This is a genomic window from Salipaludibacillus aurantiacus (assembly GCF_900111295.1).
GTDB lineage: Bacteria > Bacillota > Bacilli > Bacillales > Salisediminibacteriaceae > Salipaludibacillus > Salipaludibacillus aurantiacus.
In genome coordinates, this window is sequence record NZ_FOGT01000021.1 from 1 (window position 1) to 57,671 (window position 57,671).

Below are 57,671 nucleotides of genomic sequence, written 5' to 3' on the forward strand. Positions count from 1 at the left end.
CCTTTTTTTAAAATTAGCCTAAAAAACACATTACATATATTAACATTAATGTATTTATTATACTTACGTGCAATCGTTATGGGTCAGACCCCCCAGTTATTTACAAAAAAGCAGCGGCTTTACATGGGCCGCTGCTACTGCATTTGCTCTTTTGTCCTGATTGTCTGCATCGGGTTGCCTCCGACGAATGTGCCGGGCAGAACATCTTTATGGACAAGCGTGCCGGCTGAGACGATGGCGCCATCGCCAATTGTCACGCCAGGCAGAATGGTCGTATTTGCTCCGATCATCACATTGTCCCCAATGTTAACATCTCCGAGCCGGTATTCATCAATTAAATATTCATGAGCCAGTATGGTCGTGTTATAGCCTATAACAGAATTTTTCCCGATCGCTATTCTCTCTGGAAACATGACATCCATCATCACCATCAGAGCGACCGCCGCCTGATCGCCTACTTTCATGCGCAGGAAGGTCCGGTAAAGCCAGTTTTTCATAGACAAAAAGGGAGTATAGCGGGCCAGCTGGATAACGATAAAGTTTTTGACAACTTTTAGGAAAGGAACCGTTTTATAGACTTGCCATAATGAATTGGCTTCTTTTACGGGATGGCGCTCTGTGTTGCGACCCATCATGCCCACCTGCCTCAAAGGAATTTAATTTTGCTTGACGCTGTTCTTAATTCCGAGAAAATCAAGTAAATCCGGCATATGATCGAGCATCACATCCGGTTTGTAGGACTCAAGATGCTCCCTGCCCTTTACGCTCCAGGCTACCCCGGCTGTTTGAGTGCCGGTGTTTTTGCCGCCGAGAATATCATGTTCACTGTCACCGACCATCACAGCCTTCTCTGCTGAGGAGTTCAGGCCGTTCAGTGCTTTTTCAAGAGGTTCAGGATCCGGTTTATAGTTAGTCACATCATCAAGTGAGACAACGACAGGGAAGAATTTTTCCATTTCAAGCAGCTTCAGTCCTTTGACAGCTGTTTCCCTGCGCTTTGTCGTGACGACCGCCATTTTAAATCCGTTTTCGTGAAGGATTTCCAAGGTTTCTCTTACACCTTCATACTCTTCTACAAGCTCATCGTGCTTCTCGTGGTTAAATGCCCGGTAAGTTCTCGTCATGTCCTCCACTTTAGAAGGATCAAGTTTAGTAAATGTTTCAGAGAGCGGAGGGCCTATAAAGTGAATGACATCTTCCCTGCAGTACTCTCCCGGGTAATACGTCTCCATCGTATGCAGAAACGACGCGACAATTAAATCAATTGTATTTATTAATGTGCCGTCCAAATCAAATAATAGTGTATCTATTTTTTTCATCATTATTTATGCATCCTTTCCCAGCTGTCAAAATCTTTTACGAACGTTGTGAATAAGACACCGAGGCCGTTTCAGCCTCTTTATTTTCCTGCTTTTTCTCAAGCCTGTTCCAGACAAATGCTACGGTGACAGTGAGCAGTATAGCCACCACGAGTCTTACGAGCAGGAGAGGCCAAAGCGGAATGCCGAGAGGGGCAAACAGCAGCGTATCTTCAATCACTGCGTGGCAGGCCACAAGAAAGATAAATACTAAATAAAGGTCTTTCTTGCTTACCCCATCTTCTTTCGCTGCCTGAATCATGACACCTGCACCGTAAGCAAGCCCGAATGTCAGCCCCGCCGCAAGCGTGGTGGACGTATTCGGTTTCACTCCCAGCACTTTCGTAAATGGCGTCATCCATTTAGAAAAGACCTGAAGCCATTGCAAGTCTTTCATAATCTGAATGAAAACCATTATCGGAATAACTATGGCCGCCAGCTGGAGAATGCCTATTATAGCGCTCTCCATCCCGTAAAGTGCAATGGCTCCGTACCCTTCAATATTCTCTGTTCCCCCGGAAGGCACAAATCCGTAGCTCGCTTTTTCACTGCCGCCCTGCCAGAAAATGTGGATCAGCCAGGCTGATACGAGAGCCAAACCGATACGCACAAGCAGAACCACCCAGATTTTCAGGCCTACCTGCTTGGCAACAGCTGATTCTACGAATAGATTATGGGAAAAAGACAGCATGACTGCCAGTATAAAAACTTGTTTCACCGTAAGGTCCATTGTCAGCATGGCGCCGATGGCCGCGTAGAGATTAAGGACATTTCCAAGTACGAGCGGGATAGCAGATTCGCCGGACAAGCCTATAAAACCCATCAGCGGTGCCAGCACCCGCGTTAACCAGTCCATAACAAACGTCTGACTGAGCATTGTGACAATTAACGTAATCGGAAAAATAATTTTCCCGAGCTTCCAGGTTGTCAGGAGACCGGTTTTCAAACCTTGTTTTAACGTATTCATTTGTTCCAGCCCCCTTATGAGATGTCTTGGCTACTTTTTCTTTTTCCCGCCTTTACGCGGATTTTGCCTGCCTTTATTTTTAGGAGACGGTTTTTTCTCCTCTTCATTATCCAAATACCGTTTATCGGCAAGCCCCGTCTTTCTGCGGTAGATGATGAGAATAATTCCTCCAATGACCGTTAACACAGAAACCACCTGAGCTGTTTTCAGCACCCCGAAAATCAACAGATAATCTGTGCGTATTCCTTCTATAAAGAACCTTCCTACAGAATACCAAATCAAGTATGAAATGAACAGTTCCCCGCGGCGCAGATTCACACGCCTTAAATAGAGAAGGAGCGCGACCCCGATCAGATTCCAAATGGACTCATACAAGAACGTCGGCTGATAGTAAGCCCCGTTAATAAACATCTGGTCAATAATAAAATTCGGGAGAAACATATTTTCCAAATAGGCTCTTGAAACTTCCTGCCCGTAAACTTCCTGGTTCATAAAGTTGCCCCATCGGCCAATGGCCTGGGCGAGCAGAATACTAGGCGCCGTGATATCGGCAATTTTCCAGAATGAAAGCCCCCGAACTCTTGAGAAAATTAAAACAGTAATGAAGGCTCCAATCAGACCGCCGTGTATGGCGAGCCCGCCTTCCCAGATCGCGAATATTCTGGCTGGATCTCCGGCAAACTGCTCCCAACGGAAAATGACATAGTAAATCCTTGCCCCGATAATACCAGCAGGCAGGGCGAAAATAAGCAAGTCTGCTAAAAAGTCTTCCGGCATGCCGCGTTTTTTCGCTTCATGGTTTGCAATCAAATACCCTATAAATGCCCCAAGCCCGATAAGAAGACCGTACCAGTGAACGGAAATAGGACCGAGCTCAAATGCAATAGGATTGTAAGGTTGAATCGTTCCAACAAGCATATGTACACCTCATTTACAATTTTTCCTGAACGATGATAAAGGACAGCTCAGGCTGCCCCTTAGTCAATATTAATAATGTATCATATTTTTGAAAAATCAATGAAGAATTTGGCTTAGAGATTTTTTTGAAAAAACTGTCTGTTAAAAAGCTGAGGATTTCGCCATGACTTGGCGGTAAGCATAGACTTTTCCCTAAAATTCTTCTTTATCGCCGTCTTCAATGACGTTATTCAGCCTTTCTGAGAACTGCTCAGCCGCATTAATGCCCATGCGCTTCAGCCTGAAATTCATGGCAGCCACTTCAATAATGACGGCCAGGTTTCTCCCGGGCCGGACTGGAATCGTAATTTTCGGCAGATGAGTATCAAAGATCTTAATCGTTTCTTCATCAAGCCCCAAACGATCGTACTGTTTTTTCTGATCCCAGATTTCGAGATCAATAGCGAGGCCGATTCGTTTATAGTTCCTTACAGCCCCTGCACCGAACAGAGTCATGACGTTTATAATTCCCAGCCCTCGGATTTCAAGAAGGTGCTTAATAAGATCAGGCGCACGTCCAACAAGTATGCCGTCATGTTCCTGGCGTATCTCTACCGAATCATCAGCGACAAGTCTGTGTCCTCGTCTCACTAGGTCGAGGGCCGTTTCACTTTTACCTACCCCGCTTGATCCCGTAATCATGACGCCAATCCCATAGATATCAATAAGGACTCCGTGGATGGCAGTCATAGGCGCAAGCCGGCTTTCTAAAAAAGTGGTTAACTGACTGCTCAGCCGCGTAGTCGTTATAGGAGATGAAAGAACCGGAACACCGACACGGTCAGCCGCTTCCTTTAAACTCTCAGGCGCCTCGAGCCCCCTGGATAAAATGATCGCGGGTGTATCATATGTACAAAGTCCTTCCATCCGCTCTACCTGAGTTTCACGATCCAGTTCATCATAAAAGGACATTTCCGTTTTACCTAAAAGTTGGATACGCTTTGCCGGGTAATAAGTAAAATAGCCGGCCATCTCTATACCCGGACGTGAAATGTCACTCGTTGAAACCGGGCGAAAGGCAACAGCGTCTTCGTCGTTCAATAATTTAAAGTCAAATTCCTCCATCAAGTCTCTGGCGGTTACTTCTGCCATGTAGAATGCCTCCTTATAATGCTTGTGAGCTATCTTTACATTACGTTTATTTTAGCATACCTAAAAAGATCGCGTGCCAAAATCCGTAAAATCCCGTTTTCTTCCTAAAAAAAGCCCTGAATTCCTTAAACGGACAGGAATTCAGGGCTATAGCCTACCTTTTAGTAATTGGGTCGACAATAAGGGAGTGAATAAGGGCGCTTAGCAGAGCAAATATAATCGCAGCCAGAATCGCTACGCCAAAACCGTCAATGACAAAGCTGCTGCCCATAATAGCTGAAGTCAGCATCAATGTAACCGCATTGATGACGAACAGGAACAAGCCAAGCGTCAAAATAGTCACAGGAAGTGTAAGAACGAGAAGAATCGGCTTCACTATAAGATTCACTATAGCTAATATAAAACTTGCCAGAAGTGCAGCTCCAAATCCTTCAACTTCAACTCCCTGGAAAAAGTTGGCGATTATGAGGAGGACAACTGCATTAACTACGAGTTGTATGAGCCAGCTCATTTATCTGTTCACTTCCGTTTCGTTTGGGATCACAAATACTCCGATAAAATACGCCAGTATAACTCCTAAGTTTAATGGAATAATTAAAAGCAGCATAATGATCCTTACGATCGTCGGATCAATATTAAAATATTTCCCCAGCCCGCCGCAAACGCCGGCAATTTTACGGTCATCCACTGTTCGGTACAAGCGGTTCATAGTATCCACTCTCCTTTGTCATCGTTAATTGCTAATTTTTAACTGAAATAGCTCCTGTAGTTGCTTCTGCTTCTACATAAAAATGAGCGGCTTCGTTCTTGTTTGATAAAAATGACATCTTTTTACTGGCGAATTCTTTCTTTTCATCTATCACAGTCATCTGCGGTAAGTCGCAGGAAATACCTCCGACTGTTGACTTCAGTTCTCCCTCAGTCTTCACTCCATCAGGAACACGGACATTGACACTGCCTGTAGTTGTTTTAATATACGCCCGCGCATTAGCCGGTTCAAGCAAAGTATAATGAACAGTCCCGTTTAATGTCTCCGCATCAAGATCCCCTTCCGCCGTGTTAACAGAAATAGTTCCGTTAACGGTTTTGATATCACTCTGGCCGGCTTCAAGACGGGTCACTGACACTGTTCCATTGACTGTTTCAAGGCGTACTTCATCAGCCTGAAGGGCTTCAAAACTGATGCGGCCATTAACCGTTTGTGTTTCAAGCTTGTTCAAGGTCACATTTTCCCCGGATATTTTACCGTTAAACGCATATAGCTTGATTTTCTCAAGACTTTTCTTAGGAACGTATACCGTCGTATTCACTTTCATCGATTTTTTACGAGAATCCAGCTTTACTTTTTCATCCGCGTAATTAAACATCACATCATCAAGAAAAACACGGCGGGCTTCATCTGTATCCCGTACTTTATATACTTTTACATTGCATTCCACCCGAACATCATCCTCATCCCATGGGCGGAACGTAATGCTTCCGTTTTCAACATGAATATCCACTTCTTTAACGGACGCGTTACGGTGATGGAAAATGTGCTGGATTTCAACAGAGGATCCAAAATTAAAATCAAGGTCAAACTCTTTAATTTTATGGACCGCATCCTCAACAAATTCAGAGAACTTCGTCGCAAACGTCGTCATTTTTTCTTCCGCTCGCCGATAGCCTCCGCCTTCCCAATTGACATTGCGTGACACATAGTGGTCAGTAGACTTTTTGCCTGCATTCGAATCCGTGTCGTCAAAAGGATCCGGATCGCCGTGCGGCCCCGACTTTTGATTACGTGAGCCATCTCCTTTAGGAGACTCAACCGAACCTTTCTCATCTTTGAGGGCATTCAGCAGCTGCAGTCCTTCCTCCGCCGTAATTTTCCCATCCTCAATCATCTTCAAAATCATCTTTCTCTCTTCATGCATCGTAACTCCTCCTTTATATTGGATTACTCTATAAATTAACTGGCTGATATTCTGCTGGAAAAAGACATTCACCTATTATTTAATTCCCTATTTCAAACCAAAATTACACCTAATTTTTGACATTTTCATGAAAAATAACGGTGGTCTCTTTATTATAACGAAAAGACAAGGAAAGAAGTTTCAAAAATTAAATGGAAAGGCTATTGGATTCGGGAGCAGGGGGAGTTTGAGGTGCGGCAGCACAGGAGGTTTTAGGCGGGTACTTTAGCGTGGGGATCCTGCTTTGTAATCGTGGGACTTAGCTTTATGATCGCGCGGACTCTTGCTTATAATCATGGGATTTACCGTTTTGATCGGGGGATTCTGCCTTATAATCGGACGACTCTACCGTATAAATACGTCACTCTACCGTATAAACTGGCAACTCTACCTTATAAACCGCCGACTCTACCTTATAGATGTCGAACTCTACCTTATAAACCGCCAGCTCTACCGTATAACAATATTCGACATTTTTCACCCTCAAAGTTTCCTGTCTTCCCTCAAGCTGTCTATTTCATTTTTAATTACTTCAGAAGATAGTAAGTCAAATAGCGAGTTTGTTGTGATACCTTTTCTGTTGACTTTTAACGTTAAGAGTAATCGTCTTACAGTCCTGGGATCTTCAATATGTAAAAACTTCTGTAAGTCTTTGTTTTGGGCATACCTCCCAAATAATAAAACATAATCTGTTAAAGCTTTTATATGGGCATTTTGGGAACTCATGCCGCACGATGCGCAGTACCACGTGCGCTTCACACGGGCCATTGAAAACTTCTGGCACACCGGGCAACTCACTCCAAGCTTCAGGTCGCCTTCAGATAAACCTGCTTGACTAAGCGGAGAGTTTATAAAATCATCTTTTATATGGTTTCTTTTTATACGGGAAATGACTTTCTTCAAATCAGAGTTTGAGAGAGGAGGCGGCGAAACTGCGTAGTGTCTCTTTAGAGCATAGATATAATCAAGAAGGCAGTTGCTTCTGATAATTTTTGGAGAAAGATGTTGGATATTTTCCAGAACCAGGCGGGAATTGGTAAAGACAGCGAGGTGTTCGATTGGAGGCAAAGTCAAATTCCGGGATTCAAGCCAGCTTTCAAGCTGCCATTGCTGATGTTTTGCCTGCTGAACGGGATTTTCGTAAACACGCTTGACACTCCCGTCCCATTTTATCAGGTCACCCCGCTCCTGGACTTCCAACACCCCTGACCAGTGCTTAACTTCAACTATTAAGGTGAATTCGGGAAAAATAACGAGGGTGTCGATTAAAAAGTTGTGGCCGTTATTGCTTAATTTTAAACCGTGCAATATAAAACAAGACCCGGTCTTCAGAAAATCAAGGTAATAGTCGATCGATTGCTCCCCACGGTGGCCCCATATTCGTTTGCCCAGTTCTTCTTCGTAAAGAGGTCTTCCAGGGTGATTAGGTGACAGACGTTCGAGTAAAGCAGATAAAACGAGGATTTTGACAGGGATCGTGCGAGGTTGTATTAGCATATTAAGGTAATCACTTCCTTTATTTAATTATCCAACTTAACTTATATTCTATTAACTCTTTTAAATTCCTCTTTTTTTTGGGAAAAATCAAGAGGAGCAGCAGGATAACTGTGAGATTCGACCCCACATTGGATAATTCGTACGAAAAACAGCGGGACTCGCCCTTACGTTTGGGCGACTCTACCGTATAATCGGACGAATCTACCGTATAGATGGCTCACTCTACCGTATAAACCAACAACTCTACCGTATAGATGGCTCACTCTACCGTATAACAATATTCGACATTTTTCGCCCCTCCCTTCCGACGAACATCGCCCCCTTCGGTGAATCCACCCAGTGCTCGCCACCCTGCAACTCCCCCCTCTGATCACAAAAAAGACAGGCTGACATTTGTCAGCCTGCCTGTCCATACTATACAGAACCTGCGCTTTCCTTTTCTCTCATACGCTCAGCCATTCGGGTGCGTTCACGCTCGAGGACGGGCTTCAGATACTTACCCGTATAGGAGCCTTCTACTTCTGCCACCTTCTCAGGTGTCCCCTGGGCGATAAGCCGGCCGCCTTTGTCGCCGCCTTCCGGTCCAAGATCAATAATATGGTCCATCGTTTTGATTACATCGAGGTTGTGCTCAATGACCAGAACGGTATCTCCATTTTCCACCAGGCGCTGCAGCACTTTCAGCAGGCGGTCAATATCGGCGACATGTAAACCTGTCGTCGGTTCGTCGAGGATATACAATGTTTTGCCTGTTGACCTCCGGTGAAGCTGGGACGCCAGTTTCACCCGCTGGGCCTCACCTCCGGACAGTGTCGTGGCCGGCTGCCCGAGTTTCATATATCCAAGACCTACGTCAAACAGTGTCTGCACCTTACGCTTGATTCTCGGGATATTTTCGAAAAATGTGAGAGCGTCTTCCACTGTCATTTCAAGGACATCAGAAATATTTTTACCTTTATATTTCACTTCCAGCGTTTCACGGTTGTAGCGTTTCCCGTGGCATTCTTCACAAGGAACATACACATCTGGAAGGAAGTGCATTTCAATTTTAATAATGCCGTCTCCGCGGCAGGCTTCACAGCGTCCCCCTCTGACGTTGAAGCTGAAACGGCCTTTTTTGTAGCCGCGGACTTTCGCTTCATTGGTCATAGCGAAGACATCCCGGATGTCATCAAATACACCCGTGTAAGTCGCCGGATTAGACCGGGGAGTCCGGCCGATCGGTGCCTGATTAATATCGACGACTTTTTCCAGCTGGTTGATCCCTTCCACACGTTTCACTTTTCCCGGCTTCTCTTTAGCCGTTGTCAGTTTCTGTGCGAGCGACTTGTACAAAATATCATTAATCAGGGTACTTTTACCTGAACCTGACACTCCTGTTACCGCTAATAGCACCCCTAACGGAATATCCACGTTTGTCTTTTGCAGATTATTCTCTTCCGCTCCTCTGATCGTCAGCTTTCGTCCATCAGGTTTACGGCGTTCTGCCGGGAGAGGGATGAATTTTTTACCGGAAAGGTACTGGCCTGTTAAAGACGCCTCATCTTCCATGACTTCTTCAGGCGCTCCGGTAGAAATGATTTCCCCGCCATGGGCGCCTGCTCCAGGTCCTACATCAATCAGATGATCTGCGGCGAGCATCGTATCCTCATCATGCTCGACGACAATCAGCGTATTGCCTAAGTCACGCATTCTTTCGAGCGTTTTGATAAGCCTGTGGTTATCCCTTTGATGAAGACCGATTGACGGCTCGTCCAGAATATACAGGACGCCCATCAGTGAGGAACCGATCTGTGTCGCAAGCCTGATCCGCTGGGCTTCACCGCCAGATAACGTACCTGCCGACCGGGACATTGTTAAATATTCGAGGCCGACATTAATAAGGAAACCGAGCCGTTCTTCAATTTCACGGAGAATCATTCTCGCGATGGTCATTTCCTTTTCAGTCAGAGTCAGTTCCTGGAAAAACTTTTGTGCCTCTTTAATTGACATGTCTGTTATTTCACCTATATGGTGGCCATTCACTTTAACGGCGAGCGCTTCTTTAGTCAGACGGTTGCCTTTACATCTTGGGCACGCCTTTTGGGCCATATAGCCTTCCATCTGTTCACGAATATAATCAGAGCCTGTTTCGTGATAGCGGCGGGAGATATTTTCCATGACCCCTTCAAAATAAATGTTTTTTTCCCTTACCCGCCCGAATTCATTTTTGTACCTGAAATAAATCTTTTCATTTCCGCTTCCATAAAGGATTTTATCAAGCTTCTGTTTTGGCAGTTTCTCAACAGGCACGTCCATATCAATTCCGAAATGGTCGCACACACTTGCTAACAGAGAAGGATAATATTGAGAACTCGTCGGTTTCCACGGCGCAATCGCATGCTCTTTCAAACTGAGCTCCGGATCCGGGATCACGAGCTCAAGATCAACCTCCAGCTTATGTCCAAGGCCGTCACAGGATGAACAGGCGCCGAACGGGCTGTTAAATGAAAACATCCGAGGTTCCAGTTCGCCGATTGAAAATCCGCAGTGTGGGCAGGCGTGCTTCTGGCTGAACAGCAGTTCTTCTTCACCGATGACATCCACCATGACCCGGCCGTCAGCAAGGTCAAGTGCCGTTTCCATAGAGTCGGCAAGGCGGGATTCGATGCCGTCTTTAATAACAATCCTGTCAATCACCAGTTCGATGCTGTGTTTCTTATTTTTATCCAGAGTAATTTCCTCAGCTACTTCGCGCATCTCCCCATCCACGCGGACACGCACATAACCTTGCTTCTTAATGTCTTCAAGAACTTTTGCATGTGTCCCTTTGCGTCCGGAAACAACCGGGGCGAGGATCTGCATCTTTGTCCGTTCGGGATACTCCATCATTCGGTCGACCATCTGCTGAATAGTCTGGGAGCTGATTTCAATCCCGTGGACCGGGCAAATCGGCCGGCCGACACGGGCAAAAAGGAGGCGGAGGTAATCATATATTTCTGTCACCGTCCCAACAGTGGAACGGGGGTTCTTACTCGTTGTTTTCTGGTCAATGGATATTGCCGGTGACAGCCCTTCTATCGCGTCAACATCCGGTTTATCCATCTGCCCGAGGAACTGGCGGGCGTATGCAGAAAGTGATTCCACATACCGCCTCTGGCCTTCCGCATAAATCGTATCAAACGCAAGGGATGACTTTCCGGAGCCGGAAAGCCCTGTCATGACGACAAGTTTGTTCCTCGGGATCGTCACGTCTATATCTTTTAAGTTATGGGAACGGGCTCCCTTTACAACAATATTATCTAAAGCCATCAGTTGTTTCACCCTTCCGCTTTCAGTTCTATAATAATATCACGCAGTTCGGCTGCTCTTTCGAAATCGAGATCTTTAGCAGCTTCCTTCATTTCTTTTTCCATTCGCCCGATCACTTGTTCACGGTCTTTCTTGCTCAGTTTCTGAGACGGTGCTTTTGTGAATGCTTCATATGCTTCTTCTTCTTCAGCAGCATACGTCGCCTGGATCAGTTCAGGGATCGCTTTTTGAATAGTTTGCGGCGTGATACCGTGCTTCTCATTGTGCTCTTTCTGGATGGAACGGCGCCTTTTTGTTTCTTCAATCGCAACGTTCATGGAATTTGTTATTTTATCCGCGTACATAATGACATGGCCGTTTGCGTTTCTCGCCGCACGTCCCATCGTCTGAATAAGAGACCGTTCCGCACGAAGGAACCCTTCTTTGTCCGCATCGAGAATGGCGACTAGGGAGACTTCCGGAATATCGAGACCCTCCCTGAGAAGGTTAATACCAACGAGGACATCAAATTCGCCTCTTCTTAAATCTCTTATAATTTGTATTCGTTCCAGTGTCTTAATATCAGAGTGCAGATACTTTACCTGAATACCGACTTCTTTTAAATAATCCGTCAGGTCCTCGGACATTTTTTTCGTTAAAGTGGTCACGAGTACACGTTCACTTCTTTCCTTACGCAGGCGGATTTCCTCTATCATGTCGTCGATCTGGCCTTCAATCGGACGGATATCCACGGACGGATCAAGCAGCCCTGTCGGACGGATGATCTGTTCTATCATTTCAGGGCAATGTTCAATTTCAAAAGGCCCCGGTGTGGCAGAAACAAAGATTGTCTGGTAAATATGCTTCTCGAACTCTTCGAATTTAAGAGGCCTGTTATCCTTTGCCGAAGGCAGGCGGAATCCATGGTCAACAAGTACCCCTTTACGGGCCTGGTCTCCGTTATACATTCCCCTTACCTGAGGGAGTGTGACATGGGATTCATCGACGACAATAAGGAAGTCATCTGGAAAATAATCAAGAAGCGTGTAAGGTGTAGCGCCCGGTTCACGAAACGTTAAATGCCGTGAATAGTTTTCTATTCCCGAACAGTACCCCATTTCATGCATCATTTCGATATCGTACCGCGTTCGCTGTTCAAGACGCTGGGCTTCGAGAAGTTTCCCTTTATCGTGCATGTCTTTTAATGTCTCTTCCAGTTCTTTCTCGATATTCACAATGGCCCGTTTCAGCTTTTCTTCCCGGGTAACGAAGTGGGACGCCGGAAAAATGGCCACATGTTCTCTTTCACCGAGAATTTCACCGGTAAGTGCATCCACTTCAGTGATTCTGTCAATTTCATCCCCGAAAAATTCAACACGCAGGCAATGCTCATCCCTGGACGCCGGGAAGATCTCTACCACATCGCCGCGTACTCTGAATGTTCCGCGAGTGAAATTAATATCATTCCGTTCATATTGAACGTCAACTAGCTGACGAAGAAGGGCGTTTCTTTCCTTCTCCATCCCCGTTCTTAGCGATACGACAAGCTCCCGGTATTCAACCGGAGAACCGAGGCCGTAAATACAGGACACACTTGCCACAATAATAACGTCGTTTCTTTCAAAAAGGGAACTGGTCGCAGAGTGGCGGAGTTTATCTATCTCATCGTTAATACTCGCGTCCTTTTCGATATAAGTGTCTGACTGTGGGATGTAGGCTTCAGGCTGGTAATAGTCATAGTAACTGACAAAATACTCTACGCGGTTGTTCGGAAAGAACTCTTTAAACTCACTGTAGAGCTGTCCTGCTAATGTTTTATTATGGGCGATGACGAGCGTCGGTTTGTTAACCTGCTGGATCACGTTCGAAACAGTGAATGTTTTTCCTGTTCCTGTCGCCCCAAGCAGTGTCTGATACTTTTCACCGCTGTTTAGGCCGTTAACCAGTTTTTTGATCGCTTCAGGCTGGTCGCCTTGCGGACTGTATTTTGATACGAGATCAAAGGTAATGTCATTAGTTTCTGCCACAGCTTTTCCTCCTTCACATACTCACTTTCTTATATATAGGCAAACGTTATCGTTTTACTTTCAGGGAAATCTTTCATGCATTATTGACAATGAGGACTAAAACTAATCCTTTTACTGAGCCTACCGATTTCATTTGAAAAAATCAAATAAACGGCATTTAACATGCTTACAGCTGTTTTTATATCCATACCCGAACTTTTCACGTAATTATCATTATACCATATTTATTTAAAAAAGGGAACGTATATTCCCTTTTGCCGGACTGCTGTCTTTGTTTTCAGGGGAGATGGCCTTTATGGATCGCTGGAATTGGAATGACACCTGCCTGCACAGAAAATGAGCCAGGATATTTTTCATCCTGGCTCATTCTTTCTTAACGGAAGGGGCCTTTAAAACAGCACCTTACCTATTGGATTTATTATCTTCGAAATCAGTGTCTTCCTCTTCAGACTCAGTTTCCCACATGCTGCTTTCCGCTTTTTGCGCCTCTCGGAATTCTCTGTAGAAAGCAGCTAAATCAGGCGCCTGTTCACGTGATTCAGCTGATTCGTCAGCCCTTTTAGATTCATTATAGAAGGCTTCCGGATCAGGTTCTTTATCTTTATCCTCTCCAGCGTCAGGTTCTTCTTCGTTGTTATCGTGATCCACAGAGGCTGCCGCTTCATCTTCGTGTGAAACAGCGTCTTCATCTTCACGTACCGAATTGGTTTCAGTTTTACTATCTTCATAAAAGTCCGCTTCTTGGGCCCGGCTGGAAGATCCCCGTTCTTCACTCTCCCCAAGTTCCGCCCTGTCCTGGTTAATCACCACGGATGAACGGAGAGCACGGGACGATAAGTTGCCATATTCATCATCCGGAACAAATAAACAGCCGATCTGATAATGGTCTTTCTCAAACACAGACGACTGCGGAAAACGCAGCTCGCCGTGCAAATTCTTAACTTCAAGCTTGCAATAGGCAGGATTCTGCTGGAGCGCGTCATAAAAATCCCGTTGCGAATTCACTTCCCTGCCGTTTGTTTTAACAATAATTTCTCCGACAAGCAGCTCCATTTTAGCAGCAGTGGAATGCGGAAGGATGCCAAGAATTTTCAACCCTTTTTCACGGCGCGTAAACATGCTGATCCTCCGCTGGTCAGCTGATTTATATAAATAATAGATGACTTCTTTGCCTATCAGGACTGCAGCAGGTACAGCAAATATGAAAAGCGGGTAATAGTAAGCTGCTGCCGCGCAAGCAAGCACAGCAAGGTTTAAAAGCAAATAATGCTTGCCTATTTTTTTCACACCATCACGGGCATATTCTCCGTAAATTCTTGCCTGGAAACTTAGTAAAAATGGGAAAAGAGCAAGGCCGAATGTCTGCCCTCCTGTCAGTTCTACAACCGGCCACCACCCACCGCCGGAGATTTCTCCTGCAGGAAATATAATAAAAAGAGGCAGAAACCATAATCTTTGCGCCATGTGCTCACCGACCAGCTTCCCTCGCTTGCTTTTTACAATAGCAGGGGAGGTCTGTTTCCAACCGTCACTCAGCACCAGCAACGTCTCTGCCAGAAACAGTATCGCCAGAAGCCAGGCTGCGTTCAGTAGATTCATCTGCTCGATATCACCAAGCCACTGGTTTAAAAATGCAAAGTCTGTTCCTCCTGAAGGAAGAAATGGCGCTATTAATAAAGCAAGAGAACCTGCTGCCGTCATACTCAGCCATCTGGCATTCCGGAATGGCAGCAATATGAGCCAGAAAAGCGACCATAAAATGAGCATACCGGCAGGCATTTCAAGGCCGAGAAGAAGAATTGCTCCAGAAATACACACGGCGGTAATAAGAGCGGCAGGCAGAGGTGATGTAAGCTGCTGTATTACATCCTCAACCCGTGTATGGAAATCTTTTCTTTCCCGCTTCACCCTCATTAAACCGAACCAAAAGATTGCAATAATGAAAACATATGTAAGAGGGTGCATAAAGAAACGTCCTAATGCTTTTAGTACTTCAAATCCTATCGCTTCCAAGCGTATTCCTCCTCAATCCGGCAATATATAAAAACCCAAAGCTTCGGCAGCGCATGGTTTAAACATTGCGCCGACTGATACGCCGCCACAAAATCCCGGATATACCGGGTGCAGCCGCGCCATATTAAAATACTGACAGAACTTCCTGTAAAAAGAGTTCTTTCCTTTCATTGTAAATGAATTATCAGAAAAGAAAAGCTGTTTTTTTTAAAACAGAGGTTTAAATTTGTATTAAAAAACCGGCCGGCAAGCTGATTACTCGCTTGCACAGCCGGTTTGGCATAATGACTGTTATTCTGTCAGCAGTTCAATAGCTTTTCTAAACTGCACATCATTTTCTTTATCACGAACTGCTTCTATGACTGCTTCCTGAAGCCGGTCAGCCGTTTCTTCATTAATTTCTCCAGTTACCTCCAGGCCTTCATTTTCCTGAAAAGCCTTTACGGTTTCTTCTGTTTCACTGTCAAAGTAGCCGTCTGTCCGGCCCGGGTCATACCCGTCCAAACCTTCAAGCATAATTTGAGCGTTTTTAATGTGGTCGCTGGTCATATCTAAACTTAATGTTTCTTCTGAATCGATCGGCGATACGTAGAAAAAGTCAGGCTGTGCAACTTCCACAGTCGGCTGAACCCCTTCCTCATTTATATCGTTTCCGTCAGAGGTAAGCCACCTGAACAAAGTCAGCTTCATTTCGCTTCCATCTCCGAGCGGTAATGTCTGCTGGACTGTTCCTTTTCCAAATGTACTTTTACCTACTACTTCATGTCCGCCTGCTTCCATGAGTGCTGCCGCAAGGATCTCAGAAGCAGATGCACTTCCTTCATCTATAAGAGCTACCATCGGATAGTCTTTATCCTCTTCCAGGTTAGACAAATGTCTGATTTTTTCTCCTTCGCGGTCCTCGATTTGAACAATCGGTTCTCCGCCTGGAATAATCAGGCTGCCGATGTCTTCAACACTCTGCAGGAACCCTCCAGGATTTCCTCTTACGTCAATGACAAGCCCGTCTAAATCGTGACTTTCCACTTCGGCAAGTTCTTCTTCAAAGCGTTCAGCCGTATTTTCAGAGAAAGAGCGTATTTCAAGGACACCGATCGTTTGTCCGTTTTCTTCCACTATCTCGCTGTAGACCGTCTCAATTGGAATTTCGTCACGGATCACATCCAGATTTATGGGATCGTTCACTCCAGGACGCTGGATTGTCAGTGTGACAGTCGTCCCTTTCTCTCCGCGTATTTTTGAAACAGCTTCATAAAGGGACAACCCTTCTATATTTTCACCGTCAATTTCAAGTATCTGGTCGTTCGGGCGCAAGCCTGCTTCTTCAGCAGGAGAATCATGGAATGGAGCCACGATGGTCACTCTGCCGTTTGTCATACTCACTTCTGCGCCAATTCCTTCAAACGAAGAATCGAGTGAATCCATAAACTGTCTGGCGGACGATTCATCCATATAGACAGAATACGGATCATCGAGAGATTCGAGCATGCCATGAATCGCCCCATCCAAAAGCTCTGTCTCATCTACATCATTAATAAAACTTTCCTGGATCATTCGATAAGCCCTTTGGACTTTTTCGAATTGTTCGTCATCAGTCTGTATATTACCGGAAACTTCTTCAGCTTCATTATTTCCGTTTTCAACCAGTTCTTCGACTTCCGGATCTTCCATTATCGTAGAGGCTTGATTCCCGTCCATAGCTGCCATCACCGCATACATGGTCCCGGCCCCCGCCAGGAGAGAAATAATGACCACGAAAGGAAGGAGCATTTTTAAATTTTTCACATTTCACACCTCATTTTGTCCCATTTTAAAAACCAGAAGAGGTCTCCATCCCCCTCGCAAACTTTTAATTGCTGTTATTATCATACCAAACATACACCTTTTTATGAAAGCCTTCCACTTTTCCACTGAAATTCTTTTTGATACTTACTGGCTTGCCGCATGTACGAGACTTCCATTAAAGTATAAAAAAGAAGAGGTCCTGTACAGTATATTTCAGGACACTCTTCTTCATTCAGCTTTAATAATCTATTTAAGGTAAATACGATGCAGGATTTACGGCAGACGATCCGCCCGAATACCCACCTGGATGGACTTCAAAATGGAGATGCACCCCTGTGGAAACACCGGTTGTTCCCATTGTAGCGATATTTTGTCCTCTGCTTACCCGGTCTCCTTTAGACACATTAAATGATGCTAAATGGGCGTACAGAGTGGTGTAGGACTTCCCATTAACTGTATGGGAAATCATAATTGTATTCCCGTAGCCACCCATTCTTCCAGCAGATATAACAGTTCCGCTTTCTGCGGCATATATACCGAGTCCGCCATCGCTTCCATAGTCAATTCCCCTGTGCGGACGGGTTGTCCCGTAGACCGGGTGCGTCCGGTTAGGATTATACCCGGAAGTCACTCGTCCGTTTGCAGGCCTGTAAAAAGTGGCCGAACCACTGCTTGATGACGACTGAGCCGTTTCAGTAGAGCTGCTGCCGGAAGACGAGCTTCCGCTTGAAGAGGAGCCGGAATTGTTTGACGATGAGGAAGATGATCCAGATGAGCCGCTGTTGGATTCTTCCTGTTCAGCTGCCCGGCGTTCTTCCTCTTCCTGCTTACGTCGTTCTTCTTCTTCCTGTTTACGCCGCTCTTCTTCTTCACGTTTTTTTCTTTCTTCTTCTTTACGGCGCTCTTCCTCTAACCTCCGCTGTTCTTCTTCCCATTCAGCTAATTCCTGTTTAGCAGCTTCTTCCTGGGCTTTTAAAAATTCCTGTTCTTCTTCTAGACTCATTAAATTTTCTTCAAGGACATATCCTTGTTCCTGCAGTTCTTCAACTAACGCATCTTTTTCCTCAATCTGACTTTCAAGATCTGCTTTTAACGACTCCAGTTCAGCCATTTGCTGTTCGAGGCTGGCCAGTTCGTTCTCAAGTTCCTGTTTTGCTTCTTCTAATGCTTGCATATCTTCTATATGCTGTTCCAGGATATTCCGATCCTGCTCAGCTATGGAATGGAGTGCGGAAACCCGTTCAATTAAGTCACTGAAATTCTGGGCTCCGAGTATAACTTCTATGTAATTGACATTACCTCCATTTTTATACATGGAGTTCACACGGTCTTTCAGCACTTCATCACGCTCAGCAATACGCTCTTCCAATTCTTCAATCTCAAGCCTGAGCTTTTCAACCCGGTCGGTTGTGCTGTCAATCTCTTCTTGTTTTTCATCAATATCCTGGTTAGTAGCTGTTATATTTTCATCAAGTTCCAGGATTTCGTCTTCAACCTGGCTGATTTCCTCTTCCAGCTCTATTAATTCTTCTTCAGTTCTATCAGATTCCCGTTTTGTATCTTCCTGTTCAGACTGGAAAGACTCAATTTTTTCTTCAAGCTCTTCTCCGGTATTTGCCGAAGCAGATTCTGTGTTTAAAAGTTCAGCAAACGTGGTAATAAAAAGCGTAGATATTAAAAGGATAAATGTTATCCTCCTAATCATAAAAAAACCTCCTTTTTTAGACAAACACTTGCAAATTTCCTGGGAAATAACTTAGGGAAACGGGCAAGGGGAAGTTCTATTAAACTTTCAAGAACTTCCTCACGCTCATGATGCTTCCCCATACACCGACAATTGCACCGATTCCTAGCAGAAGTAAGGATGTTTGAATGGTTAAAGGATAGACTGGTAAAAATTCAAAGAACTCTAAACCTGTACTTTTACCAATAGCTTCATAGAAACGGACGTAGCCAAAGGTCAATACGCTGATTGGAACAATCGCTCCGAGGGTACCGAGAAGCAGGCCTTCTATAAAAAATGGCCAGCGGATAAAGCTGTTTGTAGCACCTACAAGTTTCATAATCTGAATTTCTGTCTTCCTTGCCAAAATTGTCAGTTTAATAGTGTTGGCAATTAGAAAGATGGCTGTGAATACCAGCCCCACTATTAAACCTGCACCTACAATTCGCACAAAATCTGTAGCAGAGAACAGTTGGTCGAAAATGTCTCTTCCATATTCGACTCCTTCGACATGATCCAGGTCTTCAATTTCATGGGCAATAATTTCTGTTTCCTGAGGATCCTCTGCCCTTACTACGAAGACATCATTTAATGGATTCTCATCCCGCAGACTTTCAAAATAATCCCCTTCGTCTCCTAAACTGTCAATAAAGGCTTCGAGCCCTTCCTCTTTAGGGACATATTCAACGGATTCAACTTCGTTAAAATCACTTAAACTTTCTCCAAGCTCCTCCTGGTCTTCTGCCTCAGCTGTTAAATCCACAAATACGCGGATTTCCACATCGTCTTCCAGCGAGCTTGCAAAATGATTAATATTCATGATTAAAAGAAGAAAAGCTCCTACTACGAACAGGGTGACGGTCACCGCGCTAACTGAAGCAAAGGTCATCCATCCGTTTCGGACCAGGTTTTTTGCGCCTTCTTTTATGTGCCTGCCAAACGTTCTAAATTTCATAGCCGTATGTCCCCCTTATTTCATCCCGGGAAATGCGGCCGCCTTCTATGGCAATTAATCGCTTGCGCATATTATCAACAATATCTCTGTTATGAGTGGCCATCACCACAGTTGTTCCGCTCTCGTTGATTTCCTCGATAATGTGCATAATCTCCCATGAGGTTTCCGGATCAAGGTTTCCTGTCGGCTCGTCCGCAATCAGTACAGCCGGTTTGTTGACGACAGCGCGGGCTATTGCCACCCTCTGCTGTTCTCCTCCGGATAATTCATGTGGAAGGAACCTTGCTTTATTCTTTAAACGGACAACATCAAGTACTTCCATCACTCTTTTGCGGATATTTTCTTTGCTTTCCTCGATAACTTCCATTGCGAAAGCAACATTTTCAAAGACTGTGAGATTAGGGAGCAGCTTAAAATCCTGGAATACCACTCCAATATTTCTTCTTAAATATGGAATGTTTTTTTCTTTTATTTTTGATAAATCTTTCCCATCAATTGTTATTTCTCCACGAGTTGGCTTTTCCTCACGATACATCATTTTGATGAACGTAGATTTCCCCGCACCACTAGGACCAACTACATAGACAAATTCTCCCTTTTTGATGTATATGGAAATTCCGTTAACGGCCATGACACCGTTCGGGTACGTTTTCCATACATCCTGCATTTGAATCAACCCTATCACTTCCCTTTACTGGTCTTTCTAAGATGCCTGTTCAGTTTAAACAGCTGTAGACTACAACCCATATGGGTGCAGCCGACCCTTTTATTCTAAAATTAACGTATATAATCAATTTTCATAATTTCCTTATTTATGTAATTAACAAGGACTTTAATAGAGTAACGTACTCGTTACCCTTACACATTATATCATCATTGTTCGGCAAAAAAAGTTAAAGTTCATTACATTTATATTTCAAACAGGCAACAACTTTGTCATTTTTCTATTTTTTTCGACAAGAGACTGTAATTAAGCGATTTGTGGACTTGTTATAAAAACCAGTGGTGGCGTAAGTTTCCTTCATTTCCACAAAAAAAAGAAGAAGGAAAAAGCGGTATGCTTTAACCTTCTTCTTTATAAGTTAATTATGAATGCTTATTACTGATCTGCGACCCAGGCTGCTACGTCATCTGCATCATCACCTGTGACAAGGTCAGCTGGCATCGTTCCCGGTCCTGCCTCAATTGCCGAACGGACTTCATCTTGGGAAGATCCTTGCAGGTTAGGGCCTGAAGCGCCTTCAAGGTCACCGCCGTGACAGGATGCACAGTTCTGTGCATAAAGCTCTTCACCGTTTGCGAGGTCGTATGTACCTTCGTCGGCTGCATTATCTGTCGTCTCTGCATTGTTACCGTCGTTTACCGGTTGATCCTCATCATTGCCGCCGTTATCCCCGCATGCTCCTAATACTAGTACTGCACCAAACATGGCAAATAGAAATTTCTTCATGTTTCCCCTCCTCAAAAAATAATTGGCAGGTTTTTCTAAAACCTTCACCTACTATTATAACCTATTTATTTTTTTTTGAAACCTTCTCCTAAAACTTCTGAGGCGTTGCTGACCACTACAAAGGCTTCCGGATCAATTGTCTGTACGAGACGCTTAAGTTTTGTGACTTCATTCCTGCTTACTACACACATTAATACTGGCCTTTCGTGGTTCGTGTATCCTCCATACCCTGCTAACTTTGTTACTCCGCGGTCAACTTTAGTCAAAAGTCCCTGTTTGAGTTCTTCTTCATATTTGGAGATAATAATAACCATTTTTGAATATCCGAAACCTACTTGCACCATATCAATCGTTTTTCCGGTAGTAAACAATCCAATGAGTGCGTAAAGAGCGAACTCAAAGCCGAATACGGCGGCAGACATCGCCACAACCAGTCCATCCATAATAAAAACGCAGACGCCCAGTGTCAGTCCTGTGTATTTATTGATTATTTGAGCGGCCAGATCAGTGCCCCCGGTTGAGGAATTAGACCTGAAGACGATACCCAGTCCCAGGCCGACTCCTATGCCGCCAAATATGGCAGCTAAAAGAGGATCCATCGTGGCCGGTTCCAAATGTCTGGTTAAGTAAACGACAAACGGGAGAAAGAGTGTCCCTGCAAGCGTTTTGGTTCCATACAATATGCTTCCTCTAAGACTTCCGCCAAGCAGCAGCACACCCGCAATAAATAACGGAACGTTAAGTGCCCATTGGGTATAAGCGGGTTCAAAATAAAAAACGTTATAAATAATCGTAGAAATACCGGCAACCCCGCCCGAAGCTATTTGATTTGGCAGAAGGAAAATATTAAACGCGACCGCGACGATTGCCGAACCTGCGAACACGTGGGCAAATTCGAAAATAGTCCGTTGGACCGGCGTGAGCGGCTCCTGGTCTCTTCTGTTCTGAATCCTTTTCATCATATCCATCACCTGAGTTTCATAAAAGATGTTCTGACAAAGCTGTCAATTTTCTGCATGACGCAAAATCCTACAGTAGTATAGCACCGCTTCCCCCGCCTGTAAACGCGACCAGACTAACGCTTTAATGCACTGCCTCGCTGGGGGACAGACCCCCCAGCAATTGGAAAAAACCTAGATGGATGAGGGCGCGCCTCCTCCATCTAGGTTTTGTTTAACGGGACATTATTACTCTGTTTCTGGCAGGATTAAGGGAATCAGTCGATTTGAGAACGGAGATATGCATCTATAAATGGAGCGAGCTGTCCGTCCATAACAGACTGGGTGTTCCCTGTTTCCATATTGGTTCTGTGGTCTTTGACCATATTATAAGGATGGAAAACATAGGAACGGATCTGGCTTCCCCAGCCGATGTCCGATTGTTCTCCGCGCAGCTCTTCTGCTTCCTGGCGCTGCTTTTCCATTTCCTGCTGGAAGAGCTTAGCCTTTAACATCTTCATTGCTTTTTCACGGTTTTTAATCTGTGACCGTTCTGACTGGCAGCTTACAACAGTGTTTGTCGGCAAGTGCGTCATACGTACAGCTGAATCGGTCGTGTTAACATGCTGGCCGCCTGCTCCACTTGAACGGAAAGTGTCAATACGAAGCTCATCAGGTGACACGTTAATTTCTACATTATCGTCCAGTTCCGGCATGACATCACACGAAACAAATGAAGTGTGCCGGCGTCCCGACGAATCGAATGGTGATATTCGAACAAGCCTGTGTACGCCTTTTTCCGCTTTAAGGTAACCATAGGCATTATGTCCCTGAATAAGCAGGGTGACACTTTTAACCCCTGCTTCGTCGCCAGGGAGGTAGTCCATTGTTTCTACTTTGAAACCTTTAGACTCTGCCCAACGTGTGTACATACGAAGAAGCATAGACGCCCAATCCTGGGATTCTGTCCCCCCGGCGCCCGGGTGAAGTTCCAGGATTGCATTGTTCTGGTCATACGGTTCACTTAAAAGAAGGTCGAGTTCAAATTCATTAAGCCGGTCAACCAGTTTCTTCACGCCTGAGTCAAGCTCCTTAGCCAGTTCCTCGTCTGCTTCTTCTTTAACAAGTTCAAGAGAAACTTCAAGATCTTCATGCTCTGCTTCTAAATCGCGGTATGTGTTTGTCATTGCTTTTAATGCATTATTTTCTGAAATCACTTTTTGAGCGTTGTTTTGATCCTCCCAAAATGAAGGATCAGCCATCTTATCTTCGAGCTCAGCAATTCTGGTCTCTTTTTCTTCTAAGTCAAAGAGACCCCCTGAAGTCCGCTAATCGCTTAGCCATTGTAGACAATTCGTTCTTAATATCTGATAGTTCCATTTAAAATCATCACCTCTGCATTTATTAACGTGCGAAATTTGGGAATTGCTGGGGGGACAGACCCTCCAGCAGACCCTCCAGCAATTGGAAATAAGGAGAAGGTGCTTTAACAGGAAAGCACCCTCTCATGTCAGCCTTTTTACTGGCCGCAGCACTGTTTGAATTTCTTGCCTGACCCGCATGGACATGGGTCATTTCTTTTTACTGTTTCACCTTTTTTAAAAGGGGTTTTTTTCTTGCTTTCTTTATTGTTTTGAGTCGTACTCTGGTGGACGGCTTTTCCTTCAGCCACTTGTTTCCGCTCCAGGTTTGACTGGATCTGGGCTTTCATAATATATCGGGAGACTTCTTCTTCGATCGAAGCAATCATCTGCTCGAACATTTCAAAGCCTTCAAATTTATATTCGCGCAGCGGATCATTCTGCCCGTAGGCACGAAGGTGGATTCCCTGTCTCAGCTGATCCATCTGGTCAATGTGACTTGTCCATTTGGAATCAACTGTGCGAAGAAGGATTACCCGTTCGAATTCCCTCATTGTCTCTGCAGTAAACTGTTCTTCACGGTCATTATATTCCTCTGACACTTTTTCCATGATCAGCTCGACCATTTCTTCCGGCTCAAGTCCGTTAATTTCCTTTAAAGTCACTTCCCGCTCGTTGAGCACTGTGGCGTTAATATAATCAACGATCCCCTGAAGGTTCCAGTCCTCCGGCACCTCATCCTGAGGTGTATATAGAGACACGTTACGCTCAACTGTTGACTCGAGCATTTTTTCAACAACAGGCCTTAAGTTCTCAGACTCAAGCACTTCCATACGCTGTTCATATATAACATCACGCTGCTCTCTCATGACATCGTCATATTGAAGAAGCTGCTTACGGGCGTCAAAGTTGTTGCCTTCCACCCGCTTCTGGGCTTGTTCCACTGCCCGGGTGATCAGCTTACTTTCAAGAGGCTGGTCTTCTTCCATCCCCATTCTGCCCATCATTTTACTCATATTTTCAGAGCCGAACCTGCGCATGAGTGTATCTTCAAGCGACAGATAGAATTGAGAGCGTCCCGGATCTCCCTGACGCCCTGAACGCCCGCGCAGCTGATTGTCAATCCGCCGTGATTCGTGGCGCTCGGTACCGAGAACAAATAAACCGCCGAGTTCTTTTACGCCTTCACCAAGCTTAATATCGGTTCCCCGTCCGGCCATATTTGTTGCAATGGTAACGGCTTTTTTCTGACCTGCATTTTCAATAATCTCGGCCTCACGGGCATGGTTTTTAGCATTCAATACGTTATGAGGCACTTTCTTCTTCTTCAGCATGGAAGAGATCAGCTCAGACGTATCCACACTCACCGTACCTACAAGGACGGGCTGGCCTTTTTCATGTAATGCCTTAATTTCCTCAATAATAGCCTTAAACTTGGCGTCGATCGTTTTATAAATTAAGTCAGGCCGGTCTTCACGGATAATTGGCTCATTCGTAGGAACAGAATACACGTTCATATTATAAATATTACGGAACTCTTCTTCCTCAGTTTTAGCCGTACCTGTCATACCTGATAACTTCTGGTACATACGGAAGTAGTTCTGAAACGTAATTGAAGCGAGCGTCATGCTCTCCCGCTTAATTTCCAGCCCTTCCTTGGCCTCAATGGCCTGGTGGAGTCCGTCGCTGTAACGGCGGCCTTTCATCAGGCGCCCTGTAAACTGGTCAACAATGGCTACTTCGCCGTCATCCACTACATAATCTTCATCCCTCACCATAACTTTATGGGCTTTCAGCGCCTGATTAATATGGTGATTCAATTGAACGTGCTCTGAGTCGAATAAATTATCAATGTTAAAAACACGTTCTGCTTTACTGACACCGTCATCTGTAAGCTGTACGTTTTTAGTTTTCTCATCGTACGTGTAATCCACTTCTTCTTTAAGCATTCGCACAAATGAGTTAGCTGCTGTATATAGCTCTGTCGTCCGTTGGGCAGACCCTGAAATAATCAGAGGCGTCCGGGCTTCATCAATTAAAATAGAGTCGACTTCATCGACGATGGCGAAATGGAGCTTACGCTGTACCATCTGTTCTTTATAAGTGACCATGTTATCGCGGAGATAATCAAAGCCAAACTCATTGTTGGTCCCGTAAGTCACATCCGCGGCATAAGCTTCGCGCTTCTCTTCTTTGGACATTCCGCTTAAGTTCAGACCGACAGTGAGACCTAAGAAGTTATAAAGTTTTCCCATCTCTTCAGCATCACGGCGGGCAAGATATTCGTTCACTGTGACTACGTGCACGCCCTTTTCCGGAATCGCATTTAAATACACCGCCAATGTAGCGACAAGCGTTTTACCTTCCCCTGTTTTCATCTCGGAAATATCGCCCCGGTGAAGGACAATCCCCCCGAGAAGCTGTACACGGTAATGAGTCAGTCCGAGCGATCTCGTTGCCCCCTCGCGGACAACTGCAAAAGCTTCTGGAAGAAGGTCGTCCAGCTTTTCACCATCCCGGTAACGCTGGCGGAACTCTTCGGTTTTTTTTCGAAGGCCTTCATCACTTAACTTTTTTACCTCATCACCAAACGAGTCAATCTGATCCAGTTGTCTGTCCAGTTTCTTCAGATGTCTTTTATCCGTATCTCCAATGACCTTTCTTAATAAACCTAACATCGGACATTGCTCCCTTTTTTCAGTTTTCTATGAAAATCGTAACATTTTCACTCGTATACTATGCGCCTGGCTGCTATCATTCAAAAAATAAATGCTTGCTCTTTAGCATGCAGGCAGAGGCACACTACCTCAGCCCGTCTTTATCATAGAAAGATCAGGCTTTCAACTTTACGCTACCCTTCATTTTATCAGTTTGCCCACACGCTTACAAGCAGTGACAGGACTCCAGGAAATAAATGGGGGGACAGACCCCCCATTTATTCCCAAGTTGAAGTCGCGTGCTGAGTTCTCTATAATACTTGTATTGTAAACGCTTTTTATGACCATAGTATGAGGGAGCTTTTTCTGCCTCTCCTTTAGATAGATTGAATGGTTTTCGCCTTACTTTTAGCCTGGGCTCGGAAACAGACTGACTATATGAACGTTCGGAGGTGATCATATGCTGTCCGTGAAAAAAGTATTAAATAACAACGTTATTATTGCTGAACACCCCGACTATGAGGAAGTAGTTCTTATTGGCAAAGGGCTCGGGTTCGGAAAACAAACCGGACAGGAAGTGGCCGGGGAAAAAGCAGAGAAATTTTTCGTATTAAAAGATGCCAGTGAGCAGAAGCAGTTTATGAACCTGCTCGAATATGTGGATGAAGACTTTATCGGGATAATGAATGAATTTATTGAGAAGCTCGAAAGCCGCTTCGGCACAAATATGAACGAACACATTCATATCGGCCTTACCGACCACCTTTATTTTGCCATAAAAAGGATTCGCCAGGGGCAAGGGATTAAAAACCCTTTTTTACAGGAAACAGAACTGGCCTATCCAAAGGAATATGCGGCAGCCACCGAGCTGACTGAATGGCTTAACGAAAAACTTAACGTAAGAATCCCAGAAGGGGAGATCGGATTTATCACCCTCCATATTCACAGCGCGTTAACTAACAGGAACTTAGCTGAAATTAATAAACATACCCAGCTGGTCAGCGAACTCGTCACTATTATTGAGGACTATTTGCAAATTAAAATAGACAGGCAGGATTTAAATTATCTGCGCCTGGTCCGTCATTTACACTCTGCGATCGAACGCATCCAGACCGAATCCTATGTGGAAAATCAAGACAATTTAAAAAAAGTATTGCAGGCTGAGTATCCTGTATGCTATAATTTGTCCTGGAAGTTGATGAAAATCATGCAACAGCGCTTACAAATGTCCATACCTGATGCAGAAGCTGTCTATCTGACACTTCATCTGCAGCGGCTGGACACACCAAAAACGAATACGTAACGGAATTGTCCGGCTGAACGGACCACTTTTCTTTTTCCGTGTTACTGGTTATGCAGGCATGAGAGAAAAAGGATTGTAGTAGAAAACCTCAGGTGTGAAGTCTATTCTTCACGCTGGTTTCACTGCATTCTTTTTCCCTCATGCCTTTTTGTTTGCCCGCGCATGGTTTTCATCACAGAAATCATATATTTTATATTTTTTAAGGAGATGGGATTATGTTAAAAAATTCTTTTGGAACACTGCAAAAGGTCGGTCGTTCTCTTATGCTTCCTGTCGCACTGCTCCCGGCAGCCGGGATTCTTCTGGCTTTCGGTGACGCGATGCAAAACCCGGACATGATTGCCCGGTTTGGATTCCTTGAATCCGACATCATTGCCCTTATTGCTGAAATGATGCAGGAAGCCGGTGGAATTGTCTTTGCTAACTTAGCCTTGCTTTTTGCTGTCGGTGTCGCTATCGGCCTTGCTAAAGGTGACGGAGTCGCAGGACTTGCCGCTATTATTGGTTATTTAATTATGAATGTGACGATGAGCGTTATCGGCGGAATAGATTCTGAGGCTGTAGCAGGCAGTCCGGATCTCGCCAATGTGCTCGGCATTCCAACCTTGCAAACCGGGGTGTTCGGCGGTATTATAGCCGGTCTGCTCGGGGCCTATATGTATAACCGGTTTTACAATATTGAATTACCTTCATATCTCGGGTTCTTTGCAGGTAAGCGTTTCGTTCCAATCGTAACAGCTGCCTCAGCCATTATGCTCGGTGTAATTATGCATCTCGTTTGGCCGTTTGCCCAGGATGGCTTGAACACTCTTGCGTATTTCATGACAGAATCAAACCGTACCATTGCGACATTCATTTTTGGTGTTATTGAGCGTGCACTGATTCCGTTCGGTCTTCACCATATTTTCTACTCGCCTTTCTGGTTTGAATTCGGAACTTATACTAATGCCGCCGGAGAAGTGATCCGCGGAGACCAGCAAATTTTCTTTAACCAGATTCGTGACGGTGCCGAACTGACAGCGGGTGCCTTTATGACAGGTAAATTCCCATTCATGATGTTTGGTCTTCCTGCTGCTGCGCTTGCGATCTATCACTGTGCACGCCCTGATCAGAAAAAGATTGTAGCTGGTATTATGGGGTCTGCAGCATTAACGTCTTTCTTAACTGGGATTACAGAACCAATCGAATTCAGTTTCTTATTCGTTGCACCACTATTGTTTGCTGTTCATACTATTTTTGCAGGATTATCGTTTATGACAATGCATTTGCTCGACGTCCAAATCGGGATGACATTCTCAGGCGGGGTCATTGACTTCTTCCTTTATGGAATCCTGCCAAACCGTACAGAGTGGTGGCTCGTCATTCCAGTCGGACTCGTCTTTGCAGTCATTTATTACTTCGGGTTCCGATTTGCGATTACAAAGTTCAACCTTATGACGCCGGGCCGTGAAGAAGCGAATGGAAACGGCGGAGCTGGAGAATCCAAAGCTGCCGGCAGCAACAATGAGCTTCCTTACGAAGTGCTTAAAGCTTTCGGTGGGAAAGAGAACCTTAACTACCTGGACGCGTGTATTACACGTCTAAGAATCAGCGTAGAAGACGTATCCAAAGTTGACAAAGACCGCCTGAAAGAACTAGGTGCTTCAGGGGTTATGCAAATAGACAAAAACATTCAGGCTATTTTCGGACCTCGCTCCGAAACAATTAAAGGACAGATGGAAGATATTATTGACGGACAGGCACCGGAGCCTGAAAAGGAAAGTGCTGCAGGCGTTGAACCTGTTGGTCCTGTAGAAAGCGATACAGCTGTAGCCATGCCGTTAAATGGCGACATTAAACCTCTTTCTGAAGTACCGGACAAGATGTTTGCGGAAAAAATGATGGGCGACGGTTTTGCGATCGAGCCTTCTGAAGGGCGCGTTGTATCACCAGTTGACGGGAAAGTTGTCAACTTATTCACCACAAAACACGCCATCGGCCTTGAAGCAGAAGACGGTACAGAAATATTAATTCACGTAGGAATTGACACTGTAAACCTGAAAGGAGAAGGCTTCGAAGCCCATGTGGAACAAGGGGACAACGTCTCTGTCGGCCAGGAGCTTCTCACCTTTGATCTTGATGCGATCAGTAAAAAAGCCCCTTCTGTGATCACACCAGTTGTTTTCACAAACTTAAGCGACACTCAAAAAGTAGTTATTGAAAAAGAAGGAGTGACCAAGACCGGTGAAACCGGCCGGGTAAGCATAGTTAAAAAATAATTGGAAACTGCTGGGGGGTCTGTCCCCCCAATTCCTTCCAACTCCCGACACTCTAAAAACGCCGACCGGCATTCAGCCGGTCGGCGTTAATTTTAATCACGTATATTCAGGTTTATTCCGGTTCGATCAAGCCGTAACGGCCGTCTTTACGTTTATAAACAACGTTCGTAAACCCGCTTACTGAGTTGGAGAAAACGAAGAAATTGTGCCCTAGCATATCCATTTGCAGCACAGCTTCTTCAGCATCCATAGGCTTCAGGTCAAAACGCTTTGTACGGACAATCTCGATATCGTCATCATCCGCAGGTATTTCTTCTTCAGCCAGCGGCTCCAGCTCGTTTTTAAACATATACTTTAAGCTGTCATCTCCGCGGAATTTGCGGTTTACTTTTGTTTTATGTTTTCTGATCTGACGTTCCAGCTTCTCGATCACAAGGTCGATCGCTGCATACATGTCAGTATGTTTCTCTTCCGCCCGGAGCAGAAGTTTAGGCATCGGAATCGTAATTTCCACTTTTTGTTCATTGTTTAAAATGCTCATTTTTACGTGTACATCGGAAGAAGGCGTCGTATCAAAGTATTTCTCAAGTTTGCCTACCTTCTTTTCAACATAGTCCTTTAATGATGGAGTAATTTCCAGGTTTTCGCCACGAATATTAAAATTCATTAGCAAACTCCTCCTTTCGGTTATGTATGTAATCTTCTTCATACCCTGTTCATATTCCTGCTAAAACTTAAATAAACTTTACGTTTTTTATCAAAAAATGTCGTTTTTTCTTTACTCTGTCGAATGACAGCAAAAAACGCCACGTGGAAACAGAGCTTTACTCTTAGCTTTTGTAAAAAATCTCCACATATACATCCTCTAAGCCTATACCTGCTCCAGTGAAGGAAAAACCCGCTTTCCGGATGGAAAACGGGCTATTGTTCGCTCTAAATTCCCTAAACCATATATTCAGCCCGTACTCATTGAACGGGTGCACCATTCATTTTTAGGGCTTAATGAATAAATAAGTAACTCAGGGATGCGAATTAAACTTTTGTAACGTTAGCAGCTTGAGGGCCACGAGCTCCTTCAACAATTTCGAATTCTACATCCTGACCTTCATCAAGAGTTTTGAATCCTTCCTGATCGATAGCAGAGTAATGTACAAATACATCGTCTCCGTCTTCTCGCTCAATAAATCCAAAACCTTTTTCTGCATTAAACCATTTTACTTTTCCTTGCATTTTTTTAACACAATCCCTTCGTTAAAAAATCTGTGGGCATTCCCACAACTTCAATATAACAATCGATTTCCAGTTCGTCAAACTGTTTTTGGCTGATTATTTTGACAAATTTCGCAAACTATGGGCCACAAGCATGATAACGCTTTATTAAATAATTTAATCCTATAAGAATGTTAATTATATCAAAAAACCATTTCAGGAAAAATATAGCTGAATTTGTCACTTTTTAGGTATATTTACCTATTGTTCAGGATAACTTCCTCCAATAAAATACGACTTATAGCAACACATTTTGCACTCACACGTAACTTTATACTTACTTTTCACAAGTTCTCCCCCCTGATTATTAGGCAGGTTGCCTTACATATTCTGAAATTGGCAGCTTACCTTAATAATAATATATTCAACCTCTTACCGGATCAGCCGGCTTCACTGTCTTGGCCCGGTGTTCAACATTCCTCCTCTCATCCAGGAGTAGATTTTTTCTTGTCAGCATATGATTCTCTTCCAACACCAATTTAGAAAGACAAGTCTGCAGTAATGTTGAACGTCCCAATCAAAACAGAGAGAGCAATTAAGGAATAGCGAGCCCGCTCTCCTCCCCCTTTTTAATTTCCTGCTCCAAAGGAGGAATGCCTCTTCACCACATCAACTATGAACGTATGGCGTTTTCGTTTTTCACCCACTCCTCAATGCAGTGGTCCCTTCGGTGCGCTGCAGAAGCGGACAAAGTTCTTCAGGAGAGCACCCTGAATCTCCCCCACTGATTCACTGCAGACCGGAATTCAGAATTACCCTCACCCTTTAACTCGTTCGTCATTTATCCGCGCAGTATATTTTCCACATCAGTTCATTTCTAACAAACCATTGTTTTTAAAAAGGAGAGACATACACATGCTAAACCAGTTTACACTTATCGGCAGAGTGGCAAGAGATCCGCAGCTCCAAACAACCAGAGACGGTATCTCTTTCACGAGATTTACTTTGGCCGTCAGAAGATCCTTTAAAAATCAACAAGGACAGTATGATACAGATTTTATTCAACTCATTTCCTGGAATAAAATGGCCGAACGTGTTGCCGACTATTGTACAAAAGGCTCGTTAATATCTGTCAACGGCAGACTGCAAATGAGAACGTTGGAACACGAGCAGCAAAAGAGAATGACAATCCCTGATATCGTTGCAGAAAATGTGACGTTCCTTCAGATGAAGCGGGCTGACCAGCAGCAAAGCGTAAACCAGGTTCATATCCCCCCAGCGCCCCAAGCTTCTCCACAAACAGCTGACAGGTCTTCCGAAAGCAATCAGCCTGAGCACCAGCCCCCGGCCTCAGCTTCGAGTGTCCCTGCAGCTTCAGTCCTTCCTGACGGCGCCCAGCCTGCCGATCCACAAGTTCATACGAACTTACATACAGCGGCAGCTGTCCAGACTTCTTCCACTTAAGAAGCTGCCAATATGTTAACAGGAGGACAGACAATGAAAGAAGAAGATTTATTAAAAGTGATTTTACACCGGCTCGCAAAAATCGAGGCGAAAATGGCTAAACAGGACGACCTGGATGAAATACACGAACAGCTTTTTGAGCAGGATGAACAAATCAGGCATATTAGCGATGGCCTGCAGGCACTGAAAGTTAATTTGGAGATCAGGCACATTGAAAATATGAATTCAGATGACGTGCTTCTCAGATCCATTCTTGACAGGAAGTCATTGCAGTATAAATAAAAAAACCTGGAAAGGAATGTTGCTGCTTTCATTTAAATTTTTGTTCTTACAGGATCACGACGGATCTGCCAAATAGAAAAGGCTTCCGCCAAGTCCTGGCAGAAGCCTATCCGCTTAAAGAATTTTTAAACCTTCACTAAAAAAGGTGGGACCTAAAATGGGCCCGCCCCCTTGTATTTCTATTCTACTCTTAGTTGACCTGCAGCTTCCTCCACTTGGTATTAGTCACGATCAATCTATTTTGTCGATTCTGACACAATGATAGTTACATCTCCGCTGATTTCATAACTGTCCACCGTAGAAGGAATGATAAAGTGGTCTCCCTGCTTGACTAAATGCACGGCTTCTTCCGTCTGCACCTTAGCTGAGCCTTCAATGACACTCACTAACTGGTAAGAAGAGTTTAGCCTTTTTAAAGTGTCTCCCTGCTTCTTCAGCGACCATTTATGCACAGTGAAGTATTCTTCCTTTATCAGCCTTTCCACTTTCAGGCCGTCCTCTTCCCAGGAAGGCCGGTCAAGCGCCGGATCCTCGTGCGGTACCATTGAGCAGGCAATGGACTCTTCAATATGAAGCTCCCTGAGTTTTCCGTCCTGCCCCGGGCGGTTATAGTCATAAAACCGGTACGTGATATCGGAACTTTGCTGGACTTCAAGAAGCAGAATACCTTTCCCAATGGCATGGACCGTTCCGCTCGGCACATACACAAAATCTCCCTGCTGGACAGGGACCCGCCGGAAAAGTTCCTCCCATTTTTCCTCATCTACCATTTCTTTCAGTTCATCTCTCGACTCTGCATTATGCCCAACTACGAGTTCAGCACCCGGTTCGCTGTCCAGTATGTACCAGCATTCAGTTTTCCCGAACTCATAGCCTTCATGCTCTTTCGCATACTTATCATCAGGATGGACCTGAACAGACAAATCATCCTGGGCATCGATTATTTTGACGAGAAGCGGAAATTCCTCCCCCTCCTCTTCAGCAAAAAGCTCCCTGTTTTCTTCCCATAACTGGCGCACGGTTTTTCCTTCAAACGGTCCGTTAACCACCTTATTCGTCCCGTTCACATGACCGGAAATGCCCCAGCATTCACCAGTCTGATCACTTGGAATCGGAAAGCCGAACAGCTCTTTCAGCTTCTTGCCTCCCCAGACTTTCTCCTTAAAAACAGGTTCCAACAGCAGAATATCTTTCATCATTATCTTCTCCTTTTTGTCACATCTTAATTGGACACGCTTTCACGTGAATGCTATAATGTGCGTAAATATAAGTTCTTTTTTTATACACCTTAGCGCAAACGATTGCACTAAATTTTTCCCCAAAAATCAACGTCTCATGCCATTTATTCTATCGATGTTTGAAACGAGATTCAAATGGTAATTATGTCACAAACACATCAACCGGGACCTGCTCCCTTAAGGAGGAAAATTATGTTACTAGAAGCCATTTACCACCAGCCAAAATCACAATATGCCTATGCCTATGATGAAGAAACACTTCACATCCGGGTGCGTACGAAACGGAACGATATGGACCGCGTCTCAGTCGTATGGGGCGATAAATATGACTTTGTCCCTGACAAAATTACAACGACCGAGATGGAAGTGTTCGCAAAGGACAGCCTGTTTGATTACTACCAGGTCGCTATTAAGCCTCCGTTCCGGCGCTTTGCTTACGCATTTAAATTTGAAAAAGGCGACCGCACGGTGTTCTGGAATGAAGTCGGTTTTACGGAAGACAGCCTCAGTTCATCCGGTGTAGGGATGCTATGGTCCCCGTCCGGGATGTTTGAGTTTCCGTTTTTAAATGCGGTCGATGTGCACACCCCTCCTGAGTGGGTTAAGAACGCCGTTTTTTATCAGATTTTCCCTGAACGGTTTGCAAACGGAGACCCTTCGCTAAACCCGGAAAATACTCAAGCCTGGACACACGAATCGGTGCCTACCCGGGATAATTTCTTTGGAGGCGACCTCCAGGGCGTTATCGATAACCTTGATTATCTTCAGGAACTCGGTATTACGTGCATTTACTTCACACCGTTTTTCGAAGCCTTTTCCAACCATAAATATGACACGATCGACTACTTGAAAGTTGATCCTCAGTTCGGAGACAATAAGACAGCGAAAAAGTTAGTCGATGAAGCCCACAAAAAAGGAATCCGTGTGATGCTTGATGCCGTGTTTAACCATTCAGGTTACTACTTCCCGCCGTTCCAGGACGTGTTAATAAACGGAGAGAAGTCCCGCTTTAAAGACTGGTTCCACATTAAAGAGTTTCCTGTTTCAACCGATCCGCTCAATTACGACACGTTTGGTTTTGTGCCTGAAATGCCTAAGCTGAATACGGAGAACCGGGAAGTGAGAGCTTACTTATTAAAGGTGGCGCGCTATTGGGTCGAAGAAATCGGGGTCGACGGCTGGCGCCTTGACGTGGCAAACGAAGTTGACCACCGTTTCTGGCGCGACTTCCGTGACACAGTGAAAGCCGCAAACCCGGACGCGTACATTCTCGGTGAGATCTGGCACAACTCGATGGCCTGGCTTCAGGGCGACCAGTTCGATGCGGTCATGAACTACCCGGTTACAAACAGTATTCTCGATTTTTTTGTAAAAGACGAGATTGATGCTGAATCGTTTATGGGTCGTCTGGATGCCATGCAAATCGCTTATCCGAAACAAGCGAACGAAGTGGCGTTTAATCTGCTGGATTCGCATGATACACCAAGGCTTCTCCATATCGCTGAAGGTAATAAAGACCGTATGAAACTCGCGGCCCTTTTCCAGCTCACATACATGGGCGCACCGTGTATTTATTATGGAGACGAAATCGGCATGACCGGCGGCGGAGACCCTGGTTGCAGAAAGCCGATGATCTGGGAAGAAGAATATCAGGACCGCCAGCTGTTTGAATTTTATAAAAATATCATTCAGCTGCGTAAGGACCACCCTGCCTTGAAAGACGGCACATTTAAATTTTTATCCGCTGAAAAAGATAATAAATACATTGCTTTTGAACGTACTGACGAAAACGACCGGTTCATCATTGTGATGAACAGCGGTGATACGAAACAGAAGGTCGAAATCAACGACATGGAACCGGGCAAGTTCCGCAACCTTTACGGCACCGGCTCCTATGAGGTTGAAAACCGCGTCCTAAGCCTTGAACTTGAGCCGTTAAGCGCCGCAGTTCTGAAAGAAAAATAAGTTTCTGACGTATATAAAACTGCGTAACGGCCATACTGAAGCTATACCCAAGCTAACCAGTTAAATTCGATATAAAAAACCCCCCGCCTGTCTTTACCCCTTTGTACAGGCAGGGGGTTTTTATTTTTTTCCGCCAATTATTTCTCAAGGAAGTACTGCAAAATGATATCATCAAGCCCCGGGAGATTTTCATGCTCGAAGTCCGGAAACAGTTCAAGCCGTTTCGGTGACGCAATCTTATTATAGGCTGCGAACTGTGAAGAAGGCGGGCAGATTTCGTCCATAAGCCCGACGCCCATTAAAACCTCTGCTTTGATTCTCGGCGCCAGATGCTGAATATCAATATACCCGAGTTTAGTAAATACCTCATGCCGCCGTTTATGCTGGGGATCAAATCTGCGGAAATAACGCCTCAGATCCTGATAGGCCTCAACCGCCAGATCCAGTTTCCACACGCGCTTGTAGTCGCTTAGAAACGGATAAACCGCAGCTGCTTTTTTGATACGCGGCTCGAGAGCGGCACAAACGAGAGCCAGCCCTCCGCCCTGAGACCAGCCTGTTGTGACCACTTCATTTTCATCAATATCAGGTCTGTCCATGACGATTTTTGCCAGCTGCGCTGCGTCCAGAAAGACCTGCCGGTAAAACAGATTATCCGCATGGTCATCGAGCCCCCGGGTCACATGCCCCTGAAGGGTATTCCCCCTCACGCCACCGACATCTTCGGACTGTCCGCCCTGTCCGCGCACATCCATAGCAAACACCGTATAACCAAGAGCCGCGTAATGAAGCTTGTCACTCCAGTCGCCAGCATTCATACTGTACCCGTGGAACATGAGAATAGCCGGATTTCGCTTCGGGGGGTTATCGGCGTTTTCGCCGGCCTCCTCAGACCTGCTGCCTGTGTCAGCTGTCCCGTCCTTATCACTGGTATTAGTCTGGTAAGGAGCCGGGCCGGATTTCGGCATAAGGACCTTCACATGAATCCTCGCTCCCCTGACGCCGGTAAAGTACATATCATAACAGTCAGCGATCCCAACCTGAAAATTGGACGGAATGAGTTCAATTTTCGGATCCACCGTGTTCATTTCTTTAAGGGCACGGTCCCAGTACTCATTAAAATCAACGGGACGCGGGTTTGTTCCCTGATAATTCTTAAGCTCATTAATCGGCATATCGATCATCGGCATAGCTTCTCCCCTTTTCTAATGAGTCATGATGTATTTATCAATAATTTTCGTCCAATTTCTTTTTCGCGGCAGCAGCGTTTCATGTAAAAAAACCATCCGCTCCTGCTCATGAGGAAAGACTTCCTCTACTTTTTCAGCCTGAAGAGCCGCCTCCTGAAAGAGATTCAATGCCTCAATCGCTTCGGCATCTTTCTGAAAAATCGACTGAATCGTCAGGTTTTCTTCATTATAAGGGATCAGCCCCTGCATCACACTTTTTAACAGCCTGTCCCCAATATCATGATCATTCTTTATATAACATTCACTCACATAATTAATGGCACTCTCTACTTCCGTTAGAAGCTCTCTGTAATTTTTTAAAAACGTCTGCTGGGCCTCAGTTAATTGAGTTGAAATAGCCTGCACCTCCAAATTTGCTAATTGATGTCTATTTTAACAAAGTTTCAGGGAGAAGAGGAGGGTGAACAGCAGGTAATCGGGCTAACGGCCCTTCAGGTGAGCCGCAGCCCGGGGAGTTTAGGCTTATAAATGGGGAGTTCGGAGGTATTTATAGGGGGCGGCTCGGCTGGAATGGGAGGGAGGGCTGTATAAGGGGGAGTCGGCTATATGACAGAGAGGATAGCTGCATACGGCGGGGGTTTTGCTGTATAACAGGGAAGCTGCCTGTATAGCTGGGGGATTTTGCTGTGCAACAGGGGGAGCTGGCTGTTTAGCTGGGGATTTTGCTGTGCAACAGGGGGAGCTGGCTGTTTAGCTGGGGGATTTTGCTGTGCAACAGAGAGGATTTGCTCTATAACTGGGGATTCTGATGCTTAGCGGGCGGTTCTATCAAACGAACGCGGAATTTAACGGTATCATTGAGGGATTTTAGCTTATGAATATTGGATTCAGCGGTTTGATCAGGGGAACTCTACCGTATAGATCGGTAATTCTACCGTATAAAACCGGAACTCTACCGTATAAACTCGCGACTCTACCGTATAGATCGGCGACTCTACCGTATAACAATTTTCGACAAATTACGCACCCACCACCCCGCCATCGGACGACCGCCGCCAGAAGTTCAACCCTTCATCCCCTCAACCCCTCATCCGCCGGCCCCCAACCACCAGCCTTCCCCAAAAGGGGTCAGACCCCCCAGTAATTCCCATCTCCCACCTCATAAAAAAAACGTTTGCGGCGGCCTCCTGGCTGTCGCAAACGTTCCTCAAAGACTTCTAATTTAAATTACTCTTATTTCCGGAAACTTCTCTGACCGCCGCCTGCGGCTGTCAGTCCTTGTCTAGACTGGGCATACGGATTCCCTGGTGCCCCTTTTGCTGTTCCTCTTCCGGAAGCTCCGGCAGTCACCGCGCCCCCGTTACTTCCCGAAGCTTGAGCCGAAGCAGGCGTGCCGCTTCCTGTACTTCCACCGGCGCTTCCGTGACGCTGCTGCCGGTCCAGTTTAATCACTTCTTTCCATGTATCGCGGAAGTCCGCCACAAACGTTTCCGCCTGCTTCAGCGCTTCCATATCGTTTGCCGTATTCGCCTCAACGAGCTTTGATAAAATAAAATCATACATCTGCATCATATTACCGCTTACGGCAACGTCGGTATTCAACGTCACCATCAGCTCACGGATAATGTTTTGCGATTTAATTAAATTTGTATTCTTTTCCTCAATATTGTTCTCTGCAATCGCCTTTTCTGCCCGTTTAATAAACTTCAGGCACCCTTCATAAAGCATGAGCGTCAGCTCGCCCGCTGATTTCGTCTCTACTGAAGACTGCTTGTACTTCGCGTAAGGATTATTAACCGCCATATCGTCGACACCCCTCCAATGTGCTCAGCTAAGCCGGCCCCTAAGCCGCCCCCGTAAATTCACACACAACATTCTTTTACAAATGGCTCCGTTAAACTTTGTGGTTAATTTTCGCTTCAGGGCGTTCACTGCAATCAACCCCTGATTATAAAATCACTTTCACCTTTTTCAGAGCCTTCACAACAAAACACTTCCATATTAAATAACAGCCGTTTGTATAAGAACCGGCTGACTCACTCACCTATCCCCTTTATCGGCATCCACCGCCATCTTTTTAACAGAAAAAGCAAAAAGAACCCGTAAAAACGAGTTCCTTCTGCTTAACCATCACCTTAAACTTTTTCATCAATAATAATGCCGGCAAATTCAAGCATCGACGAAATCATATCAAGAAACTCCTCAGGCGGAATTTCTTTAACAACCTCCTCTGTCGAACGGTCAACCACCTTCACCATTGTCCGGTTCAGCACCTCATGCTGCTCAAACTGAAGCGACGTCGAACGGAACATCCCTAAATCATTCATGGCTTCCACCGCATGCTCCAGCTCCTCTAGCGACCACTCGCGCCCCTTCACCCGGGACTCGTGCTCAGCCAGACGCGACGACGTATCCACACTTCCCTGTGCCTCGCCACTCTCACGCGCCTGCACCGGCCCCCGCTCAGCCTTCACCTGCTGAAACAAATCACTCACCGACATCGAGCCCATTGATCTCACTTCCATGTGCATCAACTCCTACTCTTGGCCTTTCCTATTTATTATCGGCAACTCCCGCCGCAGCTTTCACTTTTTCGGGAAAAATCACGTGGTTACCTATAGAATAGGAGTAGGACGACTCTACTTTTTCGAATCGAAGAACACACCATCGGCAGTCGGTCCATCATAAGGGGATTCATATTTTTTACCCGTGCTTTTCCGCTTCTTCAGCTGGCTGATATCCATCCGTATCTTTCCCTGAATTGCGTTCATACGCGAGTTAATCTGTTTGTTCATCTCAATGAGTTCAGTCGCAAGACGCTCATCCGTTTCATTGTCAGGCCTCGTCAGCCCCGTCATCAGCATCTGGCGCCTGCCAAGATAAGATTCAATTGCTTCGATATACTCTTCCCGTCCGTCGTCTTCAGGAAGAGGCTGATCCAGATGATCGTGAAGCTCTTTAGTGATGCCGTGCAGCTCTTTCAACACTGCCATACCGTCCCCTCCTTTTTAAAAGAAATTTAGTCATGGCGGAAGTCTCAGCTCAAACGCGAGTTATGTAAAAAGCAAAGCAGCCGCTTTGCTTCCATAAAGCTTTTATTCACCTTATTTAGAATGTATAAACGTCCGTGCTACATCCCCCCGTATAAAGAGGCAAACAATGATTCGGCCTGGGAGTTGGCTTTTGCGACCGCTTTTTCCATCGCAGTGAACTGGGCCCAGTAACGCTGTTCCACCTGTTGCATCCGCCGTTCAAAATTGGAAATTTTGTCATCCAGGCTGTTCAGTTCGCGTCCGAGGGCAAACTGATGATTAAGGTTCCGCCCTCTTAGGCCGCCGGCTCTCCTGGAAACCTGGTCAATTAACCCATTAGCACTCTCACGAACCCGGCGCGCCACACCTTTATCGGCCTGAGTCGGCCCGTCTCCGGCAAAAAGCTGGAAGACGGCTTCTGCGTCTGTATCAATCGCCTTCTGCAGTTTATCTTCATTAATTTCAAGCTTCCCGCCGTCACGGTAATTACTCGTCGTTGAAATGCCAATTTGCGCAAGCTGGTTAAACGACGCGTCTGCCCCAGTGTTGACCGGTGTATACATGTCCATTCTGAACGTGTTAAAGCCGCTCCTGAGCGTGCGGTCATTCCTGAGCAGCCCGCTCATCGCCCGCTCTTCCCACCTTTCAATTTCGCGGTCAGTCATCGCATCCTTCTGGTCGTCGGTCAGCGGACGGTAGTCCCGGTAAAACTCCTGGCCAAGCTTTTCATTAACGAGATCGACAAGCTCATTATATTCCTCTACAAACCCTTTAATCGTATCCATAATTTTATCTGTATCTGTTGAAGCGCCGATCGTGACAGAGTTTTCACCTTCAAGAAAAGTCCCTTGAAGGGTCATGGTGACGCCATTCATCGTAAACGTATTGGAGTGGCGGTGTGTGGTCAGCCCGTTAACCGTAAATTCAGCATTCGTGCCCCCGCGTTCCGGCGCAGCCCCGAGTTGAAGCGCCTCAGTAAAGAAAGCTCCCTGAAATACGAGTTCACGCTCTTCCCCCTCCGGTCTGAACTGGCCTGTAGACGTGCGGCTCACCGCGATTTTATCCGAAAAGTCGTCATAAAAGACGTTAATGCCGGCAGCGGATTTGTTCATGTCGGCGATGACCTGGCTCAACGTCTGGTTGCCGGTGATCATGAACGTCTCGGTGACGGCTTCCCCATTGGCGTTAAAGGTGGTGATGCTGGCTGCCGCGAATTGATCGGGGCCGTTTTCATCTTCTGTAAAGGCAGTCACTTCCACCTTTGCTTTGGCGGCCAGTTCTTTTCCGAACACGAGCTGGCCGTTTTCTTTGTCAATCATGACCTGTGTCGCCCGGATGTTCCCTTCGCCGAATTCTTCAACAACTTTATAGGAGACGCCGTTTACTTTAACAACGACTGAGTCCGGGTTGCCTAACTCCTGGTTCAGATCGATGTTAGTGTGTTTCTGGTCAACGGTGATTACCTGTCTGTTCACAATTCCGGTTTGCCAGAAGCTTCCTTCTGCGAAGTTCTGGTCTTTCAGCGGCTTAGCCGGATCGATTTTACTGCCATCCGAGATGGGATCCGCACTGGCGTTTGATGCCGCTGAGGCGAGCTGCCTGACTTCGCTGAGTCTGAATGATGCCCCGCTTGCCGTTGCTGCAGCTGTGGCGCTGACGAGCTGGTCGTTCGTACTCGACGCCTTTTTCGCTGTCATATTCGACCGGCGGAGAATCGTATCAAAAATATTTGTCCGGAATGTATCCAGCTTTAAGTTAATCTCACGGAACTGTTCCATTTTCCATTCAATCTGCTGCTGATCCTGCTTCATCCGGTCCATCGGCATCCGCTCGGCCCGCATTAAATCCTGAACCATCTGATTAATATCCATTCCTGTGGCAAATCCTGATAAACGCACCTACCACCACTCCTTATCCTGTATTCTGTTGTCGCTTCTTTTGTTTGAAGCCTCTGTGAATTTCTGCATAGGCTATCCATCTATTAGCTATATCGGCTCACGCGAAACAGAAGTTAACACAAACGACCGTATATAGGTATTTGGAAACAGCTGGGGGGTCTGACCCCCCAGTTTCCAGCAAAAAAACTGAACCGGAGTCCTTACTCCCGGTTCAGTTTATCGCGTCTTTACCTTTAAACTTATTTACATCTGCTGACCTCCGCCCATGAGGCCGCCCATGTGGGACATTAATTGTTCGGCCTGCGCGTTGGCCCGTGCCATCGCCTGTTCCATGGCGGTAAACTGCTTCCAATAACGTTCCTCCACTTGCTGCATACGCCGTTCAAAGTTTGAAATACGGTCTTCTGCCTGGTCTATTTCACGCCCCAGTGTAAATTGCTGGTTCGATGCCGTTTCCGAGCGCCCTGCCCGTCGGCCGATTTGTTCGATGCTCCCTGCAAGCGTGTCACGGATCCGTCTCGCAATTCCCCGCTCCCCCGGTTGCTCGCCGTCAGCAGCGAAGAGCTGATGAACTGCCTGCGGATCCTCTTCGATCGCAGCACGAAGCTGGGCTTCATCCACTTCGAGACGCCCCCCGTCCTGGTAATTGCTTGTCGTCGTGATCCCTATCTCCGCAACCTGTGTAAAACTGGCAGCCGCGCCGTCAACAGGTGTATAGAAATCCTGACGCATCTGGTTCAAGGCCCCGGTAAGCATCCGATCATTTCGCAAGAGCCCGCTGTGAGCCCGCTCCTCCCACAACTCAATTTCACTTTCGGACATCTCTCTTCGCTGCTCATCCGTCAGCGGCGCGTAATCACGGTAATACTCTTCTGACACCTTTCCGCCGACCATTTCAATCAGCTCATTATACTCTTCGACAAATCCCATCACCGTGTCAAAAATATCATCTGTATTATTTGCTACACTGATCGTCACAGGATCTGTAAACTCATCGTTCAAGGAAATATTCAGCCCGTTAATCGTAAGTTGATTGCTTTGCCGCTCCATCTCCATGCCGTTAAATGTAAACGACGCGTTACGTCCGGCCGATTCATTCGCCTCGTCCAGATTGAAAACTTCGGTTAAAAATTCTCCGGATGCCCCTTCTTCCGTTCCAAAGACAATTTCCGGATGATAGCCGTCCCCATTTTGTTCAGTATTATAGATCCCCGTCTCCGTCCTGGACATAGAAATCCTCTGGCTCTGGTCATCGTAAAACGCCTGCACGCCAAGCTCTGAGCGGTTGATCTCTGATAACATATCATTCAAACTGTCATTTTCATCAAAAGTAAACGAGACCTCGACGGCTTCCCCCTGCTCATCAAAAGTGGTCATTCCAAACTCGATTTTTCCGTCAGCATTCAATTCGACATTCCCTTGCAGCGCTTCTGCCTGGCCGATCAGCCCTTCCCCGGGATCAAACGCCGCCCCTTCATTTACAATTGAACCATCGCTGAAATTATAAGCGGACTGCGCTCTTTCGACGTCTGAAATTGTATAACTGCTGTTGGCGGCCCCCGCGGATGCATATCCGCTTACGAGATTCCCGTTAGAACTCGTTACTTCTTTTGCATCCATATTCGACGCCATAATCACCGAGTCAAAAGTGTTGTTTCGAAACTGCATAAACTCCCGGTTCACTTCCCGGTAATCCGCCATTTTTAATACAAGCTCCTGCTGATCCTGCTGCATTTTCTGAAGCGGCTGCCGTTCCGCCTGCATCAGGTCTCCTACCATCTGGTTAATATCCATCCCTGACGCGAACCCTGAAAGTCTCATCCCATCACCCTTTGTTTTTCAGGCAGCCTATACTGAAACGGCTGCTTTTTTTGTAAAAAATATGCTGTAAATTTAAATGGCTGGCCTTCCCTCTCATTCAGCGTTTCTTTACTGATCAGAGAGAGACCTTGGAAATTTGTTGCCGTCTTTTCGGAAACTGCCAGCCCAGCCTCCATTCAGAACTGCTTTAACTTTAAGAAAGCCATAAAAGTCCGGAAACATCATTGATTCTATAAAAAAACAGAAAAAAGCGTGAGGATCTCCCACTCTTTTTTCTGTTGTCGACTATTCCTATTGATTCTGACCTTAATATCGGCCATACAATTGGAATGTTTAGTAGCTGCTTTAAGTTTTTTGGAATATGGGGTTAGGTTCACCGGTATAAAGATGGAATTCAAGGATATAATTTGGGAACTCTACCGTATAAATGCGTCACTCTACGTTATAAAGTGGGAACTCTACCGTATAAATTTGAAACTCTACCTTATAATCGTCTAACTCTACCGTATAATCGTCTAACTCTACCATATAACAATTTTCGACAAATTTCGCCCCGCCCCTCTTGCGATGCTTTATACCGGGATGCTGCTCCAGGATCTGTTCCAAAAAGTGGGTGCTTTCCCTTACAAGAGAATCTGGTTCCCATTGGTCGTCAGTTTACTTATCATTCCAATGGTTGTGATGCCTGTGCTCTCTTTGACCAATCTGGATGACACACTGAAAAATATGATTATTATCTAAAGCGCCATGCCAACATTCACATTAAGCGATATTTTTGCACGCTACTTAAAGGATGGCGATGAAGACACAGCGGTCATCACCATTGTATATTCCACGCTGCTATATCTCTTAACTATCCCAATTGTGAACCTGGGTATCGACAATGTATATGAGACTCTTTCGCATAGATCCGGCCTCTTTCCCGGACTGGGACTATACGTAAACAAAATTATTAAAGCGAGAGGCCTTAATTCAGTCTCTCGCTTTAATACTATAATCTGAAGCTTTTACTCATACGATAATCCAGTTCCATACGGGTAAAGCACTCCGCCCTCTAAGTCAGGAATAGTAACCGGCAATTGCCCTGCCGGATTATTCTTACCAAACAAGGTCGCTGCTGCAGCTATAAAACTGGCTTCTCTGAACCCGTATTGAGTACCGTCACCTTCAGTTTCATACAATAAAAACTTAGTTATTATTCCTAATCCTGCTTGGATGCTTTTCCATCGCTTCCACAACTTTATTAACCACATTTACTCTCCAAGGATTGATCGACCCCGCATCTCGAGTTGGATGAACTCTGTTTGTTAAAAAGATAACGATTGTTTCAGTATTCGGATCAATAACGAATGATGTGCCGGTAAAACCGGTATGGCCCGCTGCAACAGGTGAAGAGAGCTCTCCCATGAACCAGTCGCGGCTCAAATTCCAGCCAAGACCTTGAGCAAGATGAGATTCCGTTGTAATTTGATTTGAAAGCATTTCTGTAATGGTTTCTTCATTTAATATACGGGCTTGATCGTAAAATCCGCCGTTTAATATAGCTTGAGACAGAACAGCAAGATCTTTTGCTGTACTGAAAATCCCGGCATGACCTGCTACACCATTTAATGAATAAGCATTTTCATCATGAACGGAACCCCACACCATGCCTCTGTCTAAATATGGCTGAGGTTCCGTAGCTGCAATACGGTGCTTCAGACCTTCGCCTGGATTAAACATCGTGTCGTCCATTCCTAGCGGACCAGTAATGTGAGTGTCAATAAAATCATCCAACGTACTTCCCGACACCCTTTCAACGATTTTGCCCAGCAGAATCATATTTAAATCGCTGTAAACGTAAGCTGTACCAGGTTCCACGGTCGGTTCAGCTTCATATACTGCCTGCAGCCGTTCCTCTAACGTGTCATACGTATAAATTGGAATCCACGCCGGTAAGCCTGACGTATGGGTCATGAGATGTCGGACCGTGATATCGCCAGTGCCGTCACCGTTAAATTCAGGTAAATAAGTCACGACAGGTTCATCTAAATCCACCAGGTCTTTCTCAACTGTCTGCAATCCGGCAATGGACGTGAATATCTTTGTGATGGACGCCATGTCATAAATTGTGTCTGTTTCAGTGGCGATACGGTCTTCTTCAGGTAGCAGTTTTTCCGTATCCTCATATTTCACAGCATCTCCATAAGCCTCATGCTTCACAATTGTGCCATCTTTAACCGCCAGCACCACCGCTCCTGGATACATATCGGCCTCAATACCTGTTTGCACCACATCATCAATGTCATTTATATATTCCGGAACCATTTGCACACTTTGAGGTTTTCCTTCTTTCAGCACACTTCTCTTCATTCCTGCCCTCTCCCAGGCTTTGGCCCATTCAGAAGGGTTTGCTTGAGATGGCAAAAATCCAGGTGTGCTCTCTTTAAGAAGCTCCTCTTCTATTGAAACCTCTGCTGGTTTCTCAGCAGAAGAGGATTGTTGAGGCAGTATTAATGAAGCCGCAAATGTTAAACTCAGCATCAATATGAATCCTTTTCGAAACCTGTTCATTTTTTCCTCCCAAACATCAAAGGCACTTTCGAAGTGCCTCTGATGAAAAAATAGTTTTATTTTTTCAAAAATTAATTGTTTCCAGGAGGATTGGCTCCTCGGCCTGGGTGGTCCGGACTTCCAGGAGACCGTCCTTTCGTATGCTCTTCATACAACAGGTAGTCTTCTCTCACCTTATTAAACTGCTCCAATCCGTCCTCCCATGAGGCTACAATCTCTTCAACCGGTTTTCCGTCTAATAGCTGCTGACGGGTTTCACCGTTTCCAATCAGGTTGTCGAAGAAAGAACTGCCATCCCACGTTTCGATGAATTCAAAGTCATCCGGGTATAACTCCAGCATTGTTGCCACAATGTGCAACCCAGTTTCTACAGGCTTAAACGCTTCGCGGTCGTCAATGTGAATTTGAATACCGTTGGACAGGTCTCCCGCATGCTTGGAAAAAGCAGGTGTAAAGGAAGCAGCACGGAACGTCACACCAGGCAGATCAAGTCCGTTTAACTCTGAAGCCAGCTCGGTGGAGTCCATATATGGAGCTCCAAGTAACTCAAATGGTTTCGTTGTGCCCCGTCCTTCTGAAGCATTCGTCCCTTCAATGAGAGCAGCACCAGGGTAAACGAGTGCAGTATCCAGCGTCGGCATATTAGGTGATTGAAGCACCCAGTGAAGCGGAAGGTCATCGTAGTGCATCCAGCGCTCCCAGCCGTCCATTTCAACAACTTCAAGATCAGCGCCAATATCAAATTCCTCGTTGAAGAAGTAAGCTAATTCCCCAACTGTCATACCGTGGCGCAGTGGAATTGGGTACATACCAACAAACGATGTATAGTCTGGATCAAGGACTGGCCCTTCAACTTTTTCCCCGCCTATCGGGTTAGGACGGTCCAGCACCACAACTGGAATATCATTTTCCTCTGCCGCTTCCATCACATAGGCCATGGTGTAGATATAAGTATAAAATCTTGTCCCAACATCCTGAATATCAAATAAGAGCACCTCTACATCCTCAAGCATGTCATCTGATGGTTTTCTCGTTTTACCGTAAAGACTGTAGACAGGCAGTCCAGTACGTTCATCAATGTAAAATTCAACATACTCTCCTGCCTGAGCATCGCCGCGCACACCGTGCTCAGGTCCGTACAGAGCTGTTAAATCCACTTCAGGATCTTCAAAAAGAATATCCACGATACTGTTTAACTCCTGATCGACCCCTGTAGGGTTTGTAACGAGCCCAACTTTCTTGTTTTTAATGAGATCTATGTCATCTTCAAGCAGATTATCTATTCCAAGAGCAAATTCTGTATCCTTTCCTTTCCCCGGATTATTCTGGGGACTTGCGACAGCTGTGGTCACATAAGACGTCAGCAACAAACCGGATAAGAGAACTAATAATTTTTTTTTCATTAGGAAATACCTCCTTGTGTTTGTAAAAACAGGACTGTCGTTGAGAAATTAATCTTAAGTTCTGTGTCGTTTATGTTGTGTTGCTATCACCCCGTTTCATTTTTTAATAAAAAAAACTGAAATTTAATTTCAAGACAAATACAATTTATCATACTAAAAACTAGTTGTATAGACCAACTTCCATAATCAATTTAAATTTACTAAAAATTAAGAAAAAAATTGTCGGTTTCTGTTACACGGGACTTTTGAGTGGTTCAAAGGGAGGAAAAGTAATCGGAATTTAAGCTTGTAGAAGACGCTAAGACTTTGTCATCTTCGCATTAATTTGAAAGGGGTTTGAGAAATTAAAAAAGAAGCTTCATGCACGAAGCTTCTCTTCTACCTTCCGCTCTTAAGGAAATTCATGGCCTTCGAGATTTCCTTTAAGTAATCGGAGGCAATATCGTATTGATCCGTCAGCACACTGACGAACAGAATATCAATCATATGAAGCTGCGCCAGTCTTGAGGACGTTGCGCCGCTTCGAAACGGAGCCGGCACCTCCCGCGCCGCTGAAATGAACAAGTTTATATCCGCATTCGCTGCAATTGACGAATTACCGTAGCGTGTCAGGCTGATGGTTGTCGCTCCCCGTTCATTAGCCAGCTCCAGCATTTTCAGCGTCTCAAATGTTTCTCCGGAAAAGGATATGCCAAACACCACATCATCTTTCCCAACATTGGCAATATACATAGCTGCATTATGAATATCACTGAAATACGACACAGCCTTATTCATCCGTAAAAATTTCTGATAGGCGTCCTGCGCAATAATCCCCGATGCCCCCACTCCAAAAAAGTGCATTTTATCCGCATTCTGTAAGGCTTTAACTGCCGCACTGAGGGACTCATAATTAACCATTTCAGTGGTTTCAGTAATGGCCTGCAAGCCGTTATTTGTCACTTTTTTAACAATGGATTCCTGGGATTCACCAGGTTCAATATTGCTATACTGGATATCTGAGGATTTTTGCAAATCACCTGTAATTCGCAGCTTCAGTTCCTGAAATCCTTTTAAACCAAGGGATTTACAGAGCCGGATGACGGCTGCACTGCTTGTAGAACTTAATTCCCCCAGTCTGGTGGCCGTACAATGAATGGCTTCATGCGGCTGCGCTAATATAAACTCTGCAATTTTTTTCTCAGACGGAGGCAGCTTATTTTTTATCTCATTTAACATTACAAGTCCACCGGAAAATGAATTAGTCGTTTCCGTCAATGTCACTCACCCTCTCACGATCTGACTGACCCCTGCCACTATCAAGTCAAAGGTATACGGATGATTCCACTATAAAACCCGGGACACTTTGATAGTAGGAAAGTCACTTACACTTAGTTTATCCTTTTATAGCCCCTTCTGTCATGCCTTTCGTAATTCTGCGCTGGAAAATGGCATATAAAATAATGACTGGAATAATGGCAATTGTTAAACTGGCAAACAACGTTCCCCATGCATTTGTGTATTCCGCTTCCCTTCTAATGAAATCAACGGCCAGACCTAACGTATAGTTCTCCCTTGATTGTAAAAAGATCAAGGCCATGAAATATTCATTCCAGAATTGGATCGCGTTCATAATGGTAACTGTTATGATACCTGACATGGATAATGGCGTAATAATTTTTAAAAGAACACCATAAGGGGACATACCGTCAATAGCTGCTGATTCCTCCAGTTCCCGTGGAATGGAGCTCATAAAAGTGGTCAGCACAAAGATACTGAACGGCAGCTGTGACACCGCGTATACGAGTGTAAGCCCGAATATATTATCAAGAAGATTAAATTGCATTAATAAGAAAAATAATGGAATCCAGCCTAATACCATAGGAATCATCATGGCAGATATATATAAGTTAAAGATCAATGTGCTGCCCCGGAACACCATCCGTTCCAACGCATAGGACGTAGGAATAGCGAGTACGAGCGTTAATAACGCACCTAAAACTGTGACGATCAAACTGTTAAAAACGCCCGTATCAATATTATAATTTTGCCAGGAATCTATAAAATTGTTAAAATTAAATTCTGCAGGTAGCCCCCACGGATTTGCGTAGATTTCTGCATTTGATTTAAATGCCCCTATAATCATCCATGTGATGGGATAAAGAACGGCCAATGACCATAAAACGAGCGGCAGTCGGATTAATATTCGTTTCGATACTGGCTGTTTCGTTTCCCGTTTTAATGCTGTTTTGAGCGGTCCAGTCTTCGTTAATGACGTATTCGTTTCAATTTTCATTGGATCCCCTCCTTTTCAATACCTAATATTGAACTTTTTCTCTGCGAAGTAATATTTGCAGTAAAAAAACCGTTACAAGTGATAAAACGAGAATCATAACCCCAATGGCCGCACCATAGCCGAAGTTATACTGTACAAATGCCTGCTGGTACAAATACGATCCCATAACGTGGGTCGAGTTGTTCGGTCCGCCACCTGTCATAACCTGTACGAGAATGAAAGACCCATTCAGTGTAGTAATCACTATGTAGAGAATGGATACTTTGATTTGCGGCCAGATCAACGGCAGGGTTACCTTCCAGAACTGCTGCCATTCCGTCGCACCATCCAGTTCAGCAGCTTCGTAATAGCTTTTCGAAATGGTTCCTATTCCGCCCATTAACATGAGCATAAACAATCCGATCCCCGCCCATACAGAAGGAAAGACGATTGACGGTAACGCCCACGTTTCACTGCCGAGCCAGGGCCGGGTCAGATTTCCGAGCCCCACAAATTCAAGAGCAGAGTTTACAAGACCTAAGCTCGGATTGTAAATAAATGTCCACAGGATCCCGATCACAACAACAGACATAATGTTCGGGAAGAAAAAGATAATCCGGTAAAAGGGCGCCTCTTTAATCTTCAGCTGCATAATAGCAACGGCGAAGAATGTCGCCAGGATCATAATACCGAACACCTTCGTGACCACCAGGAAATAATCATGCATGATCGTTCTGGGTATAATCGAATCGTTAAACATCCTGACATAATTACTCAAACCTATAAATTCCATATTCGAAGCCGAGCCTGACCATCTGAAAAAGGAATAATAAAGCCCGCTGACTAAAGGGTAGAGTGTAAATATGGCAAACAGTAAAAATGTCGGTACTAAGCAAAATGCCAAAAATAAGTATTTTTGTTTCTTTGTCTGTACCATAATGATCACTCCCTTCTTATGTATACAACAATGAACAAGTAAAAACTTATGATAGTAAGAATGAGTCCTTATTAAAAAACTTTGGTTTCGCCAAGTCTAAGCAGGGCCTTGGATTTTTTATACTTTAGCCCTTTAGCAAAGTTAAATTTAAAGTATAAATAAAGATATGGAATGCAAAGACGTCACTTTGCCTTTACATTCCATACTTATTTTTTCAAAAATCGATTAATAGTCTTTATTCACCACGGTAATCTGCAGTGGCATTTTCAGCTTCTTCTATAAACTCATCCAGGGATTTATTTCCGAGCATAAGAGATAGAAGTGAGTTTCCAATCGGTGTCTCCAAATCAGCACTCATTGGGTGCGGTCTGTGATAAATCTGAACCTGGTCCGGGTCATTAATCATGTCGTTCGCTTCGATTAAATACGGCGGAACATTCTCATTTTCAGAAAGGTCCACACCTTCAAGGTTCATGATGGCCCCTGTGTGCTCAGAGAATGCTGTTGCATATTCCTGAGTAAACACAAATTCCACAAACGCTTTTGCAGCTTCAGGGTTCTCTGCATTCTCAGCTATAGCGAGCGGACGCAAATCCGGAACGATAGCAAATGGCTCACCGGCATCCTGCAGAGGTGATGGAATAAAACCAAATTCGAAGTCATCCGGCACATCGTTAGCCATTTCATTCGGAAGCCAGAAACCTACCGGAATAAAGGCATTGTCACCAAGAAGGAAATTCATCTGGGACTGTGTATGGTTGAATGCTCCGAAACCATCATCAATATAGCCTTCCTCCTGCATCTGAACGACCTTTTCCATCGTCTCTACAACTTCGTCTCTTTCCCAGACACCTTCTTCACCACGTACGATATCTGCCAGTAATTCATCTCCGCCGGCAGCTCCAAAGGCAGGTGTCAAAACCCCTCTTAAAAAGTAATAAGGGTGCTCACCAGTGGTGACGAATGGTGAGATATCTTCATTGTCCTGAATCTCACCCATTGTATCCATGTAGCTGTCAAAATCAGAAGGAACCTCATAGCCTTCCTCTTCAAACTTGGCACGGTTATACCACGTCCCCCATGTATCAAATACTAAAGGTATGCTGTAAATTTCACCATCGTAAGAAGCAGGTTCAACGATAAGGTTATCCAGTAACGGTGAACCGTCCTCTGAATCCACATCATTAATCCAGTCTGTCAGGTTCATTAGCTGACCATCATCTACCATTTGTGTTTCACTTGAGCCTGCCCCGTCAATATAAACCACATCAGGTGGATCATCCGACACCCAGCGGGATCTCATCTCATCATTGATATTCGGACCTGCATGCTCAACTATGGTGACATCCGGGTATTCCGCCTGGAAATCTTCAATGACTTCTTTCCACCAGGAGTCACCATATCCGCCTACAAAATACTGGATTTCCAGTTCACCCGATATATCGCCATTTCCTCCGCTGGCATCATTATTGGAACCGTTGTTTTCCTGATCGTTTCCACCCTGGCCACCTGCTTCTTCATTGTCGCCGCCGCATGCTGCCAACAACCCCACTGAAAGTAATACAGTACCAGCCATTAAAGCCGGTTTATTAAGAAAATACTTCTTCAAGATAATATCCCCCTTAGCTATAAATGATTTATTATGAAACGTATAGAAGATCAGAACATCCTCTTTACGGTTTCAAAAAGTTATTTGAATTTTTGCGCATACAGAATGGCACCATCCACGTAACCGTCTGCCTGAGTGATCGCTTCTGTTGCTTTTTCAAACGTGACGCCTGCTTTGATCATAATAATTGCCGGTTTCACTTGATTATTGGCAAGGAGCAGAGTTTTTTCAGCTTCACCGTAGGTCACATCCGTGATCTCCATAATAATCCGCTTCGCCCGTTCCATCAGTTTGTGATTACTGGCATGGACGTCCACCATAAGATTCCCATAAACCTTGCCCATTTTTACCATCACAGTTGTACTAATCATATTCAGCACCATTTTATGGGCCGTTGCGGCTTTCATGCGCGTCGACCCAGTTAAGATTTCAGAGCCGACAATTACTTCTATTGGACAGTCCGCTAACAGACTGATTTCCGACTGTTCATTACATGATAGGGAAACTGTATAAGCTCCGATTGTTTTGGCATATTTCACTGCACCTATAGGGTAAGGTGTGCGACCGCTGGACGTGATCCCTACCACAACATCATTGGTGGTCAGACCCTTTTCCTTTAAATCCAACGCACCTTGCGACTCATTGTCTTCTGATCCTTCGACAGCTTTAATAAAAGCATTTTCCCCGCCGGCCATCACTGTCTGAACCATGTGGGGAGGCGTCATAAATGTTGGTGGACACTCTGATGCATCGATAACACCTAATCTGCCGCTCGTCCCAGCCCCCACATAAAACAGACGGCCGTCTTTTCTGAAAGAATCATAGATGTGAGTAACCGCTTTGTCTATAGTGGGCAATACTTTTTCCACAGCACCAGCTACTTTTTTATCTTCATTATTAATGGTCTGCAGAATCTCCATGCTCGATAAGCGGCTTAGGTTCATGGACTGAGGGTTTCTGCTTTCTGTAGTGAGTTTTGAAAGTTCTTTTTCCATATTCAACACCTGACTTTTTTTGACGTTAATTCACGTTTTCTCTAGCTAGTAAAGCCGCCCCATAGGCCGGCGACCTGTAAGCGGATTCATAAATGCCCAGTTGTTTAGATTCAATATTGCGTTTAAATTTGTTCGTTAAATCTTTTGAGTGCGTAAAAATCGAGCCCGTTGTCATTACTGGAGTCCGGTCATGGAATGCAGGGCATTTTTTGTGCAGACTTTCCACATGAAGCGTTAATTCATCAGCCGCTTCGTAAAGAATGTCTCTGGCAACGTCATCACCTTGATCAGCAGCTTCCATAACGTGTCTGGCCAGTCTGGCAATCTCTTTTTTCTCCGGTTTAGTTCTGTATATGTATCTGATAAGTTCCTTAGGATGAGCGAAGTCCAGGTAATCGAGGATTGCATGGCTGAGTAAAGTGTCCTCTCCTCTGGCATCATAAGCCTTAACTATACTTTTAAGCGCATGCATGCCGATTTGATGCCCGCTTCCTTCATCACCTAATATATGGCCCCACCCCCCGCTTCTAAATACATCTCCTGCAGAATCTGTTCCAATTGCACTAGAGCCTGTGCCGGAGATCACGAGAATTCCTTCGTTAACCTCAGGAGGCAGTGCCCCTCGAAGTGCAATATACGAATCGGAATGAATACTGAAGGCTGAATTTTCAGAAAAATTAAGCTCGGAAAAAATCTGTTGAAATAATGTTTCAACTTCCTGCTCGTCTTCTGTTCGTCCTACGCCTGCTAAACCGCAGCTGACTGCTCTTATGTCATCAGGCTTTACGGAATAGGATGCCATCCCATGAGCGATAAGGCCCTGAAGCCGTTTTTTCATTTCAGTAAATCCTACGACGTAAGGGTTTGTGGCTTCCCCGATTACCATCATAGATTCGGAGTTTTCAGTTTCACCATGAGAGGAAAACGCGTTGACATGTTTAAACAAACACGACGTTTTCGTTCCCCCGCCATCAATACCAATTACATAAGCCATATATTACCTCCACCGGGGTGATATGGGTTTATTATAATGCCGGTGAATTATCGTGTCAATATATTTTAATATGTATTGAAATTTAATTTCATTTAAGAGGAGGAACGTTCTTAATAGCCCAGTATCTCATACATATTTTGTTTGGAGATCCGCTTCGGATGTTTCATTTGGATCTATTTCGTTTCTACTTTGCCTAACGTATTGATTCTACCTTAATATCAGCCATGCAATTAAGATGTTTAGTAGCTGTTTTAATTTTTTTGGAATCTGGAGTTAGGTTCACCGGAATAAACATGGAATTCGAGGATATAATTTTGGAACTCTACCGTATAAATGCGTCACTCTACGTTATAAAGTGGGAACTCTACCGTATAAATTTGAAACTCTACCTTATAATCGTCTAACTCTACCATATAATCGTCTAACTCTACCATATAACAATTTTCGACAAATTTCGCCCCGCCCCTTCTTTCACCTCTCTCCACAAAATCCGCCCAACCCCGAACCTTCCTCACCTTCCGCACCCAAAAAAGGAGCCAGTCCTCACTGGCTCCTCAAACTCAACCTTGGACGGACTTAACCGTCCCACATCTCAAACTGTCACTTAATAAGCGTTGCCGTCTTCATCAATATAAACCGATCTGATTACTGTTCTTTCGAATTTTTCGCCGGAAGGGGTCGTTCCTTCAATATCAATGGTCGCATTGTATGTGCCATTGCCGCGGTCCGGCAGCGTCACTTTTCCGTTTTGAGCCTGCTGTCTGTTATGCAGGCGCTGCTGGCGCATGTTCCGGCCGATTCCCCCTCGGCTCTTCACGTCGCCCGGGTGGAATTCCACATCATAGACCACTTTTGCTCCGCGGCCTGTTCCAGGGCGGGCGCCGCGCTTGGACACTGCCTCAGCAGCTACCTGCCACCCCCGCGGGCCATCTTTTGTGACGCGCACCTCGTTATTCAGTGGGGACTCAAACAGGAGAACCGCGGTGTAAGCCGAAACTCCTTCTGTTTCTGTACTGAAAGTCCACTCCCCGGCTGACGGTTCCTCGATCTCAACCGTATGGTGCCAGGCTCCTTCAAAGAACAAATCGTCTTTTTGGCCCTCAACAGCCACCGTGCGGACTGAACCGCTGCCAGGCTCTCTTACAGTTACTTCGGTAAGCTCTTTGCCGCTCAACCAATGTAAGGTGATTTTATCAGCTTCTTTTTCCACAAAAAAAGATTCTTCAGCTTCTCCTGTCTGTTCTCCGCCTCTGACAATCATATTTGAACTCTCAGCGGAAGACCCTTCAGCAGTGGCGGCTGTTTCAGTATCTGCTGAAAAGGCACCTTCCTCTCCCACAGTCAGCACATTTTTAAATACGTTAAATGTCTGATGGCCCTGGCGGATATTGTTATGTGTCCAGTTACCGACCGCAAGCATCGGGGCGTACGGAAGGTGGGCGCTTTCCACTGAAACCACTCCATCACTTGGCCCGGGAATCATTGTGCCGCCCCACCACGTCGAACTGAACCAAGGTCCGGTGTCGTCTCCCGCAAGTGTATAATAACTATTTTCTTCAATTTCAGGGCGCCCGTCAGTGACGCTCCTGAAATAATTCATGTTTCCAGTCTGGAGACTTTCGGTGCCAGCGTTTCTTGACCCCAGCAGGGAAGCGAGCCACCACGTCCACGTACTGTAAGCCAGATCAGCCAGTTCACTGCCGTGGTGCGGCGAGCCTATTGTAATGAGTTCCGATACTAGGTCATGTTTACCATAGTGGACGAGTGCCGTCTGGGTATCAATTCCGCCTTTACTGTAGCCAACGACAGCTAATTTTTTGCCGCCGTAATGGGCAGAAATTGTTTCGAGCTGTCCTGCCAGCATTTCGCCGTTATCCCAGTAGCTTTCAGGTGTACCAGCCGAATCGTACAGTTCTACAAATGCTGTTTCATAACCTGCCTGATGAGCCATGTCATACATATCGTTGCCTTCATACCACATTGATGAACTGTTCGTCAGTCCTTGGACAAAAACAATGACAGGCTTGTCCTCACTAGTCTCAGAAGGCGTTTCCCCGTATAAAATTGTTCCCGGTTCGCCTCCTGATCCTCCTCCGCCGAGTCCGGCAAACGTCATGCCATGATGCGTTGAAAAAATAATACTAAACAGCAACAGAAATCCCAGTCCTCCTTTGATAAACGGTTTGTGCATCCATTCATCTCCTTTCAATTCAGGTTTTCGTTTTATATAGGACTTTCATGGAGTACAGATTTTCTTGAATGGGTATACCAACTATGTAAGTCTTATAACAACACACTTAAAGACCTGCGGGAGTCACCGGAAAAATGGACAATAGTTCCCTCCTAATTTTTCCTTTATTTAAAATATTATCACAAAAAATCAATTATATAGTATTGTTTTCAAAATATTCTGATTAGTTATAAATTCCTATTTTCTTAATTTCGTCTTCAAATCTTTTAATGAGGCTTTATGTTTTTGCAAAAGGGGTATATAATAGTTTAAAGTGTTCTTTATAACGAATGAGGTGACTGTTTATGAACCCTTATAATGAACAACATCATAAAATTGCTCGATTTCCTATTAACTCTGCTTTTGTGGCCGGAAAAATGACAAAAGAAATAATTAATAACCTCCCTGAACAGCCTGGCCCTGTCGTAGTCGTCTGCATCGGTACCGACCGTTCAACCGGTGATTCACTTGGCCCTCTGACCGGAACGCTTCTGTCTGAACGCCGCCCCCGGCACCTCCACGTTTACGGGACACTTGAAGAGCCGGTGCATGCCAAAAATCTCGAAAAATATCTCGCATTAATTAATAAAAACCACCCAGACGCCTTTATAATAGCAGTTGATGCCTGCCTCGGCCGTGTAACTTCAATCGGATCTATTGTCATTGCAGACGGTCCTCTGAAACCTGGCGCAGCAATGAATAAAAATCTCCCCGAAACAGGAAACATGCATATAGCCGGCATCGTAAACGCCGGCGGTATGATGGAATTTCTGGTGCTGCAGACCACCCGACTCAACCTCGTCCTGAAGATGGCTCGGAAACTTGCTGAAGCGTTAAAAAGAGTAGACAGAAGCCTCGGCGTTCCTCACGACCAGCCAGGAAGCAAGGTTAAACCCCTTTATTATCATCAGCCAACCAATGAATCAAGCCGCCTGGTTTAGGGGTCTGACCCCTGTGTGATTTTTTCACATACTATCCAATAAGAAAGCCCCGGAGAGTTTACTAAACACCCGGGGCTAAGCTTAGTTATT

The 57,671-nt window shown here is 45.1% G+C and carries 47 protein-coding genes and 1 pseudogene (1 of these 48 running past the window's edge); 7 read left to right on the forward strand and 41 right to left on the reverse strand.

Translation table 11 applies throughout. The annotated features are described in order from the left end of the window. Positions 1-134 precede the first annotated feature (134 nt). The 20 genes from BMW59_RS18780 to secA all read right to left on the reverse strand — a co-directional run bounded on the left by BMW59_RS18780 (position 135) and on the right by secA (position 26,026). Positions 135-632 (reverse strand): acyltransferase, encoded by a 498-nt coding sequence (locus BMW59_RS18780; RefSeq protein WP_093055397.1) that lies wholly within the window; start codon positions 630-632, stop codon positions 135-137. Between the two features lie 24 nt (positions 633-656). After that, complete coding sequence (gene ppaX / locus BMW59_RS18785; RefSeq protein ID WP_093055399.1) at positions 657-1,322, reverse strand: pyrophosphatase PpaX; 666 nt, start codon at positions 1,320-1,322, stop codon at positions 657-659. Positions 1,323-1,356: 34 nt separating this feature from the next. Further along, on the reverse strand, positions 1,357-2,325 hold the full coding sequence (locus BMW59_RS18790) for a nucleoside recognition domain-containing protein (protein WP_093055401.1): 969 nt from the start codon (positions 2,323-2,325) through the stop codon (positions 1,357-1,359). 30 nt (positions 2,326-2,355) lie between these two features. Then, the gene (gene lgt / locus BMW59_RS18795) at positions 2,356-3,243 is read right to left on the reverse strand and encodes a prolipoprotein diacylglyceryl transferase (RefSeq protein ID WP_093055403.1); all 888 of its coding nucleotides are present in this window, start codon (positions 3,241-3,243) and stop codon (positions 2,356-2,358) included. Positions 3,244-3,435: 192 nt separating this feature from the next. Then, a complete protein-coding gene (hprK, locus tag BMW59_RS18800) occupies positions 3,436-4,374 on the reverse strand; it encodes an HPr(Ser) kinase/phosphatase (RefSeq protein ID WP_093055405.1) in 939 nt (312 codons plus the stop codon). A gap of 154 nt (positions 4,375-4,528) precedes the next feature. Next, the gene (locus BMW59_RS18805) at positions 4,529-4,885 is read right to left on the reverse strand and encodes a phage holin family protein (RefSeq protein WP_093055407.1); all 357 of its coding nucleotides are present in this window, start codon (positions 4,883-4,885) and stop codon (positions 4,529-4,531) included. Further along, positions 4,886-5,083 carry a PspC domain-containing protein gene (locus tag BMW59_RS18810; RefSeq protein ID WP_093055409.1) on the reverse strand — a complete coding sequence of 66 codons (198 nt, stop codon included), beginning with the start codon at positions 5,081-5,083 and terminating at the stop codon, positions 4,886-4,888. 31 nt (positions 5,084-5,114) lie between these two features. After that, on the reverse strand, positions 5,115-6,290 hold the full coding sequence (locus BMW59_RS18815; RefSeq protein ID WP_093055411.1) for a DUF4097 family beta strand repeat-containing protein: 1,176 nt from the start codon (positions 6,288-6,290) through the stop codon (positions 5,115-5,117). Positions 6,291-6,812: 522 nt separating this feature from the next. Then, the gene (locus BMW59_RS18820) at positions 6,813-7,826 is read right to left on the reverse strand and encodes a nuclease-related domain-containing protein (RefSeq protein WP_093055413.1); all 1,014 of its coding nucleotides are present in this window, start codon (positions 7,824-7,826) and stop codon (positions 6,813-6,815) included. Positions 7,827-8,240: 414 nt separating this feature from the next. After that, a complete protein-coding gene (uvrA, locus tag BMW59_RS18825; RefSeq protein ID WP_093055415.1) occupies positions 8,241-11,117 on the reverse strand; it encodes an excinuclease ABC subunit UvrA in 2,877 nt (958 codons plus the stop codon). A gap of 8 nt (positions 11,118-11,125) precedes the next feature. After that, positions 11,126-13,123, reverse strand: coding sequence for an excinuclease ABC subunit UvrB (gene uvrB, locus BMW59_RS18830; protein ID WP_281244284.1), 1,998 nt, complete (start codon positions 13,121-13,123; stop codon positions 11,126-11,128). 402 nt (positions 13,124-13,525) lie between these two features. Then, positions 13,526-15,136, reverse strand: coding sequence for an eL24 family ribosomal protein (locus BMW59_RS18835; protein WP_093055417.1), 1,611 nt, complete (start codon positions 15,134-15,136; stop codon positions 13,526-13,528). Between the two features lie 291 nt (positions 15,137-15,427). After that, a complete protein-coding gene (locus BMW59_RS18840) occupies positions 15,428-16,906 on the reverse strand; it encodes a S41 family peptidase (protein WP_245733231.1) in 1,479 nt (492 codons plus the stop codon). Positions 16,907-17,171: 265 nt separating this feature from the next. Further along, positions 17,172-18,626, reverse strand: coding sequence for a murein hydrolase activator EnvC family protein (locus tag BMW59_RS18850; protein WP_093055423.1), 1,455 nt, complete (start codon positions 18,624-18,626; stop codon positions 17,172-17,174). Between the two features lie 79 nt (positions 18,627-18,705). Next, on the reverse strand, positions 18,706-19,599 hold the full coding sequence (gene ftsX, locus BMW59_RS18855) for a permease-like cell division protein FtsX (RefSeq protein ID WP_093055425.1): 894 nt from the start codon (positions 19,597-19,599) through the stop codon (positions 18,706-18,708). Then, positions 19,589-20,275, reverse strand: coding sequence for a cell division ATP-binding protein FtsE (gene ftsE / locus BMW59_RS18860; RefSeq protein ID WP_093055427.1), 687 nt, complete (start codon positions 20,273-20,275; stop codon positions 19,589-19,591). The genes ftsX and ftsE overlap by 11 nt, the downstream gene beginning before the upstream one ends. A gap of 423 nt (positions 20,276-20,698) precedes the next feature. Then, positions 20,699-21,049 (reverse strand): c-type cytochrome, encoded by a 351-nt coding sequence (locus tag BMW59_RS18865; protein ID WP_093055429.1) that lies wholly within the window; start codon positions 21,047-21,049, stop codon positions 20,699-20,701. A 65-nt stretch (positions 21,050-21,114) separates the two neighbouring features. Beyond that, positions 21,115-22,011, reverse strand: a complete 897-nt coding sequence (locus BMW59_RS18870) for a YitT family protein (protein WP_093055431.1) — start codon at positions 22,009-22,011, stop codon at positions 21,115-21,117. A 254-nt stretch (positions 22,012-22,265) separates the two neighbouring features. After that, positions 22,266-23,367, reverse strand: a protein-coding gene (prfB, locus tag BMW59_RS18875; RefSeq protein ID WP_143051261.1) for a peptide chain release factor 2 whose coding sequence is annotated in 2 segments (ribosomal slippage) — positions 22,266-23,294 and positions 23,296-23,367 — 1,101 coding nt in all. Because the reading frame shifts where the segments join, the coding sequence is not laid out codon by codon here. 139 nt (positions 23,368-23,506) lie between these two features. Beyond that, positions 23,507-26,026: a preprotein translocase subunit SecA gene (secA, locus tag BMW59_RS18880; protein WP_093055435.1), complete on the reverse strand. Its 2,520-nt coding sequence runs from the start codon at positions 26,024-26,026 to the stop codon at positions 23,507-23,509. Positions 26,027-26,465: 439 nt separating this feature from the next. On the opposite strand from secA, the gene glcT reads away from it, so the two are divergent. Beyond that, complete coding sequence (gene glcT / locus BMW59_RS18885) at positions 26,466-27,308, forward strand: glucose PTS transporter transcription antiterminator GlcT (RefSeq protein ID WP_093055437.1); 843 nt, start codon at positions 26,466-26,468, stop codon at positions 27,306-27,308. A gap of 215 nt (positions 27,309-27,523) precedes the next feature. Continuing rightward, the gene (gene ptsG / locus BMW59_RS18890) at positions 27,524-29,566 is read left to right on the forward strand and encodes a glucose-specific PTS transporter subunit IIBC (RefSeq protein WP_093055439.1); all 2,043 of its coding nucleotides are present in this window, start codon (positions 27,524-27,526) and stop codon (positions 29,564-29,566) included. A gap of 112 nt (positions 29,567-29,678) precedes the next feature. Here the strand turns inward: ptsG and hpf are convergent, their stop codons facing one another. Next, a complete protein-coding gene (gene hpf, locus BMW59_RS18895) occupies positions 29,679-30,233 on the reverse strand; it encodes a ribosome hibernation-promoting factor, HPF/YfiA family (RefSeq protein ID WP_093055441.1) in 555 nt (184 codons plus the stop codon). 365 nt (positions 30,234-30,598) lie between these two features. Continuing rightward, the gene (locus BMW59_RS18900; RefSeq protein WP_093055443.1) at positions 30,599-30,796 is read right to left on the reverse strand and encodes a cold shock domain-containing protein; all 198 of its coding nucleotides are present in this window, start codon (positions 30,794-30,796) and stop codon (positions 30,599-30,601) included. Between the two features lie 894 nt (positions 30,797-31,690). Between BMW59_RS18900 and BMW59_RS18905 the strand changes: the two genes are divergently transcribed. Beyond that, complete coding sequence (locus tag BMW59_RS18905) at positions 31,691-32,239, forward strand: single-stranded DNA-binding protein (protein ID WP_093055445.1); 549 nt, start codon at positions 31,691-31,693, stop codon at positions 32,237-32,239. Positions 32,240-32,272: 33 nt separating this feature from the next. Further along, positions 32,273-32,521 (forward strand): hypothetical protein, encoded by a 249-nt coding sequence (locus BMW59_RS18910; protein WP_093055447.1) that lies wholly within the window; start codon positions 32,273-32,275, stop codon positions 32,519-32,521. Positions 32,522-32,757: 236 nt separating this feature from the next. On the opposite strand, the gene manA is transcribed toward BMW59_RS18910, so the two are convergent. Further along, entirely contained in the window at positions 32,758-33,720 is a 963-nt protein-coding gene (gene manA / locus BMW59_RS18915; protein ID WP_177174438.1) for a mannose-6-phosphate isomerase, class I, read from the reverse strand. Between the two features lie 231 nt (positions 33,721-33,951). On the opposite strand from manA, the gene BMW59_RS18920 reads away from it, so the two are divergent. Further along, positions 33,952-35,724 (forward strand): alpha-glycosidase, encoded by a 1,773-nt coding sequence (locus BMW59_RS18920; RefSeq protein ID WP_093055451.1) that lies wholly within the window; start codon positions 33,952-33,954, stop codon positions 35,722-35,724. A 137-nt stretch (positions 35,725-35,861) separates the two neighbouring features. On the opposite strand, the gene BMW59_RS18925 is transcribed toward BMW59_RS18920, so the two are convergent. The 7 genes and pseudogenes from BMW59_RS18925 to BMW59_RS18955 form a co-directional block, all read right to left on the reverse strand. Then, on the reverse strand, positions 35,862-36,914 hold the full coding sequence (locus BMW59_RS18925; protein ID WP_093055453.1) for an alpha/beta fold hydrolase: 1,053 nt from the start codon (positions 36,912-36,914) through the stop codon (positions 35,862-35,864). Between the two features lie 15 nt (positions 36,915-36,929). Next, positions 36,930-37,319, reverse strand: a complete 390-nt coding sequence (locus BMW59_RS18930; RefSeq protein ID WP_093055455.1) for a DUF8042 domain-containing protein — start codon at positions 37,317-37,319, stop codon at positions 36,930-36,932. A gap of 1,005 nt (positions 37,320-38,324) precedes the next feature. After that, positions 38,325-38,717, reverse strand: a pseudogene (gene fliS / locus BMW59_RS18935) (flagellar export chaperone FliS); the annotation flags it as partial. Positions 38,718-39,049: 332 nt separating this feature from the next. After that, positions 39,050-39,439 carry a flagellar protein FlaG gene (locus BMW59_RS18940; RefSeq protein ID WP_093055459.1) on the reverse strand — a complete coding sequence of 130 codons (390 nt, stop codon included), beginning with the start codon at positions 39,437-39,439 and terminating at the stop codon, positions 39,050-39,052. A 114-nt stretch (positions 39,440-39,553) separates the two neighbouring features. Next, complete coding sequence (gene fliT / locus BMW59_RS18945) at positions 39,554-39,907, reverse strand: flagellar protein FliT (RefSeq protein ID WP_093055461.1); 354 nt, start codon at positions 39,905-39,907, stop codon at positions 39,554-39,556. Positions 39,908-40,044: 137 nt separating this feature from the next. Then, positions 40,045-41,844: a flagellar filament capping protein FliD gene (fliD, locus tag BMW59_RS18950; protein ID WP_245733229.1), complete on the reverse strand. Its 1,800-nt coding sequence runs from the start codon at positions 41,842-41,844 to the stop codon at positions 40,045-40,047. Positions 41,845-42,087: 243 nt separating this feature from the next. Next, positions 42,088-43,665 (reverse strand): flagellar hook-associated protein 2, encoded by a 1,578-nt coding sequence (locus BMW59_RS18955; RefSeq protein ID WP_093055463.1) that lies wholly within the window; start codon positions 43,663-43,665, stop codon positions 42,088-42,090. Between the two features lie 567 nt (positions 43,666-44,232). On the opposite strand from BMW59_RS18955, the gene BMW59_RS21910 reads away from it, so the two are divergent. Further along, entirely contained in the window at positions 44,233-44,406 is a 174-nt protein-coding gene (locus tag BMW59_RS21910) for a hypothetical protein (protein ID WP_177174439.1), read from the forward strand. A gap of 266 nt (positions 44,407-44,672) precedes the next feature. Here BMW59_RS21910 and BMW59_RS21440 read toward each other — a convergent pair whose 3' ends face one another. The 10 genes from BMW59_RS21440 to BMW59_RS19010 form a co-directional block, all read right to left on the reverse strand. Beyond that, positions 44,673-44,846: a hypothetical protein gene (locus BMW59_RS21440; protein WP_177174440.1), complete on the reverse strand. Its 174-nt coding sequence runs from the start codon at positions 44,844-44,846 to the stop codon at positions 44,673-44,675. A gap of 7 nt (positions 44,847-44,853) precedes the next feature. Further along, positions 44,854-46,218 carry a serine hydrolase domain-containing protein gene (locus BMW59_RS18965; protein ID WP_093055467.1) on the reverse strand — a complete coding sequence of 455 codons (1,365 nt, stop codon included), beginning with the start codon at positions 46,216-46,218 and terminating at the stop codon, positions 44,854-44,856. A 71-nt stretch (positions 46,219-46,289) separates the two neighbouring features. Beyond that, complete coding sequence (locus BMW59_RS18970; protein ID WP_093055469.1) at positions 46,290-47,621, reverse strand: exo-beta-N-acetylmuramidase NamZ family protein; 1,332 nt, start codon at positions 47,619-47,621, stop codon at positions 46,290-46,292. A gap of 378 nt (positions 47,622-47,999) precedes the next feature. Further along, entirely contained in the window at positions 48,000-48,839 is an 840-nt protein-coding gene (locus BMW59_RS18975) for a MurR/RpiR family transcriptional regulator (RefSeq protein WP_093055526.1), read from the reverse strand. 157 nt (positions 48,840-48,996) lie between these two features. Continuing rightward, positions 48,997-49,896 carry a carbohydrate ABC transporter permease gene (locus tag BMW59_RS18980; protein ID WP_093055471.1) on the reverse strand — a complete coding sequence of 300 codons (900 nt, stop codon included), beginning with the start codon at positions 49,894-49,896 and terminating at the stop codon, positions 48,997-48,999. Positions 49,897-49,918: 22 nt separating this feature from the next. Continuing rightward, positions 49,919-50,812, reverse strand: a complete 894-nt coding sequence (locus BMW59_RS18985) for a carbohydrate ABC transporter permease (RefSeq protein ID WP_093055473.1) — start codon at positions 50,810-50,812, stop codon at positions 49,919-49,921. A 235-nt stretch (positions 50,813-51,047) separates the two neighbouring features. Next, positions 51,048-52,421 carry an ABC transporter substrate-binding protein gene (locus tag BMW59_RS18990; RefSeq protein WP_425441284.1) on the reverse strand — a complete coding sequence of 458 codons (1,374 nt, stop codon included), beginning with the start codon at positions 52,419-52,421 and terminating at the stop codon, positions 51,048-51,050. Positions 52,422-52,501: 80 nt separating this feature from the next. Beyond that, positions 52,502-53,416, reverse strand: coding sequence for an N-acetylmuramic acid 6-phosphate etherase (gene murQ / locus BMW59_RS18995; protein WP_093055475.1), 915 nt, complete (start codon positions 53,414-53,416; stop codon positions 52,502-52,504). A gap of 25 nt (positions 53,417-53,441) precedes the next feature. Beyond that, on the reverse strand, positions 53,442-54,410 hold the full coding sequence (locus BMW59_RS19000) for an N-acetylglucosamine kinase (RefSeq protein ID WP_093055477.1): 969 nt from the start codon (positions 54,408-54,410) through the stop codon (positions 53,442-53,444). Positions 54,411-55,014: 604 nt separating this feature from the next. Beyond that, a complete protein-coding gene (locus BMW59_RS19010; protein WP_093055481.1) occupies positions 55,015-56,601 on the reverse strand; it encodes an alpha/beta fold hydrolase in 1,587 nt (528 codons plus the stop codon). Between the two features lie 344 nt (positions 56,602-56,945). Here BMW59_RS19010 and yyaC point away from each other — a divergent pair, with 344 nt between their 5' ends. Continuing rightward, positions 56,946-57,581 (forward strand): spore protease YyaC, encoded by a 636-nt coding sequence (gene yyaC / locus BMW59_RS19015; protein WP_093055483.1) that lies wholly within the window; start codon positions 56,946-56,948, stop codon positions 57,579-57,581. 85 nt (positions 57,582-57,666) lie between these two features. Here the strand turns inward: yyaC and BMW59_RS19020 are convergent, their stop codons facing one another. Beyond that, positions 57,667-57,671, reverse strand: the final stretch of a protein-coding gene (locus BMW59_RS19020; RefSeq protein WP_093055485.1) for a YusW family protein. The gene runs 565 nt beyond the window's last position; 5 of the gene's 570 nt are visible here — the last part of the coding sequence; its start codon lies beyond the right edge, outside the window; its stop codon occupies positions 57,667-57,669.

What these genes read in the sequence shown, in the direction of transcription:
- BMW59_RS19000 (WP_093055477.1), bottom strand. Translation starts at nt 54,410, where the DNA reads ATGGCTTATGTAATTGGTATTGATGGCGGGGGAACGAAAACGTCGTGT.
- BMW59_RS18925 (WP_093055453.1), bottom strand. Translation starts at nt 36,914, where the DNA reads ATGCCGATGATCGATATGCCGATTAATGAGCTTAAGAATTATCAGGGA.
- secA (WP_093055435.1), bottom strand. Translation starts at nt 26,026, where the DNA reads ATGTTAGGTTTATTAAGAAAGGTCATTGGAGATACGGATAAAAGACAT.
- BMW59_RS18910 (WP_093055447.1), top strand. Translation starts at nt 32,273, where the DNA reads ATGAAAGAAGAAGATTTATTAAAAGTGATTTTACACCGGCTCGCAAAA.
- BMW59_RS18815 (WP_093055411.1), bottom strand. Translation starts at nt 6,290, where the DNA reads ATGCATGAAGAGAGAAAGATGATTTTGAAGATGATTGAGGATGGGAAA.
- ptsG (WP_093055439.1), top strand. Translation starts at nt 27,524, where the DNA reads ATGTTAAAAAATTCTTTTGGAACACTGCAAAAGGTCGGTCGTTCTCTT.
- BMW59_RS18965 (WP_093055467.1), bottom strand. Translation starts at nt 46,218, where the DNA reads ATGAACAGGTTTCGAAAAGGATTCATATTGATGCTGAGTTTAACATTT.
- BMW59_RS18980 (WP_093055471.1), bottom strand. Translation starts at nt 49,896, where the DNA reads ATGAAAATTGAAACGAATACGTCATTAACGAAGACTGGACCGCTCAAA.
- BMW59_RS18850 (WP_093055423.1), bottom strand. Translation starts at nt 18,626, where the DNA reads ATGATTAGGAGGATAACATTTATCCTTTTAATATCTACGCTTTTTATT.
- glcT (WP_093055437.1), top strand. Translation starts at nt 26,466, where the DNA reads ATGCTGTCCGTGAAAAAAGTATTAAATAACAACGTTATTATTGCTGAA.
- BMW59_RS19010 (WP_093055481.1), bottom strand. Translation starts at nt 56,601, where the DNA reads ATGCACAAACCGTTTATCAAAGGAGGACTGGGATTTCTGTTGCTGTTT.
- BMW59_RS18805 (WP_093055407.1), bottom strand. Translation starts at nt 4,885, where the DNA reads ATGAGCTGGCTCATACAACTCGTAGTTAATGCAGTTGTCCTCCTCATA.
- BMW59_RS18940 (WP_093055459.1), bottom strand. Translation starts at nt 39,439, where the DNA reads ATGGAAGTGAGATCAATGGGCTCGATGTCGGTGAGTGATTTGTTTCAG.
- manA (WP_177174438.1), bottom strand. Translation starts at nt 33,720, where the DNA reads ATGATGAAAGATATTCTGCTGTTGGAACCTGTTTTTAAGGAGAAAGTC.
- BMW59_RS18955 (WP_093055463.1), bottom strand. Translation starts at nt 43,665, where the DNA reads ATGAGACTTTCAGGGTTCGCGTCAGGGATGGATATTAACCAGATGGTA.
- BMW59_RS18820 (WP_093055413.1), bottom strand. Translation starts at nt 7,826, where the DNA reads ATGCTAATACAACCTCGCACGATCCCTGTCAAAATCCTCGTTTTATCT.
- BMW59_RS21910 (WP_177174439.1), top strand. Translation starts at nt 44,233, where the DNA reads ATGCTTTATACCGGGATGCTGCTCCAGGATCTGTTCCAAAAAGTGGGT.
- BMW59_RS18840 (WP_245733231.1), bottom strand. Translation starts at nt 16,906, where the DNA reads ATGCTCCTTCCTTTCGTGGTCATTATTTCTCTCCTGGCGGGGGCCGGG.
- murQ (WP_093055475.1), bottom strand. Translation starts at nt 53,416, where the DNA reads ATGGAAAAAGAACTTTCAAAACTCACTACAGAAAGCAGAAACCCTCAG.
- hprK (WP_093055405.1), bottom strand. Translation starts at nt 4,374, where the DNA reads ATGGCAGAAGTAACCGCCAGAGACTTGATGGAGGAATTTGACTTTAAA.
- BMW59_RS18920 (WP_093055451.1), top strand. Translation starts at nt 33,952, where the DNA reads ATGTTACTAGAAGCCATTTACCACCAGCCAAAATCACAATATGCCTAT.
- fliT (WP_093055461.1), bottom strand. Translation starts at nt 39,907, where the DNA reads ATGGCAGTGTTGAAAGAGCTGCACGGCATCACTAAAGAGCTTCACGAT.
- yyaC (WP_093055483.1), top strand. Translation starts at nt 56,946, where the DNA reads ATGAACCCTTATAATGAACAACATCATAAAATTGCTCGATTTCCTATT.
- uvrA (WP_093055415.1), bottom strand. Translation starts at nt 11,117, where the DNA reads ATGGCTTTAGATAATATTGTTGTAAAGGGAGCCCGTTCCCATAACTTA.
- BMW59_RS18865 (WP_093055429.1), bottom strand. Translation starts at nt 21,049, where the DNA reads ATGAAGAAATTTCTATTTGCCATGTTTGGTGCAGTACTAGTATTAGGA.
- BMW59_RS18810 (WP_093055409.1), bottom strand. Translation starts at nt 5,083, where the DNA reads ATGAACCGCTTGTACCGAACAGTGGATGACCGTAAAATTGCCGGCGTT.
- BMW59_RS18970 (WP_093055469.1), bottom strand. Translation starts at nt 47,621, where the DNA reads ATGAAAAAAAAATTATTAGTTCTCTTATCCGGTTTGTTGCTGACGTCT.
- BMW59_RS18780 (WP_093055397.1), bottom strand. Translation starts at nt 632, where the DNA reads ATGGGTCGCAACACAGAGCGCCATCCCGTAAAAGAAGCCAATTCATTA.
- hpf (WP_093055441.1), bottom strand. Translation starts at nt 30,233, where the DNA reads ATGAATTTTAATATTCGTGGCGAAAACCTGGAAATTACTCCATCATTA.
- BMW59_RS18900 (WP_093055443.1), bottom strand. Translation starts at nt 30,796, where the DNA reads ATGCAAGGAAAAGTAAAATGGTTTAATGCAGAAAAAGGTTTTGGATTT.
- BMW59_RS18905 (WP_093055445.1), top strand. Translation starts at nt 31,691, where the DNA reads ATGCTAAACCAGTTTACACTTATCGGCAGAGTGGCAAGAGATCCGCAG.
- ftsX (WP_093055425.1), bottom strand. Translation starts at nt 19,599, where the DNA reads ATGAAATTTAGAACGTTTGGCAGGCACATAAAAGAAGGCGCAAAAAAC.
- BMW59_RS18985 (WP_093055473.1), bottom strand. Translation starts at nt 50,812, where the DNA reads ATGGTACAGACAAAGAAACAAAAATACTTATTTTTGGCATTTTGCTTA.
- BMW59_RS18790 (WP_093055401.1), bottom strand. Translation starts at nt 2,325, where the DNA reads ATGAATACGTTAAAACAAGGTTTGAAAACCGGTCTCCTGACAACCTGG.
- BMW59_RS18975 (WP_093055526.1), bottom strand. Translation starts at nt 48,839, where the DNA reads ATGTTAAATGAGATAAAAAATAAGCTGCCTCCGTCTGAGAAAAAAATT.
- lgt (WP_093055403.1), bottom strand. Translation starts at nt 3,243, where the DNA reads ATGCTTGTTGGAACGATTCAACCTTACAATCCTATTGCATTTGAGCTC.
- BMW59_RS18870 (WP_093055431.1), bottom strand. Translation starts at nt 22,011, where the DNA reads ATGATGAAAAGGATTCAGAACAGAAGAGACCAGGAGCCGCTCACGCCG.
- ppaX (WP_093055399.1), bottom strand. Translation starts at nt 1,322, where the DNA reads ATGATGAAAAAAATAGATACACTATTATTTGATTTGGACGGCACATTA.